Origin of the sequence: Psychrobacter sp. AOP7-C1-14 (assembly GCF_052376135.1) — a bacterium.
GTDB lineage: Bacteria > Pseudomonadota > Gammaproteobacteria > Pseudomonadales > Moraxellaceae > Psychrobacter.
Genome location: NZ_JBQSVH010000004.1, coordinates 57672 through 115342, shown reverse-complemented (window position 1 = coordinate 115342; position 57671 = coordinate 57672). Strand labels below are relative to the sequence as shown.

Here is a 57671-nt window from a genome sequence, read left to right as displayed (position 1 = left end):
CATCCGTGATAATCGGTACTTGGAATTTTTCTTTGATTTGACCTAACCAATCGATCCCCTGCTCTAAACCAGGTCCACGGTACGAATGTAGACTTGAACGATTGGCTTTATCAAAGCTCGCTTTAAAAACATAGTCGATACCTAGGCGCTGGCAAATATCAACATACTGCTCAGCAATCTCAAACGCCAATTCTTTAGACTCTAAAACATTCATACCACCGAACAATACGAAAGGCTGGTCGTTACCAATGTTAATCGTATCGTTGCTAGGAGTATTAAGCGTGATATGTGATTGCGCGGACAATAAATTTTCCATGAAGCCGTTACCTCTTATTTTGTTATTGATATGTCTGTCCCATATTGTAACCGATAGCCCAATTAAAAAAAGTATGCAAGCGTAATTAGACGTCATTAGTCAAAATGATTACTGGCTAATAACAACAAACAGTTTAAATTAAGCAAAAAAAAGACCGATCCGAAGATCAGTCTTTTTTAATAAATACTTTTACTCTGCACTACTTTATAAGAGTTACTTTTCTATAAGAACTACTTTGTTTCGCTATGGTTCTTAGCAGCTTTTACAAAGCTATTAAACAGTGGATGACCACCACGTGGAGAGCTAGTGAACTCTGGATGGAACTGTACAGCAACAAACCATGGATGCTCAGAAATCTCAACCGACTCTACCAAATGCTGCTTGGCAGAATAACCAGATATGGTCATACCTGCTTGCTCTAATGGCTCGATGTAACGGTTATTCATCTCATAGCGATGACGATGACGCTCAGTGATATTGCTCGCACCGTAAATTTGGCTTAGCTTACTACCAGAAACCAGTTCTGCTTGCTGTGCGCCTAGACGCATCGTGCCGCCAAGGTCTGAATCATCACTACGAATCTGTAACTCGCCGCGCTCATCTAACCACTCAGTGATCAGACCAATGATAGGCTCAGCGGTCTTACGATCAAACTCAGAAGAGTTGGCATTAATATTAAGTACATTACGCGCATACTCAATCACAGCCAACTGCATACCAAGGCAAATGCCTAGATACGGAACATTATTTTCACGAGCATAAGTGATGGCTTTTATCTTACCCATCGTACCGCGCTCACCAAAACCGCCTGGTACTAAGATAGCATCAGCATCGTTTAGCTGCGCAAGTAAAGTGTCATCATCTTCTAGACGTTCAGCATCGATGTAGTCAATCTTCACATCTACTTTATGCGTGATACCTGCGTGTAGCAACGCTTCGTTAATAGACTTATAAGCATCTGGTAGCTCAACATATTTGCCAACCATTGCAACAGTCACTGCTCCTTCTGGATTCAACTGGGCTTCAACCACTTTGTCCCAATCGCTCAAATCAGCTTCAGGCACATCAAGACCGAAACGCTCACAGATTAAATCATCAAGATCTTGCTCGTGTAAGGTGCGCGGTATCTGATAAATACTTTGGGCATCTTCACACATGATGACCGCACGCTCTTCTACATTGGTAAATAGCGCAATTTTGCGACGGTTGTCTTGTGAGATATGATGATCAGAGCGGCAAATTAAGATATCAGGCTGTAGGCCAATAGAGCGCAGCTCTTTTACTGAATGCTGCGTTGGCTTAGTTTTGGTTTCACCCGCGCTAGCAATATAAGGTACTAAAGTAAGATGCATTAGCATAGCTCTATTACGGCCAAGCTCTACTTGCATCTGACGTACGGCTTCCATGAAAGGAAGTGATTCGATATCACCAACCGTACCGCCAATCTCGATAATAGCGATATCATACCCTTCGCCACTGGCAAGGATTTTGTTTTTGATTTCATCAGTAATATGCGGAATAACCTGTACAGTGCCGCCTAGATACTCACCACGACGTTCTTTATTCAACACGTTCTGATAAATACGACCACTGGTAAAGTTATTACTCTTACTCATTTTTGAGTGACGTAAAAAGCGCTCGTAATAACCCAAATCTAAATCGGTCTCTGCGCCATCTTCAGTGACGAATACTTCACCATGCTGGAACGGGCTCATTGTACCTGGATCGACGTTAATATACGGATCCATTTTGGTCATCGTGACAGTCACGCCACGTGCTTCTAAGACCGCTGCAAGAGAAGCTGCGGTGATACCTTTTCCTAGTGAGGACACTACCCCACCGGTCACGAATATAAACTTGGTCATAGTACTCTGTCGGTAATTGGTAAAGAAGGATTTTACTAAAAATACGCCATAAAATATAGGGCAAAAATGCAAACTGTCTGAAACTCTTATGTTTTCGTGCTGGTAGCAAACATTTTTCTATTATTAAAACGCTACGCAACAAAAAACTCACCCCGAAGGATGAGTTTTTTGTTGCGTTGTCTAATATTTTTTAGAATTTATATTCTAAACCGCCACCGATAGCGAATACATCCGCATCACCGCGTGCAACAACTTCTTCAGAAGTATTGTCGTCATAGTCTCTGACTACTAAGAGACCATTTTCTAAATCTGCAGAGTTTTTACCGATATAAGCATGTGCAATCATATTGTCTTTAAATTTATACTTACCGCCCAATACGATCTGGTCAGAATCATTGCCGCCTAGACCTGCTAAGTTCTCAGTCTTATCATACTGTAGGTAAACAGAAGCTGGACGTGAGAAGTTGGTTAGACCCATTTCAGCACTGACCACCAAACCTTTCTCTTCATCGTTTGAGTCATCAAAATCTACTTGTTGGTATAGCGCGCCTAACTTCACTGGATAAGCCACGTATTTACCTAGGTCGACACTAGCACTACCGCGTAAAATTTCACCTGTGACACTCATATCTTTGTCATACCCAACACCTGCGGTAAAACCAGTACCTGGATCGAACATTAACGAAGCACCGAAGCCACTATCGCGATCACTACTATCAGAAACAAAAGACTCATCAGCGCCATACTGTAGTGCAAGCTCTACTGGTAAATCGTTGTATTTGGGAGCAATCCACACGATTGAGTTATTGATACGCTCACCATCAGTCAAGGTAAGTGCTTCAGTTAGTGTGTTGCTATTACCTAAAGAGCTCGAACCAATGTTATCCCAATACCCTTCATTTACAGTCACATTGTTAACATAATCAGAGACTGAATAGTTACGACCGAATCGGAATTGGCCAAAGTTTTCGTTGTTTAAACCCAGATAAGTGTCGCGACTTTTGAAACCAATGTTATCTGAACCACTGTCATCGATTTTAATACCATACTCTAATTGATAGATGACGTCTGTATTGGCAGTTATTGCTTCAGATCCTTTGAACCCTAAACGTGAAGAGTGTGAGCTAACTTGTACAGAGTCGTTATCTTCATTGACATAGATAGCATCATTTGGCAAATCCATCGACTGGCGATCAAGTTCAGCATTGACATAGTTAGCAGTCACAAATGCCTTACCGTAGACAGTTGGGGCTGCTTGAACAGTAGAAACTGATAGCGTTGCAATTGCTGAAGCTAAAAGTAATTTTTTCAAAGGATATCTCCACTTTACGATTTGAGTGATAAATGGTCTAAGATCATTAGATATGTAATAGTTTCAGGTTGTATACCTTTGAAACCATAATATATAGCGAGCCATAAGAACTGCTTAGACATAACTTTACCAAGCAAATATTACAGTAAGATGAAAAAACCAAAGTTTACATAGTAGCTATGATTCTTTATGACATAAAAAAACTCACCCCGAAGGATGAGTTTTTTATAATCTAATTAAGTGTGATATTAGAATAAGTATTCTAGACCGCCACCCAATGCGAAGATATCAAGATCAGTGTTGCTAGCTCCGTCTTCGGCAGAGTTGTTACCGATATAAGCATGAGCAATCATGTTGTCTTTGAAGTTGTATTTACCACCTACAACTACTTGATCTGAATCACGGTTGTCAATACCAGCTAGGTTTTCAGTACCGTTGTACTGTACGTATACAGAGGCTGGACGAGCAAAGTTGTTTAGACCCATTTCAGCACTTACGATTAAACCTTTTTCGTCTTCAGCACCGTCATCGAAGTCAGTTACTTGATACATAGCACCTAGCATAACTGGTGCAGTCATATATTTACCTAGATCAACAGTTGCACTACCACGTAGAAGATCACCAGCTTGGCTCATGTCTTTTTCATACGCAACACCAGCAGTGAAGCCAGTACCTTGGTCAAACATTAATGAAGCACCGTAGCCGCTGTCGCGGTCATCACTGTCAGAAACGAATGTCTCATCAGCACCATATTGTAGAGCAAGCTCTAAAGGCAAGCCGTTGTATTTAGGCGCAATCCAAACGATAGAGTCATTAACACGACCGCCATCAGCCATAGTTACAGCGTCAAGTACATCGCCTTCCATATCAAGGTTACTAACACCTAGGTTATCCCAGTAACCTTCAGTCACAGTCACGTTGTTGATGTAGTCAGTTACTGAGTAGTTACGACCAAAACGGAACTGACCAAAGTCTTTATTGTCTAGACCAAGATAGGTATCACGGCTTTTAAAACCAATGTTGTCATCATTACCATCAATAGCGATACCATATTCTAACTGATAGATAACATCAGTGTTAGCAGTAATCGCTTCAGAACCTTTGAAACCAAGGCGTGAGATGTTTGAGTTAACTTGTACTGAATCGCTATCTACGTCATATAAATCATCACTACCATCACGGTCAGCGTTGATGTAGTCAGCAGTAACGAATGCTTTACCATATACAGTTGGTGCTGCATTGGCTGCAGATACAGATAGGGCTGCGATTGCTGTAGCTAAAAGTAGTTTTTTCATGGGGTATCTCCACTTTACAATTGTAGTAATGAGCAAGCTATTATTAGCTGGCGCCCATAATGGTATCGTCACAAATCCTCAAAGATATAATGTGTAACTGGCTACCGAGATTAGTCAGAAACAAGTGTGGCGAATTGCTATTACAGTAAGGTAAAAAACCATGACACACATGACTGGGATTAAATAACGCAACTGCCATGTAACGTTTGGTCTTTATTGCTCCGTGCGTAACATCCGTTACCAAACTCATACTTCGAGTACAAGCATATCAACTTTGACATAATTTGCAACATATTTTTTTGCTTTTTCGATACATCCATTATCGAATAACAAATAACGCCTTATATTTGAGCAATCGCTAAAAAACTTCTATTTACTCAATTAGATACGAATACCACTGGTTAATACCAATACTAATAGTCTTAAATTATTGTAATGGATATCAGTCAGTCGACCAAAACAAAGCGCTATTTATAGATAAATAAATAGCGCTTACAACAGCCTTATGACTTATTTTTGACACATTTCACAGTTACAAACAAGCAAGAATAATTATCATACTTGCTCGTTTGGTATGCCCTAATATGAATCTTATTTACCCCATAAATCTAAGCGTTTGCTTTTAGATCCAGACGTGCTTGATGCAATAATGGCTCCGTATAACCACTAGGCTGCTCACGTCCTTTGAAGACCAAATCACAGGCGGCTTTGAATGCATAAGACCCATCAAAATCATCTGCCATCAATTGATAGTCAGCATCGCCTGTATTTTGCTCATCGACGACCTTGGCCATACGTTTCATCGTATCCATCACTTGCTGCTCACTGACTACGCCATGATGCAACCAGTTGGCAATATGTTGGCTCGAGATTCGCAAAGTAGCACGATCTTCCATGAGACCTACATCGTTGATATCTGGTACCTTCGAGCAACCTACGCCTTGATTTACCCAGCGTACGACATAACCTAAGATACCTTGAGCATTGTTTTCAAGCTCTTGCTGCTTCTCTTCGTCAGTCCAGTCGGTATTTTTTGCTAATGGAATGGTTAAGATGTCGTCTAAACTCGCTCGCTCGCGTGATTTTAGCGTGTCCTGTACATCAGACACACTCACTTGATGATAGTGTATGCTATGCAAGGTAGCGCCCGTTGGTGATGGTACCCACGCAGTGCTAGCACCAGACTTCGGATGAGCGGCTTTGGTATCCATCATCTCTTTCATTTCATCAGGCTTAGCCCACATCCCCTTACCAATCTGCGCGTGACCTTGTAGTCCTGTCTCTAGACCGATATCGACGTTCCATTGCTCATAAGCAGGCTGCCATGCTTGTGACTTCATCTCGCCTTTCGGTACAAACGGGCCTGCATTCATACTGGTATGCATCTCATCGCCAGTACGGTCTAAGAAACCTGTGTTAATGAAGATAACGCGCTCTTTGGCTTGGCGAATTGCTTCTTTTAAGTTGACCGTCATACGGCGCTCTTCATCCATGATGCCGATTTTGAGCGTATTGCGTTCTAGACCTAACAAGTCTTCTGATGCATTGAATAAATCATTGGCCATTTTGACTTCTTCAGGGCCATGCATTTTTGGCTTCACGATATACATTGAGCCTTGGCGTGAGTTTGATAGCTCGTTTTTACCTTTGATATCATTGAGCGATAATAGTGGCGTGATCAAACCATCCATTAGACCTTCAAATATCTGCTCTTCACCCTCACCCAAATCTACCAAAATAGCAGGGTTTTGCATTAGATGACCAACGTTGCGAATTAATAATAGCGAACGACCTGGTAAGATCAGCTTGCCACCATCTGGTGTATTATATTCACGATCTGGATTTTGTTTACGTGTACGCGTTTTGCCACCTTTTTCAAAGGTTTCTTGTAGATCGCTGTTCATCAAACCAAGCCAGTTACGATAAACTTCGACTTTCTCTTCTGCATCTACAGCAGCGACTGAATCCTCACAATCTTGAATAGCGGTCATAGCCGATTCAAGCAGTACGTCTTTAATGTTTGCAGGATCGTCTTTGCCGACTGGATGGCTACTATCAATTTGAATCTCAGCATGCAAACCGTTATTTTTGAGCAGTACACCAGTAGGAGCTTCAGCATCACCGACAAAGCCAACAAACTTAGCAGTATCTTGTAGCTCAGTACTGCTATCACCTTGTACGACCTCTAGCTTGCCATCGACTACTTTAAAGCCAGTCACATCATTGTATGAGCCTGATGCTAGTGCAAAGTGCTCATCTAAAAATGCTTTGGCATAAGCGACAACGGCAGCACCGCGAGTAGGATTATAGCTACCGCCTGCTTCTTGACCATTGTCACTGCTGATAACATCAGTACCATATAAAGCATCGTATAAACTACCCCAACGTGCATTGGTCGCGTTAAGCGCATAGCGAGCATTACGAACTGGCACGACTAACTGCGGCCCTGCGATGTGCGCGATTTCATCGTCGACATTTTTGGTATCAACCGTAAATGCTTCGCCTTCAGGTAACAGGTAACCAATCTCTTGTAGGAAGGTCTTGTAAGCTGGATAATCGATTTCACCATCTTTTGCTGGGTTATCTAGGTGCCACTGATCAATCTGTGCTTGAATCTTGTCACGAGTTTCTAATAGCGCCTTATTGCGCGGGGTAAACTCTTTGATAACCTTTTCAAAACCTGACCAATAATCGTCTGAATCCACACCGACTTTCGGTAGTACTTCGTTTTCAATAAAGTCATATAACTGCTGATCGATGGCCAAACTGCCTTTTTGAATACGATTGGTGTTAGAAGACTGGCTCATATTGTTATCCTTGTCTGTTCGTGAGAGGTACTAATACTGGACTGTGCCAGTAATTGTTTAAGTTTGAAAGATGTTAAACGTCCATATTTGTTCATTGTAGAAATTTGCACGTTCTATTTTTCTAAGAAAATATCTCTACAAATTTTATGTTCTAATAAAAGAAGACTTATCAATAGCTCATCATAAAAATAAGATGAAATACTTAAAAAGTAAAATCTCATCCTACTATCAAATAATAAAATTAACAAGAAAACATCATTCACCAAGTAAATACTTGGGTTGTTTAATAATGATAGTCTAAACACTGTCTCCATTAGAGGCCGTAATCGTCATTTAGAAATTAGATACGGCCGAAGCAATATAAACTGTAAGTAATTATTAGTTCTATTAATTATGCTTAAACGTTATCTGTTAATAAACACATATTGATGACTGTCCGTTATTTAGCATCGTATCTATGTCGTACTAACGATATAATTACTTATATTATCATTCACAAACAAAGCTTCCTTAGACTATGACCATCAAACAGCAAGACCTCGAAACATTACAATCATCAGAAAGTGCTATAAACAACGATAGTATTGAAGAAGAGCTGATTGAAGAAGACAGTATCGATATCACACATCTGCGTACTCCTATAAAGGTAGATCTATCTCCTGTCTATAACTTCTTGGGCGCTCGAACCACGAAAGCTTGGGTAGATGCTGCTATTGAGAATCTGCCCATGATTATTCAAGATCATGCCAACTGCGAAAAAAAAGCCGCTGGCACGGCGATGAATTTAATATTCCGTTATGAGTTCTCGTATGACTTGCAACGTAAACTTGCACAGCTAATACGTGAAGAGATGCTGCACTATGAACAAGTACTGGGCATCATGAATGAGCGCGGACAGGAATGGAAATATCTGAGTGCTGGTCGCTATGCTAAAGGTATGCTAAAACATAAGCGCACTTACGAGCCAGCAGCGATGGTCGATGTATTGATAATCGGGGCGTTTATTGAAGCACGCTCTTGTGAGCGTTTTGCAGCGTTAGCCGAAGTCATCGATGATGAGCGCTTAGCAAAATATTATCGTTATCTGCTCAAATCAGAGAGTCGTCATTTCGAAGATTATCTTACACTCGCCCAATCATTATCAGACGAAAATATAGACGAGCGAGTTGCGTTTTTTAAAGAAGTAGAGGCTGAATTGATAAGTAGTCCAGATGCTGAGCTGCGTTTTCATAGTGGTACACCTGTATAAAAAGGCTTCTCCCTGTACCTACCTCTATAACCATCTATCTATGTAGTATAGAAAACAAAAAAAAGGCACTGTATTTGATACGAGAGCTCTACTCCTATCAAATACAGTGCCTTTTTATAAATGTATAAATCACAATAGCTGTTGGTACACCAAAATCTTACTTATTGTCTTCCATTAAAGGGCTGTCATACTGTTTATTACTTTTAGCGATATCATGCGGATCATGGTCTTCCGTAGCCCTTTCTGCTGCAGCTGGATTTGCTTTTTGTAATGCATCGTCAGGGACAATACCATTATTGTCAGCTGCATCTTTCAAATTAGGATCACTTTTGACGCTTTCATTATGTGAGTTATTCATTGGTACTCCCTACTATGGTAACTGCTTGTCTAATCTAAGAAATACTATTTGTTAGTAAGCACTCATTAATCACTTTGCAAATGAATTTGGGTTGCACCTTATATTCAATGCTTAGCTTCTCTCTATTCGTTCCTTATCACTGATCATTTTTATCCTTGCCTAGTCCTTTTCATCAGGATTTAAGATACGGGTCTGTGCATTATCAATATTGGCATAACGATTCAAATCATTAATACCCTCACTCTTAGGTGCTGCACTACCGACAGTCTCTTCATTTATATTGTCGTCGAATGCGGTACTACCTTCTTGATCACGGCGATCTGGCTGACGTGCTGGATTGTCATTGTCATTCACATGCTCTGAGTCGACTACAGATTCATCAAAAGTATCCGTTCCTTTGTTCTCAGTAGTATTTTTCTCAATTGCATTATGATCATCAGGTCCTAGTACCTTCGTGTTGTCTATCACTGAGTCTTTGGCTTTCATTACTATGTCCTCGTTTTGTATTTATAATTTTGTCTATTTAGTTAGCCTACTCTTATATGCAGACCTTTACCCATTGCCTTTTTGGCTCAAGTCGTAGGCGCTCAGTTCTGCTGCGTTTTTTCCGCCAGCAGCAAGGTCTTCTTCTTTACGTGGATCCGCGTACACCTCATCGGTCTCTTGCGAATCTTGCTCAGGTCCATCGATTTCAGGTTTGTGCTTGCGCCCTGCATAGCTGTCTTTTGGATTTTCCAATTTATTAGCAGCAGGATCATCCACGATTACCTTTTCTTCTGTTTCTGTTGCTACTGGTTTTTGTATAGTCATGGCGCGTCCCTCGCTTTATCATTTGTTTTTATTATCTATTAGGTTGTCTACTGGGTCAGTATTTTGATCGTTGTAAACTACTTATCAGTACGTAAATCATCATCAATAAAAGGCGTTTGCTCTTCTTCGTTTAATGATTCAGGGACGTCGACTTTTTTGTTTTCTGCTAAGTTGTTCTCAACTTCCTGCCCATTTACTTGTTCTGCAGCTTGCTTGATATTCGAGTTATCATTGTTAGTAGTACTCATAATCATTTCCTATTCTTATAATTTAATTAAATGGTTTTGAAACACTAAATATATACATCTTAAATTCGTACCGACGCCTAAAGAAGTAACCAATACTTAGCAAGTAGCGTCATAGTTGACATTAATTATAGGTATGACCTTGGGTAATGCACCAGTGTACTGCCGTATCAATATGTGAATAATTGTGAGGTTGCAAGACAGTTTGTAACTTTTGCAGTGAGTAAGCACAAAAAAACCCAAGCATCAGTATTTACCAATGCTTGGTTAGATAGATAATCAAATCGCTAAAAATCAGCTAAAGGTAATCCTATGAATTAGCTAGACTCTTCCACACGATTGATCATCTTTAATAAATGATCTTGTGCGACATGTGGCTCCTCTCCTGCTGCTGGCTGTAACTGCTGCCAAACGCCGTTGCCATCAAGTGTCCATGCTTGCGTATTGTCTTGTAGGTAGTTAATCAAGCCATCTTGATAGATCTGCTTAAACAATTTTTTATTCTCAATCGGGAACGCCACTTCCACGCGATGAAACAAGTTACGATCCATCCAGTCTGCACTACCGCAGTATAGACGCTCATCGCCGTTATTATAAAAATAATAAACGCGCGTGTGCTCCAAAAACCGTCCGATAACAGAGCGTACCGTAATATTTTCAGAGAGTCCTTTCACTTGCGGACGTAGACAACACATAGACCGCAAAATCAGCTCAATCTTGACGCCTGCTTGCGAGGCATCATACAACTTATCAATGAGTCGACGCTCAGTGAGCGCATTGGCTTTGATAATAATATGAGTCTGTTTGCCTGCTTTGGCATGAGCTATTTCATCATCGATAAAGTTCATCAGTTTCTCATGCAAAGTAAACGGTGCATGTAGCAGCTTTTTAAGGTTGGCAGGTTTACCCATTCCTGTCAGTTCTTGGAAAATTTTGTGAACATCTTCTGATATATCAGGGTCGGCACTGAATAGACCATAATCTGTGTAAACCTTGGCGTTGGCTGCATGATAATTACCCGTACCTAAATGTACATAACGGCGAATCCTATCACCCTCGCGGCGTACGATTAACATGAGCTTGGCATGGGTCTTATAACCGACGATACCATAGACCACCACTGCGCCAGCTTCTTGTAAATAGTTGGCAACCGCAATGTTAGACGCCTCATCAAAACGCGCACGCAGCTCGATGACAGCCGTGACTTCTTTGCCATTGCGAGCAGCAGCGGCAAGCGCTTTGACGATTTCTGAATTGGTACCTGAACGATACAACGTTTGTTTAATCGCCAATACTTTGGGATCGCTAGCAGCTTGCCAAAGCAAATTGATAATTGGAGAAAATGCATGGAAGGGATGATGAACCAATACATCGCTTTTACGCATAGCAGCAAACATACTGGTCGATTTGTCTGATTTATCCATTTCTCGGCGAAATGCTTTTGGCACGACATGAGTAAATGGCTGATAGCGCAGCGCAGGAATATTAAAGTCAAATAGTAGACGCGTTAAATTAACAGGGCCATTGACACGGTATAGCTGATTGTCGTGTAGCTCAAACTCATTAAGCAGGTATTCACTGATATGCGTTGGACATTTAGTTGTCACCTCAAGACGAACTTTATCACCAAAACGGCGGTTTTCAAGCTCACCCTCTAGCGCCTTGGCAATATCTTCGACATCATCAGCCAAATCTAAATCGGCATTACGTGTCAGCCTGAATTGGTGACAGCCTGTCACACTCATTCCAGGGAATAGCTCACCGATATGCTCATGAATAATAGCGGATAGCATGACGTGGTGTTCTTTGCCACCAGTCAGCTCATCTGGCAGACGAATCACACGCGGCAGACTACGCGGCGCGGGTACAATCGCTAAGTTGATATCACGTCCAAAGGCGTCTTTGCCTTCCAATGTAGCAATAAAGTTTAAGCTTTTATTCACAAGACGCGGGAATGGATGCGCCGGATCAATGCTAATCGGCGTCAATACGGGTACGACTTGCTCCGTAAAATAGCGCTTCATCCATGCAGACTGCTCAGCATTTAGCTCATCACGTTTAAGATAGCGAATATCTTCGAGCGCAAGCGCTGGCAGGATATCTTCATTGAGAATCCGATACTGCTCATTAATTGCAGCATGCGTAATAATAGATATCTCGTTTAGCACTTCGCTAGGGCGCATACCATGGGCGCTGGTCGATACATCACCGATATTAAGCTTTTGCATGATGCCAGCGACACGAATCTCAAAAAACTCATCGAGATTGGATGAAAAAATAATTAGGAAAAATAAGCGCTCAAGCAATGGATGGCGAGAACTAGATGCCTGCGCTAAGACGCGAAGGTGAAACTGTAATAAAGATAAATCACGATTGATATAACTACTGGGTGAATAGCTACCGTCTTCTGAGCGTTGCCATTCGACGTCAGCTAACTCATTTAGGCTATTATCTATACTCATATCTTTATTAATACTTTTATTAGCGCCCTCGTTCACACTATTAACGTCAATCATATCGTTAACATCACCGCTCTGATTACCAGTCATCTCTACCACGTCACTACTCCTTTTGCGTTATCGATACGCCATCATCTTATATAGTTCTGTTTTTATTAGAGCGTGTTCTTCTGATACTATTTTTAAAATGAGGACACGCCCTAGTGTTATTTGAAATATCTAGCCTATAACATCCTAGCCTAAAATATAGCCCACCCCTAAGACTTTATATTTACGAAGAGGCCTGCGGTAATACGGCATTTTTCATGCGTTTCTTAATAATGGCTTGCTTATTGCGTAAACGTCTATCGCCTTGATTGTCTTCGTAGTACTTTGGATTGGTGAGCATCGCAATGAGAAGTGCTGACTCATCTCGGTTTAGATTAGCCGCAGACTTGTCAAAATAATGATGCGCTGCTGCATCAATACCATAGATACCATTGCCAAACTCTGCCACATTGAGGTAAGCGGTCATGATACGCTGCTTGTCCCATAGTGTTTCAATCATTACGGTGATAATCGCCTCTTCACCTTTACGGACATAAGAGCGATGCGAAGTTAAGAACAAGTTTTTTGCCAATTGCTGGGTAATCGTTGAACCACCCGCAGAGGTTTTACCTGTCTCCTCGTTTTTCTTCATTGCCGCCTCAATACCTTTCATATCGAAACCACTATGCTGACTAAACGTCGAGTCTTCGCTCACAATCGCTGCTTGTTTGGCAGACTTAGCAATCGCATCGTACTCAGCCCATGTCTGAGTGACCGTGCCGCCTGTCAGGCGATGCGTCAACATAAACATACTGTTATTAATTGGCTGCGTTTTCCAAATCAATAGTAGGCCAACGACCAAAATATGGAATGCGACAACCAGTAGCATAATTGCCAATAACAGTCGTTTGATAAATGTGCCAAAACTTGCCATGCGCGATATCCGAGTGGTTAAAAAAGTAATAAGATAAGATAGATACTCTATTGATAACTATAAAACATCAACTAAAAATCAATGATTTTAAACGAGCTGTTTATAGCTATTTATCAACTGCTGACCATCGGCCATTAATAACAATCAATAGCAGGTCATCTTACCTAATCTCACAATCGCTGTCATTATTTACCCCATTTCTTTATGATGTAATGACCGTTAAAATATTTTGGGTTTTAGACAAGCGCGTGATGATAGTCAGCGCGTTGCAATCAGTATGAAGATAAGAGACTACCCATGCATGATGATAATATAGAAGTATTACGAGCGCGTGTTATTTCAGAAAATCCAAGCCTAGACACCGCTGATAACGACAATCAATGGTGGCTACTGGGCACAGCGGGCTGTCACTTATGTGATGTCGCTGAACAAACAATCACACAGTTTCAGGCAGTACAACCAATTAGCTATCAATATGTCGATATTGCAGACCTTGATGAAGCGCTTATGATGGAATTTGCCCCGACTATTCCTGTGATTTTGACGCCATTCAAGCGATTAAACTATCCGTTTTCGGTGATGGACTTGCAGCAACTGCTTGCTTAATAACATTAGGTCTATAATAAAGACGTTCTATTACGATGATAAAGTGGTGAGAAATCATGAAAGAATTAAAACCTGTCTTAAAAAAAATAACAGAAATCGAAGACCTACGCCGTGTCGCTGAACGCAAAGTACCGCGTATGTTTTACGATTACGTCGACTCAGGCTCATGGACTGAGACCACATATCGTAATAACGAAACCGACTTTGACCGTATCAAACTGCGCCAGCGGGTATTAGTCGATATGGACAACCGCAGTCTGGCAACAAATATGATTGGCGAGTCCGTCAATATGCCAGTCGCCATCGCCCCAACTGGGTTTACGGGTATGATGTGGGCGGATGGTGAGATTCATGCCGCGCGCGCCGCTGAAAAGTTTGGTGTGCCCTTCTCGCTTTCGACCATGAGCATCTGTTCTATCGAAGATATCGCGACGCATACCAGCAAGCCGTTTTGGTTTCAGTTATATGTCATGCGTGACCAAGACTATGTGGCCAGATTGATTCAACGGGCAAAAGACGCCAACTGCTCGGCGCTGATCCTCACAGCTGACTTACAAGTACTCGGTCAACGCCATAAAGATATCAAAAATGGCTTGTCTGCACCGCCTAGACCGACCCTTACCAATATCATGAACCTAATGACCAAACCACAATGGTGTATGAACATGCTAGGCACCAAACGCCATACCTTTGGCAATATCGTAGGTCATGCGAAAGGGGTTGATGACTTGTCCTCTCTAACTGCTTGGACAGAAGAGCAGTTTGATCCACGTTTGAGCTGGGATGACGTAGCTCGTATCAAAGACATGTGGGGCGGTAAGCTCATCATCAAAGGTATCATGGAACCTGAAGATGCCATTATGGCTGCTCGTAGCGGTGCCGATGCGCTGGTCGTTTCAAACCATGGTGGTCGTCAATTGGATGGCGCATTGTCTTCTATTGCTGCGCTGTCCGATATTGTACAAGCTGTCCATGCTGAAGATAGCGATATTGAGGTGTGGCTAGACAGTGGTATTCGCTCTGGTCAAGATGTGCTAAAAGCTATTTCATTGGGCGCGAAAGGCACGATGATTGGGCGCGCTTTCCTCTATGGATTAGGCGCTTACGGTGAAAATGGTGTACGGCGCGCGCTTGAAATTATCTATAAAGAGTGCGAGCTATCAATGGCGTTTTGCGGTCATACCGACATCAATAAAGTCACGGATGATATCTTGGTCAAAGGTACTTATGAGAACCTTAAAGTTGGTAGGTTTTAGAGCTAGCCGTTTTTAAGAACTTTTGATTCCTAAGAACTTTCGATTTCTAAGAACTAGCTAGCTTTAAAAGCTATCAGTCATCAAGCCTATCAAAACTTGTATCATGATGACCTGCGGATACATAACATTATCTGACCATACCCTTTATACTATATGTACAATATTTTGATGATATCTCGCTTTTATGACCATTCAACAATTACTAAAAACAGCGCCCATCACTACCCTGCTACTAGCCAGCTTTATCGGGCTATTTATTATGCAGATATTGACAGGTGTCGATGCCAATAACCCCTCTACTGAGGCACTACTCAAATGGGGTGCTAATGCATTACCTTTTACCATGAATGATGATCCATGGCGATTGGTCAGTAGTGCGTTTTTGCATATTGGTCTGATGCATTTGTTGTTTAATGGGTTTGCCATGTATTTCTTTGGGCAGATTGCCGAGCCGATGTTTGGCTCAGCCAAGTTTTTGGCGTTATTTTTGCTGGCGGCAATCGGTGGTAATTTACTCAACAGCTATGTCACATGGCAAAGTATTTTGGATGGTACGGGACAGCCTGGACTATCAGCTGGCGCCTCTGGCGGTATCATGGGTATTGGCGCAGCATTATTGATCGCGGCACTATTTAAAATATCGATCAATGGCATGGTGCTCAACCTCAAAAGTCTCATATTTATTATGGGCATCAACCTCGTCTATGGGTTTGCCGTACCAGGTATTGATAATGCAGGACATATCGGCGGCGCCGTTACAGGATTGGTGATCGCGTTGGCTTTTGCCATTAGCTATCGTCAGCGCTTGGCTATCGATATACAAAATGCAGCTACTCAGCAAGCTCAACGTGTCCACGCTTATCAAACCACCTATCACTACAGTAACCAAAGCGGCAACCAAGACCATAACCAGTCTAATGACCTACTCAATCACTCAGACCGTCATGGCAGCAGCTCCATCGATCAAGATGTCATCAATCAAAGTGCTGAGTTGGATAACTACGATACGGCTATGCCAAATATACACGGCAATGTAGACAACAGCACTGCTACCTATTCAGCAGCGGATAATAACGCAACTCATCGCATCGCCGAACCCAAAGAACCTGTAAAACCCTCATTTATCTGGCAGCTGTTACCATGGTTTACGATGCTACTTATTAGCATTGGCTTTGTCTGGTGGTGGCAAGATATTCATCATCAATTGCTGCAAGTACTAAAAGCCATTGAGTAAATGCTCATACTTATCTATTATTGCTACATAGTTCCCAAAAACAGCACACTGACTAACATTACGGATTTGTTTTATTAACTGTCCTTTTGAACACGCATCGCCTAATCGCACTACTCAGTTATCTATACTCACTCATGAGACCCAATTATGTTAAAACTTGCAGCGCTACCTAATATCTCTACACGTACTATATTTAGCGCGTTCACCGCTACTGCACTATTTAGTGTGGCTAGCATGTCTAACGCCGCACTTTTTAATGATAACTTGCCAACTGACAAAGACGCTACCCTTAGCGTTGGGGTCAATGTCATGGCAGTCAACTCAGCCTATGACCTCGAAGACAATACTGAAGTGCGCGTGCTACCAGGTGCATTTTATGACAACAATAGAGTCTATGTACGCGGTGCACAAGCTGGTGCATATCTAATCAATGACGGCGTTAATCAGTTTTCGGCTTATGCAAAGCTTGCAGGTTCTGAGTTTGAACCTGATGATGCTAATGGTGCACTTCAAGGTTTGGATGAGCGTAAATCCTCAGCAGAAGCAGGTCTTAGCTATCAGCGTCGTACTGCTATCGGCGGTATTCGCGCGCAAATAGGTGCTGATGTATTAGATCGTAGTGGTGGTAACACAGCTCGCTTGACCTATCTTTCTAGAATTACTAAAGGCAAGCTAACGGTCTATCCAAGTATTGGCTTTGAATATCATGATGCAGACTACAACGAATACTACTATGGCGTGAGTGATGAAGAGTCAGCAGAAACAGGCGTTGCTGCCTATAAGTCTAACTCTAGCTTGAATCCGTATATCAACATTAGCGCTAACTATGACTTCAATGAGCGCTTTGCAGGGTTTGCCAATCAAAGCCTGAGCTATGTACCAAATGAGCAATACGATAGCCCAATGGTCGACTCACGTACTGAATCGGCTACGACGCTTGGTTTGCTTTATAAGTTTTAATTAAGCCTAGATCATTATAAAAAAAGACCTTATCGCGTAATGTGGTAAGGTCTTTTTTATGAGGCATTTGATAAAAACTATACTTTAACCTTTGAGATATTTTCTCCAACTTCTTGGATAGCTGCCTTTAATACATGCAAGCATATTTTAGCAGTATCTTCCCTTGGATTGAATCCAACACTCATTTGCTGATGTGGATGAATATAATTGCGAAAGTCTCTCAACGTATGGCTAAATCTTTGAATATCATGTTGTACTAATCCTAGCTCGTAAGCGACATCAATAAAAGAGCTTAGTGACCATTTGGATAGTTCGTGAACTTTACCTGACTTATTCTTAGGAGAAGATTTTGCAGTGTTAAAATGTCTAGGGTACTGATTCGCTAAACCTAAAAAAATTCCTTCGAGAGTACTGCCTGCTACGATAATTACAGATAAATAGGCTTCTGAAGAATAACACCTTTCTATTTCTTTTATTCTTCCTTCAATTACTTCCGACACCATTCCTTCTAATCCAATTTTTCGTACAGAAACATTTGAAAACTCCCGACTTAAAAATTGGTTTTCAGTAGTGGTCTGATTAGGTCTTAAAGGCTCCTGCACTTCAATCTGATCCAACTGCTCAAAATCAATGTTAGCACCGTTACGAACCACCTTCCATTTATCGAAAGCAATATATTTATTAAATACCGCAATGTGTTTATCTAGGTCTTCTAAACACTCTATAAAATTCGCAGGATTAAATAACTCTTTGATACAACGACTTATCTGAGGAGATCCGTTAATAGCTTTCAATTTTTCATCAGTATACTCCCAACGTGCGGGGAAACCCTGTCCGTAAATATCATTGAATCCAAGACCGTTAAATAGGCGAACCAGTTGAGGACCTGACCTATACTCAGTATCTTCATTAATTAAAATACGTAACTTCTCAAGCGACTTAGAACTTAAAAACATTTATGGGCTCCAGTTTTACAACATGCACAATAGTATATAGCTAAAAATCAACCATAGCTTAGCATTCAGTATATAGTGTTGATCTATTAATTCGATATGCAAATTACAACTAAAAAAAGACCTTGCCATATAACGTGACAAGGTCTTTTTATTCAATAAGCTTATAGATTCGTGGGTTAACGCTTACACTACAAATTCAATGGAATCTAAGCATTACTTTTTAAATACGCTAACATAGTGTCCGCATCTGATACTTCAAATGGGTCTATTGGACAGTTGTCGCCAAAATTGGCTTCCTTAAACACTTTTTTAACTTCTTTATTGTCGACTACCATCGAATAACGCCATGAGCGCATACCAAAGCCAACATTGCTTTTGTCAACAAGCATGCCCATTTTACGAGTGAACTCACCATTACCATCAGGAAGTAAGAAAACGTTTTCACGGTTTTGCTTTAGACCCCATTGGTACATGACGAACGCATCATTGACAGAAATGCAAACTATTTCATCTACGCCCAATGCCTTGAACTCATTATAAAGCTCTTCATAACGAGGGAGATGGCTGGTTGAACAAGTTGGTGTAAAGGCACCTGGTAGAGAAAACACAACCACTTTTTTATTGGCAAATAACTCATCTGTGGTTAGATCATACCATGTGAACGGGTTGTCTCCTCCAATGGAGTCATCACGAACACGAGTTTTAAAAGTCACATCAGGAACATGGGTAATCATTATTTACTCCGATTTAGGTTATTGTCTTTTTTTCTAAAATCCTGCAGGTATATGATAATAGTTATACTGGTCCATAAGCAATCTTTGAGATTACATCCCCTATATAAAATATAGCGCTAGCTTGAAAAGTATAGACCAAAAAAAACCTTGCCACATTCTCTTATAACTCTTATAAGAAGTGACAAGGTCTTTTTATTTCTAAATTCTCAGTGGAACAAGCATGACACTACCGGAAAGACGCATACAAATGGTACGGATCGTACATCAAGCAAATCTAACACCGTAGTAGGTCAACATTTAGTCTACTGCTTATTTAGGGTTCACCATATCAGCAGGAATAACCCACTCATCAAACTGCGCTTCAGTTAATAACTCTAGCTCAACCGCCACTTGCTTCAAGGTTTTGTTTTCTTTATAAGCCGTCTTAGCGATTTTCGCTGCGTTTTCATAACCAACATGACGATTTAATGACGTTACTAGCATTAATGAATTGTGCAAGAAGTCATCAATTTTGTCTTTTACTGGCTCGATACCAACCGCACAGTTATCGTTAAAGCTGTTGCAAGCATCGCCAAGTAATTTAATAGACTGCAATAAGTTAAATGCGATCACTGGCTTATACACGTTTAGCTCAAAGTTGCCTGATGCGCCAGCCATGCTGATAGTCGTGTCGTTACCCATAACCTGAGCGACAACCATGGTCATTGCTTCTGACTGAGTTGGGTTTACTTTGCCTGGCATGATAGAAGAGCCTGGCTCATTTTCAGGAATCGTCAATTCACCCAGACCACAACGAGGACCAGATGCCAACCAACGTACGTCATTAGCGATTTTGTTTAAGCTGCCTGCTAGCGTTTTTAATGCGCCTGAGGCGAATACTTCGGCATCACGAGCGGCTAGCGCTTCAAATTTGTTCGGTGAGGTAACGAATGGCAAGCCAGTCAAAGTCGCTAGTTGCTCAGCCGCTGTTACTGCATAGTCAGGGTGCGCATTTAGACCAGTACCAACTGCTGTACCGCCTAATGGCAATTCATATAGGCCCTGTAGCGCGTTGTCGATACGAGTCAATGCATGGTCAAGTTGGCTCACATAGCCACTGAACTCTTGGCCTAAGGTCAAAGGCGTCGCGTCTTGCAAATGCGTACGACCGATTTTTACGATGCTATCGAATTCTTTTGCTTTAGCCGCTAATGTATCGCGTAGTGCTGTTACCGCTGGAATCAGCAAGCTATTGATCTGACGAGCAGCCGCCACGCGAATCGCTGTTGGGAAGCTGTCGTTGGTAGACTGTGCATGGTTTACATGGTCATTTGGGTGAATTGGCGTGTAGCTGCCACGCTCAGAACCAGCGATCTCGTTAGCACGGTTAGCCAATACTTCATTCATGTTCATGTTTGACTGTGTGCCAGAACCTGTCTGCCATACGACCAATGGGAACTGATCAACCAAACCACCATTGATGATTTCGTCAGCGGCTTGTACGATTAGATCACGCTTGTCGCCTTCGATACGCTCTAGGCTTGCATTGGTAATCGCAGCGGCTTTTTTGACCATTGCCATCGCTTCAATCATTGGACGCGGCAAAGTCTCGCCACCGATTTTGAAGTTTTGACGGCTACGCTGTGTTTGCGCACCCCAATAAGCATCAGCTGGGACTTCCACATTTCCCATAGTGTCTTTTTCGGTACGAGTTGCCTGATTCTGTGTCGACATAACTACCCTCTTTGCTGGTTTGTTGTTAGATAACTGAACGATAAAAAGTGCAACAGCTGCTGCACACAAACGGAAATACGATGTAAAGTGGCGTTATGATAGCATGACTAAGGCGTGTTGAATATTCACAAATCGTCTTGAGCGATACCTAAAAACGAATGTCTAAAAACGCCTGTCAGCATCCATCTGACACTTCATTGGATAAGATACCTATGCACTTTGAAACCACGTACCCTAAATCAATACTACCTGAGCAAAATAGTCTTGATTCAAATAATTTTGATTTAAAAAATACTGAATTATCCGAACCTGTAATTAATAATCCACCTAGACGGCAATTTACTCGCCAGCGTCGCCAGTTAAATGACGGTGAACGTAGACAATACGCTCTTTCTGCAAGCTTGCATCTGTCTAAGTTACAGCAAAGGCTACCAAAAAACGCATGTATTGGATTGTATTACGATGGCTTTGGTGAGTTACCTACCCAGCCACTGCTAGATTGGTGCGGACGCTTAGGCTATATACCTTATTTACCAGTGGTCGGCTCACTCGGTCGTACTAGCAATGGTAATAATGATAAACGCCTGCGATTTGTGCCTATTTATCACTCAAAACTGCTCAATGTACCGACGCGCATTCATCAATTAGGCATGAAACAAAACCACAGCCGTGCCCTGCTATGGGCGTCAGAACTAGACGTGATTATTTGTCCACTAGTGGCGGTAGACGTAAACGGCAACCGTATGGGTATGGGTGGCGGGTTCTATGATACGACGCTTGGTAACAGCTATCGCTCAGGGGCAAAAAAACCGTTAAAAATTGGCTGGTGCTATGACTTTCAGACGGTTGAGCAATTAGCACGTCAACCGTGGGATGTACCATTAGATGGCTTAATTACGCCAAGCGGCATGAGGTGGTTTTAATGAAAGATGATAAACAATTTAAAAAAGAAGACTCTAGCGCTGCTGATTCCAGTGCAGATAGTGTGGATGAGTATTTGCAGACATTAGGCAATGAAGACGCTAGGGAGCAACGTTACTACAGTCAAGAGCAGCCTTTTAGTTCTGATGAGATGACAAGGCTCATTAACGAAGAGCATCTAAATACGCTACTGGCGCAAAGTGATGAATTTTTGAGTAGCTTGAATGGTGAAATAGAGAACTTTGATGATGAGTATTAGAAAACATATTGATTGAGTAATAAAGACAAATGGAAAAAGGTGGGCATAGTACCTGTTTATACTAGCTACTACTTGTGATAGTTGCTATGTCCACCTTTTATATCAAACTCAGTTATTCAAACTATTTATTAAAGCACCATTGACGCAATCCAACCAAAGGCCAGTAGCGGAATGTTGTAATGCAAAAATGTCGGCACCACACTGTCTTTAATATGGTCATGTTGACCGTCGATGTTTAGACCAGAGGTCGGCCCTAATGTCGAATCTGACGCAGGCGAACCCGCATCGCCGAGCGCGCCAGCCGTACCGATAATCGCAACCGTTGCCAATGGCGAAAATCCTAATGAGATACACAGCGGTACATAAATCGCTGCCAAGATCGGAATCGTCGAGAATGACGAGCCAATACCCATGGTCACAATTAGGCCAACCAGTAGCATGATAAACGCAGCGATCGCTTTATTGCCAGCAAACAATGATGCCGCCCCATCGACCAATGGCTGAATCTGATCAGTCGCTTTCATGACTTCAGCAAACCCTTGTGCCGTAATTATAATAAAGCCAATCATCGCCATTAGCTTAATACCATCATTAAAGACTGAATCAGCCTCACGCCATTTAACGACACCAGTGGCCATAAATACACCAAAGCCAAACATTGAGCCAAGTAGTAACGAATCAGTATATAGTTGAACAACGAACGCAGTAACGATTGCAGCTAATGCAACCAGTGTCTTAAGCGTACTTTGAGACTTTGCATCAGCTGCTGTTTTACTTAAAGCATCACCCTCTAAAGCTGCATCATGCGCCTCTTTATCAACGGCAACTTGTTGATACTCACGTGGCTTACGATAGCTAATAAACACAGCCGTCAACAAGCCGACAAACATACCCAATGCTGGAATTGCCATTGCCTTAGTGACGGAGATATTGCTCACATCAATACCTGCTTCACCCACGTTTTTTAGCATGATTTGATTAAGGTAGATATCACCAAAGCCATAAGGAATAAACATATAGGTAGTGACCAACCCAAAAGTAATCAGACAAGCAATCAGACGTCTATCAATTTTCATACGATTAAATGCTAGTAGCAACGGTGGCACTAGCAACGGAATAAAGGCGATATGAATAGGAATTAAGTTTTGGCTAAAGCAGCTCATCACAATCAAACCTGCAAATAGCATGTACTTAATCATGCCACCAGTACCGCCAGCATCGATACGCTTGATGACCGATCCTGCCAGTGATTGCGGCAAGCCCGAGTGCGCAATCGCGACCGCAAACGCACCTAGTAATGCATACGACAGTGCAATTTCTGCTCCGTTACGAATGCCTGACTGAAAGGCTTCTAGCGTCTCAGTGATACCAAGACCTGCGATTAAGCCACCTGCGATTGCCCCTATTAATAAGCTAAGCACCACGTGTACTCGCGCCAGTGACAGCCCTAGCATGATCACTACCGCCAGTAATACTGCATTGATTGTCATGTGTGCCTCGTATTCTATTTACTTTGGTCTACTGTAATCTTATTAATATCTCATGATTTATAGATATCGCCATCGTCTTAAAAACGCTTTGTCTCAAGAACTCACCGTTTAAGACGCGCGATATTTTACCTTATTTTGCCTATAAAACCTATGTGTAGAATTCGCTAAATATAAGAGAGATTTATATACAAATGCTTGATGGAACCTAACTTTCACTTATGACTTATCACTTATGACCTTTTGCATAAAACAGGTAGCAGTATCGGACGTAATACTTATATAGATATAGGCATTTAACAAAGATAAGCACGTGACTTATTCAAAAAGCCTTGCAATTTTTTTCGTGAGCACCATTTATCTAACAATGAACCACGAACTTGACTTTACAAGTCTGGGGAACGAGGAAAAATATATGAGTGAACATAATATTGATAAAGACAACATCGACATCGATGTATCATCTGCCCTTAACACTGACACAACGTCTGACGCAAATGCCGACACTGACGTGAACATCAACGCTGACACGAACAATGAGACAGAAAGCTCATCTACAGATGAGTTAAATGCCTCGTCTGACACTGTCAAAGACAATGAAGATGAAAGCTATCTACCGCTGCTGGCATTACGCGACGTCGTCGTCTATCCACACATGCAGATTGCATTGTTTGTGGGACGCGCGCCATCGGTAAAAGCAGTAGAGCTGGCACAGGCTGAGTACGGCAATAAAGTACTGGTAGTCGCACAAAAAGACTCATTGACCGAAGATATTGATCAAGACAACTTGTATCAGTACGGTACAGTGTGCCGCATCGTCAGTACCATGCCACATGATAGCGATGAGAACTGCATTAAAGTACTGATCGAAGGTCAATACCGCGCTCGTGTCGATAACATAGAAGGTCATGACGACTTACTAATGGCGAGATTTGAGCGTGCTGATCTTGATGTCAGTATGGATGAAAGCCAACAGAAAAACACCATTCAAGCGTTAACTACATTATTTGAAAGCTATGCGGATGCACGACTTCGCAATGCACGTGAACTGACCCGTGTGGCCAAACGTATCGATGACTTGCTTGAGTTGGTTTATTTCATCTCAACTCGTGTGTCGATGGACCTCGATATCAAACAGTCTTTCCTAGAAGAAGATGATATCAAAACACATATCAATACTTTGACTGAGTATCTGGTAAAGCAAAGTGCTGAGCAAAACATCGAGCAAGATATTCAAGATGCTGTTCGTCAGCAAATGGAAGACAATCAGCGCGAATATTTCTTAAATGAAAAAATGAAAGCCATCAAAAATGAGCTGTCAGATATGAATGACGGCGCGTTCGATGGTGAAGATGATGTGGCTGAACTAGAGCAACGTTTAGAAGATGCTGATTTGCCAGAAGACGTGCGCAAAAAAGCGGAACAAGAATTCAAAAAGCTCAAAATGATGCCGCCTGCGTCAAGTGAATCGTCAGTGGTACGCAACTATATTGAATGGATTTTGGACACGCCGTGGAATGCGACGACCAAAGTCTCTATCAACTTAGACAAAGCCAAAACTGTATTAGACGAAGATCATTATGGTCTACAAGATGTGAAAGACCGCATCTTAGAGTACTTAGCCGTACAATCACGCGTGAAAAAACTTCGTGGTCCGATTCTATGTCTCGTCGGCCCTCCAGGTGTCGGTAAAACCTCATTGGGTGAGTCGATTGCCCGTGCCACTGGTCGTAAGTTTGTACGTATGGCGCTTGGCGGCGTACGTGATGAAGCAGAGATTCGTGGTCATCGCCGTACTTATATCGGTGCGATGCCAGGTAAAATCGTTCAGTCACTTGCCAAAGTAGAAGTCAAAAACCCGCTGTTCTTATTAGACGAAATCGATAAGATGGCACAAGACTTCCGCGGTGATCCAGCATCAGCGTTACTTGAAGTGTTGGATCCATCACAGAACGATACGTTCAACGACCATTATTTAGATATGGATTTAGACTTATCACAAGTGATGTTCATCTGTACTGCCAACAGCATGGATATTCCACCTGCGCTACTTGACCGTATGGAAGTCATTCGCTTGCCAGGTTATACCGAAGAAGAAAAGGTCAATATCGCACAGAAATACCTAGTGCCAAAAGCCATCAAGCAAAATGGTCTCAAAGAAGGCGAGATTGAGATTGTTGAAGCGGCATTGCACAGCATCGTCCGTAGCTATACTCGTGAAGCAGGTGTGCGTAACCTTGAGCGTGAAGTGAACAAGATCTGTCGTAAAGTGGTTCGCGGTTCAGTTGAAACTCATGGTGCTCGTGCTCCGAAAAAAGTAGAACGTCAGCTAGTGACAGTCGATGACAAAAACATCGATGACTACCTAGGTGTGCATCAGTATGACTACGGTCTGGCTGAAGAAGAGCCTGAGATTGGCCGTATTACTGGTCTTGCGTGGACACAAGTCGGTGGTGAGCTATTGACTATCGAAGCGGTCGGCATGAAAGGTAAAGGCGAGCTTAGCTTTACTGGTTCACTAGGCGATGTGATGAAAGAGTCGATTCGCGCGGCCATGAGTGTGGTTCGTGCTCGCGGTGATAGTTTAGGTATCGACTACGAGACATTTAAAACGACCGACGTCCACGTACATATGCCAGAAGGTGCCACGCCAAAAGACGGCCCATCTGCTGGTGGCGCCCTGACGACAGCATTGGTCTCTGCCCTAACTGGTATCGCTATCCGTCCAGATATTGCGATGACAGGTGAAATTACATTGCGCGGTAAAATCCTACGTATCGGTGGTCTCAAAGAAAAGCTGCTTGCGGCGCATCGCGGCGGTATCAAGCACGTCTTGATCCCAGCGACCAATGAGCGTGATCTAGCTGATATCCCTGATAACGTAAAAGAAGGCTTAACCATTCAGCCAGTTGCTACGATTGAAGAGATTTTAAAGGTAGCTTTGGTCAATATGCCGACACCAATCAAACCTGCCAAAGTGACGGTTGATAAAACCTCGGGTAAAGCACTGCACAATTAATTGAACTTCTATTAGACTTATCCTATAGATTAAGAAGCCGCTTATCACAATGATGGGCGGCTTTTTTATGTCTATCTATTATTTACTGCTAGCAATTTATACTTTTCCAAGTAGATTTCTCACAAATCTAAAGCCATTTAATGTCAAGAAGTACTTATGCTATCTCGTTTTGCAAACCCATACGTTACTTACATTTATTAACTGATTGTTGCGCATTTGATGAATAACTATAGCGTTAGCTTGGCTATACTGACTCCGATGTTAACGAATATTGACACTGACTTTTGTAGAAAAACAACGATAAATATTCGTATATATAACGAAAATCAGAAATAAAGACTAAAATAATTGGAGATAATAATGAATAAGACATTACTTGCAAGTACTCTATTATGTGGTTCAGCTTTAGCAATGACTGGTTGTCAAACGGTAGAAAGCCAAATGCAAACGGGCAATCCTTTAGCACAGCCAACACTGAAATCAACCATCAACACAGTAGATGGCGAAAAAAAAGAAGTTGGTCAAGTTTTCTTACGTCCAGTTGATGAGGGTGTCCAAGTTTACGGTAAGCTGATGAATCTACAGCCAGGGCAAACGGTGGCACTACATATCCATGAAACAGGAAGCTGTGCTGATATGGGTAAAGCAGCAGGTGGGCACTTTACTCCAGACGACAAGCCACACTCTAATCCAGACGATATGAATGGTCATGCAGGTGATTTGCCAAATCTAACTGCTAATGAAAATGGCGTTGCTACGGTCAATTACGTGAATAAGAAAATCGCAGCAACTGAAGCAGGTAAATATAGCGTAAACCGTCTAGCGTTTATCGTACATGGTGGTACGGATGATTATACTAGCCAGCCATCAGGTAATGCTGGTGACCGTGTCGCTTGCGGTATTATCGAAACAATGTAATAGCCCGCTAATAATATTTAAAGCTAAGCATTATTGAATGCTGAATATGATTAGTGATACAAAAAAACCTCTTAGATAGTCTAAGAGGTTTTCTTATGGGTTAACACTATTTATGACAAAGGTAAAAGAGGTTTACTCTTCTACCCACTCACCTTTACGCCAGTAGACACCCCAACGTGTGGCTTTGCCATTTTTCTCAGAGCCAATATACTGCTCTTTTTTCTTACGAGACCAACGCAAGATGGTTGGGTTACCATCAGGATCTTCATCTGGTCCTTCAAATAGATATTGGAACTTGTCTTCCATTTTATCTTTGATGTCTCTTAGCTCAGCCAGCTTGGGTGCTCGCGTCTCACGTACTTTGGGGAACTTAGAGGCTGCTAAGAACATTCCAGCGGCACCTTCACGCAAAATGAAATAATCATCATGCTTGGTCGATTTTAGCTCTGGCAGATGGATTGGATCCATACGTGGCGGTGCTGCTTCGCCTGTTTTTAGAACCTTGCGTGTGTTGTCACAATTCTGGCAAGCAAAGTACGGACCGAAACGTCCAGTCTTCAGTTCCATCTGTCCATCGCACTTATTGCAGTCAATAGTTGGTGCATCTGAGCCTGGGACTTCAAACTTACCTTCTTCTAGGACATAACCATCGCAATCAGGGTTATTACCGCAAATGTGTAGCTTGAGACCACCATCAACGATATAGCCGTTCATCGCTGTACCACATTTTGGACAGCGTTTTTTCTCCATCAAATCTTTAACTTCTGCCGCTTCGTCATCACCTTCCGCATCATCTAGATTGGCAAATGCTTCGACTGGCATTAGATTTTTGGTGCCTTTACAGCGCTCTTTTGGCGGTAAATTGTAACCCGTACAACCTAAGAACACGCCTGTTGAGCCCGTACGGAGCTGCATTGGACGATCACAAATATCACAATGAACGTCAGGTACATCGGTCGGGTCATTGGGACGCATGCCGTCTTTTTCTTTAGCACGCTCTAGAGTCGTTTTGAACTCACCATAGAAATTATCAAGCACATCTTTCCAATCTTGATCACCCTCTGCCACATGATCAAGCTTATCTTCAAGTGCAGCGGTAAAGGTATAATCCATCAAATCTGGGAAGCTAGCCGTCAATCTATCGGTGACAATATCACCCATCTTTTCAGCAAACAGACGCTTGTTCTCAAGCTTCACATAACCACGATCTTGAATGGTCGAGATAATTGAGGCATAAGTCGATGGACGGCCGATGCCTTTTTTCTCAAGCTCTTTCACTAGACTGGCTTCAGTATAGCGAGGTGCGGGCTTAGTAAAATGCTGACTCGGATCTAGTTTGTCTAGATTTAACTTATCACCTTTTTTAACATCAGGCAGTAAGGTATCGTCAGTTTTTGCTGGTGGCATAACTCTTGTGTAACCATCAAACACCATGGTACGACCACGGGCTTTTAGCTCGATATCATCTGCGCTTACAAACAGGTTCACTGACAGATATTTGGCAGGTAACATCTGACATGCCACAAACTGGCGCCAGATTAGCTCATATAGTCGTATTGCATCACGCTCAACGCCTTTGAGCTGCGTTGACTTCATGTTGACGTTAGAAGGACGAATCGCTTCATGCGCTTCTTGTGCCCCTTGCTTGTTGCCATAGAATTTCGGCTTTTCTGGTACATATTTTGCGCCATAGCTGTCTTCGATATGACCACGAACAGCAGCAAGTGCATCGCCCGATAAGAACGTCGAATCGGTACGCATATAAGTGATATGACCTGCTTCGTATAGACGCTGCGCCAAAATCATAGTTTTCTTAACAGAGAAGCCTAAGCGCGTACTAGCAGCCTGTTGTAAGGTCGAAGTAATAAATGGTGCACTTGGACGCGATTGCGTTGGTTTTTCTTCGCGTTCTTTAACGATAAAGTCATTGGTTTTTAGAACTTCTAATACTTTATCGGTCTGCTCTTTATTAGCAAGCTTAAGTGTTTTGCCACCTTTCTTATTTGCTTCTAAGCGAATGCCGATTTGCTCAGCGTCTTTCTTATTGTTGGCAACGTGCGTATCTGCATGAATCTGCCAGTACTCTTCTGGGATGAACGCGCGGATCTCATGCTCACGCTCAACGACCAAGCGCATAGCAACTGACTGTACACGGCCTGCCGACAGTCCGCGAGCAATCTTTTGCCATAACAGTGGCGACACCATAAAGCCAACAACACGGTCCAAGAACCGACGAGCTTGCTGCGCGTTCACACGGTCAATGTCTAATTTAGAAGGCTGCTTAAACGCGTTTTGAATAGCTGATTTGGTAATCTCATTAAAGACCACACGTTGATACTTGCTATCAGGTCCACCGATGACTTCTTTTAGATGCCAAGCAATCGCTTCCCCTTCTCTATCCATATCCGTTGCGAGATAGATTTTATCAGCGTCTTTGGCTAGTGCCTTGAGCTCTTTGATGACCTTAGTTTTGTTTGGCAATACTTCATAAACTGCTGCCCAGTCATGCTCTGGATTTATACCCATGCGGCGTACCAGTGCTTGTTGCGCCTTTTCTTCTTTGGTTAGACTGTCATCTTTTTTAGTGGTCGTTGCTTTCTTTGCGCTTTTGCTCGCACTGACCGGCAAATCACGGACGTGACCGATACTTGAGCGTACGATAAAGTCATCACCAAGGTATTTATTAATCGTTTTTGCCTTGGCTGGTGATTCTACAATCACCAAAGACTTACCCTTTGGGCTGTCAGCAGCTGGTGCTGGACTTTTTTTAGTTGTGGTTTTTGCCATGTTTGACGACACCATAATATAAGTAAATTAGAAGTAAGATTAAATTCAGCAGCACGGCAATTTATGGAAGCTGATACTCATGGTTTGGCCATGGTTCAGCTATTTATAGTAATAATAGCTGCTGACAAAAAAGGTTATTAAACAAATAATAACCATAAAATAAAGATATAGTTATAAAGACGTTACACTGCTAAGCGTTAAACTGTCAACTTTAAATAATTTGAATATGAAAAACCGCTTACATATTGCCCTTTAATGGAGACGAAAAAACGCTTTACTAGGTTTATGCTTGTTTTTGCATCTGTAGCGCCCATTTCTCAAGGTTTTCTTTGAGCACTAATAAGTCTGCTTCAATCCGTTTTTGATGGTACGTTGGATTAGATGCTGGGCGTACATAAGCAATATCTTCCCAATAGATAATAATGCTATTTGCCTTAGTCAATAGACCTTTGACAAACGGCTCGATACTTACTGGCAAATCTAACGGCACTTGATCCAAGCTAAAATCCGTCTTTTTAACCGTTGGATTATTGCTAATTTGACTAGAACGAATCGCACTTGGAATAGTAAGCGTCTTATCATCTGTACTGGTATCGATAAAACTGCTGTCTGGTCGCCACTGTCCATCAATCACTTGATAACGGGTATGCGGCAATTTAGTGTCTTCAAATATCAGGCAGTACTGTCCAAGCATACCGCGACCATACTCATTATCACGGCCTTTGATCCAATCAGGGCACGAAACGAGCTTTGGATTGAGCTGTAAACGACGCGCGGTCATGCGCAGCTTATCCAAACGCTGATCGATACCGTTTGGTTTAAGCGCCATCATACTCCCTAATACGAATAGTACAATGATAACGCCAATCAATGTTCCCATGATGGTCTGGCCTTTTGACTAAATGAAAAAAATACTAAGAGATATGGAGGTAAATATCACTTAGTTGACCGATACTTATAAATAGTATGTACAGATTACGGTTAGCACGATAATAAACAACTATATATAAAGGCTTATAATGAGCACTAACCATTAAAAATCAAGCGTTGTCATCCAATCGCGGTGCAGAAAACACTTTTAAAGCACGTGATAACTTATAAATTTACACTATTAAATCAGCTATTTAGAGCATATAGACTTACCGAACACAATACGCTATAAAAACCAGAGACAAAAAATGGACTGCTCAAAAAAGTGCTATGATAAACCATAATTTTAAACGCGCGCAGGTTTATTATGAATTATCTTATTGAGTCAAACTCATCAAGCGCTTATTACGCTCGCAAGCTAACGTATAAAGTCATTAGCAAAACAAGCATGAGCCTATCGCTACTCGGCGCGATAGTACTGACATTATCAGGCTGTGCCACTACTCAGGGTCTAACGCCGCAGCAATGTCAAAGCAGCAACTGGCAAGAAGTTGGCTACGCTGATGGCTCTCAAGGACGTTCAGGTGCCTACTTCGGTCACTATACCAATAGCTGCGCTAGTGCGGGCAGTGCTACGCCTAACCGTATCCAATGGGAGCAAGGGCGTCAGCAAGGTCTCAAAAACTACTGCACTGAGCTGAACGCTTATAAGCTCGGTCGCGAGGGCTATGACTGGCAACCTGTTTGCCCGCTAGAAGGTATTGAGACGTTAGAAGAAGCTTACTCTCAAGGGCGATATTATTATATCCGTCAGCGCGATCTCGACTACTTACGCTCGCCTTACCCATTTGGCTATAGACATGTAGGCTTCGGTTACGGCTATCGTCCATTTGGTTATGGCTGGTAAAAAAAGAAAACCTCACCAATGACTTAATTTGAGGTTTAAGTCGTTAATGAGGTTGGAGATAATTTTATTATTTTAATTGTTTTTATTATAGCGGTGCTGGTTGTCTTACTGGTTGGGCTATTGATTTATCTAGCCAGTTTTCTAATATAGAGCCAAAGCTACTAGTATTGACTCACAGTGCTTAAACTATTAAGTATTTATCTACTCATTCACAAATGCGATTTTGGTCAGTCCAGCATTACTTGCCGCTGCCAGTACTTGAGCGACCATATCGTACTTACCTTCTTTATCCGCACGTAACTGGACCGCCGGATTCTTACCAGTCGCGCCTTCTTGCTGCAAGCGTGTCTCTAACTCTTCCATGCTGATTGGATCACTGTCCCAGAATATTCCCGCGTCTTTATCAATGCTGACCTGAATCGCTTCTGGTGGCGTTTCATTAAGCGCTGCACTAGTCTCTGGCAAATCTAAAGGTACCGTCGGATTTAACACGGTCGCTGTCAATAAAAATATAATCATCAATACCAGCATGATATCGATAAGCGGAATAAGGTTCATTTCATCCATGCTTCGTACGTCATCATCACCCAATTGAAATGCCATAGTTACTCTCAATGCTTTTGGTTATTTTCACACAGCCAAGCCGTTTTTCGACTTGTCATTTTAGCCTTTATAGACTTAGCGCTTGTAGCCTTAATACTTGTAACGTCAACACTATTTATAGCTGCTTTGGCACAGAATTACTGTAGTTATTGCTATGCTGAGTCTCTCTCGTAGTTGAACGACTGCTTGATGCAGCGTGCACTGGTGAGGCACTAGCAGGATTGCTCGCGTTTACCTTTGTAGTGTCCACAAGACCAGTTGATTGCGCCAATAAATCATGCGCTCTATCATTGGCTTGATACATTATGCGACGATTGATACGTACTGCAAGGTTGTAAAACACCACAGCTGGAATCGCGACCGCAATACCCAGACCTGTCATGATTAGTGCCTCACCGACTGGCCCTGCAACCTGTCCCAACCCTGCCTGACCGCTCATACCAATATTGTGCAAGGCATGGAAAATACCCCATACAGTACCAAACAAACCAATAAATGGTGCAATCGCTGCTGTCGTACCAAGAATCGGCAAACCGCGCTCACTAGCAAAACGATAGCGACCAATATGCTTCAGTAGAGTCTGTTCAGTCACCAAGCGACGAGTGGCAGCATCAGAATTGACCAAGTCAGACTGTTTGGCTTGTAATTGCTGACTCAAATCATCTGCTACATTGGTCGCCAGTTTACGGCTTTGCAATACGCGGACGATACCTGTCACCCAAGAGAGAATAGATAACGCAAGCAACAAAAAGAACAACGTTTTTGTCACCATATCGCTGATTTGCCAATATTGCATAAAGTCCATGTCAGACTCCTTAATGTGTAATGCCATTACATGATGCTGAGGTAAATATCATGTTTAGTTTGATTATGAAAGATTATCAATAAATACGTTGTTATAAAATATGAGCTATCAAGGAACAGCGTAACTGATCGGTAGGGTCACATCACCTACTACGGGTACACCATTCTTAGTAAAAGGTTTGAATCTGCCAGACCGTACTTGACGTCTGGCCTCTTTATCTAATAGCGGATTACCTGATGATTGAGCAATTCGTACGTTATCAATACCACCTTGCTTGTTGACTCGTAATACTAAGACCACGTTAAGCGTATCACCAGAACGGGCTCTACGTGCCGCTCGCTCAGGGAAACTAAAGTTTGGTGCAGATGCCCAGTTAGCTGAGCTAGCAGTAAAGCTCACTGGCTCATTACTCTGTGCTAAAGCAGCTGCTGCTTCTGCCTCAGCTCTTGCTTGTGCAGCGGCCTCTGCGGCAGCTTTGGCATCAGCAACTCTTTTGGCTTCTTGCTCTGCCCTAGCCTGTGCCTCTTGCTCTGCCTTTCTAGCTTGTCGCTCTGATTCAGCTTGGGCAGCTGCTTTGCGCTGTGCTTCAGCCGCTGAATTATCAACCTTCGGTTTCGGTAGTGGCTCTTTTGGGGCGACCTTTTGACTGGTATCAGGACGAGGCTTTTCTGACGCTATAACAGGCGTCACTCTCGGCTCTGTATTTTTTACCACAGGCTCTTTTGGTTTTGCTGGTGTCTCTACTGGTTGTCTAACAGGTTCTTTAGGCTTTGGTTCAGGTTGCGGCGCTGGCTGAACTGGTACCTCAGGCTGTACTTCTTTTTTAGCTGTGACTGTTTGCTTTTCGACCTCAGTTAAGACCGTTTCAGCCGGTAACGACACAAACTTTATCTCAAGCGGGGACATCTCTTTTTTTGGCTCAGGTTTGAGTTCAGGTGTTTTTATTGCCACTAATGCAATTGCGGCAAGCACATGGAGTCCTATGACTGCGACAATGGCTAGCAATAGCGATTTAAGTGGTGGCGCGTCTAAATCCGTTGAACTCATAACAGCCTAATGTTTATTACTCGAAATATAATGACGTAGATAATAATGCAAACGATAATTATTATCAATAATAATTTAGGATATTTCTTCTATTTAATACATTTCTAACACGTAATGTTGCTTAATAGTTTTACCTATCGGAACTATCGCTTTTGTGAACATTATCTATTTCTAACACCTACTATCTTAAAGCTTATTTCTCATCAAATTATATATTAGTTTAATATAGCAAGTACCGTTAATAAAAACCATTATCATTTATATTGATAATGAGTCTCAATTACTTTAGTATAACGCCTATATTGCTTACTCATACTATTTTAGTCAAAACGATTCTTATAGAAATTTAGTTGGTTGGTACCAAGTAAATTATTTATTTTGTACTTTTTATCTCAAGCATTTTTCAGACTTAATATTTTTAATATCATTCATTTGCAATTACTTTAGACGATTGCTTAAACATTTTTTGATAGACCGAGTTCATTATGCCTACTACCTTATTATCTAGCAGATCTACCGCATCTTTTTTCAAACGTCCATTATTGACTGCTGCTATGACAGCATTGTTAGCTACTGTCGTGGCAGGATGTAGCTCGACTGAAACCAATGATTCTGAGCCAGCAGACGCAAAAACTGAAAACCCAACGGCTGATGAGTCACTGAACGTTGCTAATAACGATAATGTATCTGCTGAGAAAATTACGGTAAACACCGTAAAAGGTGATATTGAGCTTGCCATGAACCCATCACCACTTGTCGTTTACGATATGACGTTGATGCAAAACTTAGCTGCATTAGATGTGGCAGTTGATGGTGCGCCTGGCGGTCTATTACTAGAAAATCTACACTCAGAAACACAACCTGATCCAAAAGCGGTAGGTACGGTATTTGAGCCAGATCTTGAAGCGCTAAACGCGATGCAACCACAAGCTATCTTGGTCGGTTCACGCATGGCAGAAAAATACGACGAGCTATCAAGCATCGCACCGACATTGGACATGAGTATTGATACAGCCAATATTTATGAGTCAAGCAAGCAGCGACTACATGATCTAGGCGCGTTGTTTGGTAAAAGTGATCAAGCAGCTAAGCTCCAACAGAACATCGATGGCCTCATCACTGAGACCAAGAGTCTGACAGAAGAAAATAAAGGGACTGGCCTAGTAGTCATGGTCAATGGCAACAAAATGTCAACCTATGGGGAAAAGTCTCGCTATGGTTTTATCCATACTGTGTTAGGTGTACCAATGTCAGATGACCAAGTTACCGATGCGCCTCACGGTCAGCCGATATCGTTTGAATACATTCAAAAAGCCAATCCAGATTGGTTATTTGTTGTCGATCGTAGTGCCGCGATTGGTGAAGACGGTATTGGTGCCAAGGCCGTATTAGACAACCCCTTGGTTGCCCAAACCAACGCATGGAGCAAACAGCAGGTGGTTTATTTGAGCCCAGACTCGTACTTAGCATTTGGCGGCTACTATCAATGGATGCAGGATCTAACAACGATTAAAGATGCTTTTGCTAGTGCTAAATAACGTTGTTTTCTATGCAAACGATTGTTACACCAGTAAATATTATTACCGTTAACACTGTTCATTTTTAAGCCAGTAGAGATTATGTCGTTATTTTCACACCGTGCTCATGCTGGGATCAATCCCAGCAAGTCTCTAGACCATAAATATCGACGTACCGTCATACCACCATGGTTCATCAATACAGCAAGCCTCATTCTTATGGGGCTTTTAGTGTTATTAAGCTTATCTATTGGTGTGGCTGACTTCTCGTGGTCAGGTATCTTACAGAGTCTTTTGACTCAGAGTGCCAATTCCGACAGCTCACTACTATTGGTTAGCCGCATACCGCGCACTATCGCGATTATCTTGACTGGTATTTCGATGGCAGTGGCTGGAATGATTATTCAGGTGGTGCTAAAAAACCGCTTTGTAGAACCATCCATGGTTGGTGCGACGCAAAGTGCTGCACTTGGATTGCTGATAGTCAGTTTACTGTTTCCTGCCAGCGCCCTCATCGTCAAAATGAGCGTGGCAACCATCGCTGCTGTCTTTGGCATGATGCTATTTATGCTATTAATTCATCGTATTCCGCCCACTGATTTTTTGATGATTCCGCTGATTGGCATCGTTTTTGGCGGTATCATTGAAGCAGTCACCACCTTTATCGCCTATCAAACTGAATCACTACAGATGCTAAGTGTATGGCAGTTTGGTGACTTCTCAGGTGTGCTAGCAGGACGTTATGAGCTGCTTTGGCTTACGGGCGGACTGTGCGTGTTGGCTTATATCATTGCTGACAAGCTGACTATCGTCGGCTTGGGTGACAATATCGCATTGAATTTGGGTATTAGTAAGCGTCAGGTTACTTGGATTGGCGTCGGTATGGTTGCCATGATGAGTGCTGTTGTCGTTGTCACCGTTGGGATGATTCCTTTTATTGGGCTGGTCGTGCCAAACATTGTGAGCCGACTCATGGGAGATAAGCTGCGTCGCAGTTTGCCAGCCGTTGCCCTGCTTGGTGCTTCAGCTGTATTACTGTGCGATATTATCGGGCGCTCTATTCGCTATCCATTTGAAGTGCCCGTCGCCACTGTATTCGGTGTGGTTGGTACGGTACTGTTTTTATGGCTGTTATTACGTGCTCCAGCTGAACAGTAGCATTATGTTTACTAACTCTGTATTCACTTTCAGCACTCATTTACCGTCGTTTGTTTTTGCTTTATTAGCTAAGCTTGGCACCATAGGGGTTTTATATGTTCTCATCAACTAAGCTTACTTCTACAAAGATTGGTGCTACCAAAACCAGTACAGCGATAGATGACTCATCTTCGACAGACGGTCAGTATTCAGCCGCTGCCCAAAGTCAGTTAGCAAAATTTTGGGCATTCATAGCTGCACACCCAAAATCCATAGCAGCTATCATCCTACTTATCTCAATGACTTTATTTCTGACTCTCAATGTCAATGGCTATTGGGATTTTGCGCTGCCACTACGCGGTAAAAAACTACTGGCATTAATGGTAGTTGGCTACGCGATTGGCGTATCGACGTTACTGTTCCAGACATTGACCCATAACCCCATTCTAACGCCTTCCCTACTCGGGTTTGATTCGCTCTATGTTCTGTTGCAAAGCTTGCTGGTTTTCTTTTTAGGTGCGATTAGCTTTACCAGTCTCGATCCTATTGCCAAATTCACGCTAGAGATTGTCCTAATGTTTGGGACATCTTTATTATTGTTTAAGCTACTATTCTCTAAGAGCAATCAGGATTTGACGCGCTTGATATTGGTAGGTGTGATCTTTGGCGTATTGTTTCGCAGTTTATCAGCACTCATTGCACGGCTAATTAATCCTGATGATTTTGTGGTCGTGCAGTCTGCCAGTTATGCTCAGTTCAATACGGTCAACCCTCAATTACTGGGTATCAGCTTATTTATCTGTGCTATTACGGCGATATTCGTATGGCGCTGGCGCTATCAATGCGATGTATTGATGCTTGGTAAATCCCAAGCCATCAACCTTGGTATCAACTATCAACGCTTAGCATTTGGTTTATTAACTGTCATCGCTGTACTGGTTGCCACAGCCACGGCATTAGTTGGCCCTGTGACGTTCTTTGGTCTATTGGTATGTGCATTGACCAATCGTATTGCCCGTCATATGTATCACAGTGAGCGGCTCATATTGGTCAGTTTGGTCGCTATGATTTGCTTGGTGCTGGGTCAAACTATCTTTGAGCAAGTGTTAGACATGGCAGGCGTACTATCCGTGGTAATAGAGCTAGCGGGCGGATTGATGTTTTTGGCATTGATATTTATGTCTCAACGTCGCTCGTTATGACTACTTAGCTGACACTATTCATTTAGCCAATACGGTTCATCAAGAAAACCCTAAGATTTTTTAAAATAAGACGATTATGATTAAACTGAATAATATCTCTCACCATATCGATAAACAACAGATCTTGCATGACATTACATTGACCTTACCAACAGCACAGGTGATTGCTCTGATTGGCCCTAATGGCGCTGGGAAGTCTACGTTGTTTTCTGTCATGGCCCGCTTGCAGCCGCTACAATCTGGTCAAGTGAGCTTCGGTGAACATGATATTGTCAGCTGTCAAGCACGGACACTTGCCAAGACTGTCGCTATGCTCGGGCAAGACAATCATGTACAAGGACGCCTGCGCGTACATGAGCTGCTGATGTTTGGGCGCTATCCATATCATCAAGGACAACCCACCGCAGATGATCAGCAAAAAGTGCAAGAAATCCTCGAACGCTTTGAGCTTGAGCCACTTGCCGAGCGCTTCTTGTCGACGCTGTCAGGTGGACAGCGTCAGCGCGTACTTATCGCTATGATTGTCTGCCAAGATACGCCCTATCTGCTGCTCGATGAGCCATTAAACAACTTGGATATGTATCATTCGGGCCGCCTCATGCGTGAGCTACGTCAGCTTAGCCACAGTCAGCAAAAGACCGTGGTGATTGTCTTACATGATATCAATCAAGCCACACAATTCGCTGACACCGTAGTCACCATGAAAGAAGGCCAAGTGATGGCGGTTGGTCAGCCTGTCGATGTCATCACGCAAGAAACGATGAAAGAGTTATACAACGTCGATGTAACTGTGTTAAACCATCAAGGCCGTCCAGTGATTGTTGATACGGTTTAGTGTCTTGTATTATACGTAATAAAAAACTCAATACATTGCCAGTACGAATGCCATCGCCTTCGCACCAACACTATATTGAGCATATTAACTGTATGTCTTAATATCTTATGTCTTAGTACCTATCGGAGCTTTTGTGCCGCTTTCAGTCGTTGTTGTCGACCTTTCCACCACAGATAAACGCCCGTAATGGACAACACTGTCACAGCCAAACCTACCAACGCTAAAAATATTTGATACAGCAAATGGCCGATACCGTGACTAATATGTCCCATATGTGAGGTCAATAACCAGTGATTGGTTTTACCACCAAATGATGAGTTTTGATAACCAAAGTTCACGCGTTCAACACTCCCTGTCTTTGCACTGACCGTGATAGATGAAGCACCGCCTTTTTTGCCAATATCTTTATCCGTCTTAAAGCGCAGTTGCCATTGACTGTCATCCTCAATCCAACGTATACCCAATAGCTGCTGTACACTCATGCCCTGACGTTGAGCCGCGATATCTGCCTGCTCGCTTAAATAAGCAATGCTATTGGCTTTATTGACCACATCAACAGTATCTCGAGTACTGTTGTCAGTAGCTTCAGTGCTAGCGCTAGCCTCGACACTAGGTGCCTTTCTCATTTTTTCAGGTGGTTTTTTTGATTTTTCTTGTCTTTCGCCTCGGCCCTCTAATCCAACGACTGCTTGCATCACGGGTCGATATACTTGCTGTAAATTAAAACCGACACTCGACCAAGCGATGACAAATAAAATACCCCAAAGCCATAACCCAAAAGCATGATGCAAATCATAATTGAGTTTAAACAGGTTACTCTTAGTACGAATTTTCCATGCGGGCAACCAACGCTTTAGAAATGACGCACGTTTTTTAGCGGATTGCTTTTTCTGCGTCTTTTTCTTTTTAGTGGCTCTAGGAAAAGTCAAATAAAAGCCAATAAAGCAATTAATCGTCCAAACGAGCGAGACAATACCTAATATCAGCTTGCCAATATCATCAAGCAACAAATCACGATGTAGCCAAAACACTTTCCACATAGTGTTACGCCATGCCCACTCATCTCTATCACGAGTACCGATGATATCGCCTGTATAGGGGTGAACATAAACTTCTTGAAACGGTGCTTTTGGTTGATTTTGGGCGGCCTTACCTCGGACTCTATCTACCGAAAACACCGCAGCCCGATCAGCTTCTATTGAGGTTGGCATACTAGAAAAGGTATGCTGCGGGTAAGCACTGATGACCCTATCATGAAGCGTGGCAATAGGCAGTTGCGGTGTCTCCTGGACATCAACCTGAGCCAGTTTATGATTGAAGACATCATCCAACTCCTCATGAAATGCCAATAGCGTGCCAGTAATACCAGCAATAATTAAAAAAGCGGCCATGGCAAGACCAGTATAACGATGAATCCAAAGACAGCTATAGCGAAGATTAAATGACATAAATAAATCTGCTGTTATATTATGATAGTTATTGATTAAAAAGTTAAAGCATTAGAAAATTAAAAAAGCTTCTTTAAAAGGCCTACTGAAAGAGGTTCACTTAAAGAAAGCCATTTAAAAACATTACTGACAGCACAAAAGGTCTGAACCAATAGCTCAGACCTTTTATGATTGAACAAACCTTGTGCCTACCGATTAGAAGTCAACGCTAACGTCGAACACATAAGTACGACCTGGCTCATTAAACGTACGTGCACCAGCATTCGTAGCAGTACCTTCGCGATAAACACCCGTATCAAATAAATTTTTGACACCAGCCCCAACGGTTATACCACTAGTCAAATCATAGCGAGTGCCAATATTAGCAATGGCATACGGCTCGCGATCGAGCAACGGGTCACCACTATCTTCTCCTGTCGTAACTGAAATCGTAGGGGCTTCAATCGTGCCGTAGTAGCTCACATCAAAGTCAGCATTCCAGCGCGGCGTAATATCCCAATCGACACCCGTGTTCACAGTGAACTTAGGAATGAGTGATAATGGCTCGCCATTGTCTTTTCGCTCTGAGCGGATGTTTCCAGTGATGTTAGAAGACCATGAAACATTGTCAGTGACTGGTACTTGTACAAAACCTTCTAAACCTTCGACAATTGCCTCGCCTTGGTTGTCCCATACGAAGATCGAGCGGCCTGTCGCTGTATCTAGCGCCACACGATCCGTACCAGCGCCAATGCGGTTATCATAGGCATTATGGTAATAAGTCAAGCCAGCATTCAATCCAGTGCCATCATCATAGGTAAAGGTCAGCTCTTTGTTCCAAGAAGTTTCGTTTTCTAGGTCAGGGTTACCCAATACATGACAACCCTTTTCATCATCAGGCACCCAAGATGGGCAACCATTACCACCAGTATAATAAATATAGTTTGGATCCAGCTGGTATAGCGATGGCGCTTTAAATGCACGACTGACACCTGCCTTCACTGACCAATCAGGGCTAAAGTGCCATGTGGTATTGATACTAGGCGACCAGTTGCTGCCAGCTTCGCTATGATAGTCAAAGCGTAAGCCTGGCGTGATATACCAATCAGGCGTAATCTCATAGTTGTCTTCTAAGTAAGCACCGATGAGATAAGCATCTGAGGTTGGATCACGCTTTTCAGGGTCGGTCTCTACATCACCAAAATCAAAACCATCTGCAAATGACAAGTCAGATACCACAGGGTTATCCAGCTTTTCACCGCGGAACTCAGCACCAGCAGTCAAGGTATGACGATCAAAATAAACATCCCACTCTGACTTAGCATTTAGCGTGTCGTAAGTCGCTTCTGTCCACTCAAAATCTTCGCCGTCGTCAGGTAGCTGAATTTGACCTTCACCACCGCCTGCACTACCTTCACCCAAGCGCTCATTAATGGTCCGAGTGTACTCTATAAAGCTGTTACTACTAGCGTTATCGTACTCACCGCGATGGGTGATCGCCGCGCCGTAGCGTTGCATCTTATTGGTTGTTTCACCATCTAACTCATCTAACAAATTTTCGTTCACGGTTTGGAATAATGAATCACCTGCCCAGCGATTCTCTTGACGGCTATAATTGACCTCAACACCGACCGTATTCATCGCATCCATTGCGTATTCAAACAACTGACGCACATCGATATTTTCGACACCTTCAGTACCTGCTGCTACTGAGTCATCTAGCGCTTCTGCCGCATTGATATAAGGATCGTCCCCTTCGCTATCGTGGTAACCAAGGGTAGTACGTGAGGACAGCTTATCAGTCAAAGGACCAGACATATTGACGTTAGTACGCCAGCTGCTGCCTTCTAAATCGCTTTCTGGTGCCTCATAGTGACCAGTCACAGAAAACTCTGACTCAGTCGGGCGCTTGGTAATGATATTTACCACACCGCCCATACTTCCAGAGCCATAGCGAGCAGCTGCTGGGCCACGCAATACTTCAATGCTCTCGATAGCGCCTGGTGGTACCCACTGCGAGTCACCACGCGTGTCCTGCTCACTACCACGACTAGGTCGTGAGGAATTACGAGAAGTGACAGGACGACCATCGATTAAGATAAGTGTGTTGTTTGGCCCCATACCACGCAAGTCAATCTGTCGTTGGTTACCACGTTGACCTGACGTCGACGATCCTGACAAATTCACACCTGGCATCTTACGGACAATCTCCGAGATATCATTAGAAATGGATGCTTTTTCGATGGCTTCTTTACTAATGACAGACAGCCCTGCCGCCTGCTCTAACCCCTCTCTTGCCGCTCGTACCACAATGGTATCTAGTGTCGTCGTAGGCATCGCTTCTTGCTCGGTCACTCCTTGAACTGACACCTCGTCACTCTCCGCAGCAACAGCCGTGCTACTAAGAATAGATGCCACAGCGATACTTAGCAAAAGCTTACCATTCACGACGCGTTGAAGGTTTTTCGGAGAAGTGATGACTGAAGAATCAGAGCAACCTGATTGGTTTGACATAAATAATATTCCTTGAAGCGCTCAGTTTCCTTAATACCTATTTGTCTCACCGTCAGTGAACGGTTTTAGCCACTTTCTATGCAATGCTATTGATGCTTTCTCGGTGCAAGCACACATAAGTAGACGTATTCGCAAATACGTGTGTTACTAAAAAATAGCTAAATATCGCCAAGAGGCTCAAATATGAATATAGGGCAAATGAATAAAGGCATGTACTGAGTAGGGTTAAAAGTTTGATGACGCTATAACTGGCATTGGCCAACGAATTAAATATTTATCGCAATAAAGTCTCTATAAACAGAATAGAGTGAAGAGCTATTAACTGTTCTGTAATGAACGAAACACACTTTAGCAAGATAAATATAAGAATGCAAACATTAATGATAATAATTATCATTAATGTTTGCATTCTTATATTTGGAGTTTATTAGTGGTGTAATTAATGCTCAATATATCTATAGAAATGTCTAATAACTTGAGACATATAAATGAGCTTCGATGATATCTCGCCGTTATTTAAAGTATTGGCATAACGCTCGAATACGATTTAACTTATATACTATCTATACGGTACTCATCTTCTAGCAAGCGAGCGACTTAACATCTACTCTTAGGTAAACCGCACTTTCAACAATCCCGTAAAAAAGCCAGCTACCATGTAAGATAGCTGGCTTTATAAGTACGATTAGACTTAATTTAGATAAGCTATATTAGAACTGATACGTTAAAGAAGCTTTTACGTTTCTTCCCATCGCATAATCCGTATAGTCCGAATCGTCTGAGTAGCGCGATGAGTGATTTGCATAAGTCTCATCAAACATATTGTACACACCTAGCGTCGCTTTCACGCCCACTAACTGCTGAGGCGTATAGGTCATGAATATATCATGTACATCATAGCCTTCTTTTTCGGTATCTGTATCATCACCTGTATTAGGATTGATAGAGGTCACGTACGTACTGCGCCAGCCTAAATCAAGCGTATCAGTTGGTGCATATCCCAAGTTAACCATATACTTATCACCAGAGTCATTTTCATCACCAGTGCCTTGAGACAAACTATAGCCAGTCTCTTTACCTTCGCTACGCGCTCGTGCATAGCTCAAGCCCATATTGAAGTTATTGGTACGGTAATCAGCTGAGAGCTCTACCCCTTTGACTTCATAATCCTCATCTGCATTAAATGATCCTGCGCATGTGCCCGTGTCAGAGGCCAGTCCAGTATTACAATCAATACCGCTCTCGTACGTAATCCAGTTTTCCAAATCTGTCACAAAATACTTACCAGAGAGCTGTAACGAATCGTCTTCAGTGGTTAAGCTACGGAAAATAGTTGATACGCCAACCTCAGAGTTACTACCAGTTTCAGGCTCCAAATCAGAAGAAATATATTTATCTTCACCATCTGTATTACGGATGGCTTCCTGTAAATCAGGGCCATTGAACAACTGGGTATAACTTGCAAATATATTGGTGTTTGGCAACACCTGATAACTGGCGGCAAAAGCGCCGACTACATTGTCATACGTTTCACCATTTGCTACATCTTCTGGTGCTTCGTAATGATCATAACGAACACCAGGTGTTAGCGTTAATTTACCCATCTGCCATTGGTCTTCTAAATATACAGACGTATTTTTTGCCTCATCACTTCCGCCAAGGACACCTAGACGAGTTACCTCTGACTCTTTTGTGTAATATTCAACGCCAGTAATCAGCTTATGCGATCCCACCTGACTGTCTATTAGGCTGGTGTTTTCGATTTTGCCGCCTTTTGTGATCAAGTCAACTGCAATAGATCCATTATCTTTATCGAGTTCTGTTTCAGATTGATAAATATTGGCTTTGACATCCACTAAGTCACTGGCTGGGTTGTAGCCATACTTTAGCGTATAGGTATCTCGGCTTTGTTTCCAAGGTACGACAGGGTTCCAACCGTTTTCATCAGTCAATGGGAAATCTGCACGGTTTGGGTACATACCATCATTTTCAGTACGGCTAAAACTACCACTGACATGATGGCTGTCACCTAAATAGGTGCCTGCTTTTAACAAAATGCTCTCAGTATCACCATCTGACGTTTGAATATCACGACCAGCACCATCTTCACCTGCTTCGGATGAGCGTTTGCCATAATAAGCCAATAAATCAACATTTTCTGTTGGTGCAGCAAATACGGTCGCTGAGGTTAACAGCTCATCATTGTTACTACCATAACCTGTATGGATTTTTGCACCTATCTTTTGATCGACATCAAGTAAGTCTGCAGCATCGACTGTCTCAAAAGCAACCGCACCACCAATCGCATCATTACCTAGAGTAACTGAGTTATTTCCCACTGAAACTTCAGAGCGCTTCAATAAGTCTGGGTCAATGACTAAATCTCCAGCATGGTGGAATGCATAGCCTTCTTGACGAGCACCATCAACAGTCACTTTTAAATTCGTATCATCAAATCCACGGATACGTACACGTTGATTAACTGCCGTTGTACCGCCTACTGAAGCGCCTGGTACGCCGTCTAAAAAGTCATTCAAAAGACTCGCTTGCCCTGCAGGTATATACTGGCTCGAATCAACAGAATCCGTTTGTGCGTTATCACGTACTGAGCTATTTGCTGTCACAGTAATCGTCTGTAACGTTGTATTTGGCACGTTTGATGCCGTTGCGGCACTAGCAGCCTGTGTCCACAATACAGCAGCAACACCTATAGACAATACTGTTAATTGACTAGATAACTTTGACAACCTCACTTCACGCATAACAAACTCACTTTATTTACTATAAGAAATTAGAATTATTTTTAAAAGTTACTGTCAAACAACTTTTTAAATAGTGCCTACCAAAATACTCGAAACCTCAAAAATACTTATATACGAATAACATTATAAATATTAATGATAATGATTAGCATTTAAATAATGAAAAGCATAATAACTAAGTATTAACAATTTGGCAATAATTAATGTTAGAAATTTCTATCGTGAATATTATTGATAGGTAAAATGCACGAAACGATACTAGAGCACTGGTGCATACCACCTTTGATACTCTGCTAGTTACTGCTATAGACTGCAAACGTGTCAAGCCAGCCCTTATTTTTTAAGTAAATTACCAACGATTTTGCCTATCACTTGTTTTTCTTGTACTACTGTACTAGAATACTGAAACAAGATAGTCCTTTGGAGGACGTTCGCTCAGTAAGCGACCTATCTACTTTCTTTGGCTAAGACTACTTATTATGACTACCGATCCTTATCAGAGCTTAGTAAAACATTTGACAAACTGTACTGATAGCACAGATATCGAAGCACTACTCAGTGCACTACTGACTGATAAAGAACAGCACGATATCGCCAATCGTATACGTATTTTTGACTTGCTGGATCGCGGTATCACCCAACGTGATATCTCCGAGCAATTAGGGGTTGGTATCGCCACTGTCTCTCGCGGTGCCAAGGCCAAACAGAGCCACGATGTCAGCGCATTACTGACTACTCATAGAGACTGCTCTTAAGCACTCTGACGATACCATTTAGCTTTTTACTCTCACATTTATCAATCGACACATATTTGAATTTTTTCGGACTTTGTTATGACCTCTATTACACGCATACAGACTAAACCTGCACCTATCGACATCCCGAGCAAACCCCAGCGTATCAAGCTGACGCAAGATATCGATTTCTTTGCACTATTCAAGCGTATCGAAAGTGCTTTTGATACTTGCTATTTGCTCGAATCATTAGGCGAAGACAGCCATATCTCACGCCATCATGCGATTGGTTTTGACCCTGTTACGACTATTGCTGCATTAGATCTCAACACGCTTGCGATTACCGATAACCAAACTGCTGAGACAAGTTACTATCAAACCGATAACCCTTATCAACTGCTGCGCGATATAACACCGCAACATGTCATCGCTCGTGATCAAAGTGGTGGTCTGGTCGGTTATTTAGGTTACGACTGTGTGAACTTTTTTGAACCAAGCCTTAATGCAAAGGCCAGCGAAGACTTTGAACCATTCAAGTTTGGCGTCTATCTAGATGGATTGACGCTAGATAAAATGACTGGAGAAATCTTCTATTTTTATTACCCGACCGATCAACAAGAAAACCGCATCGAGCAAATCAAAGCCCTACTCGATGAACCAACGCCTAGTTATGATGCACCTAAAATTGAGTTCTTAGGTGATGGTATGAGCCAAGAGGAGCATGCCAATGTGGTCATGCAAGTCAAAGAAGACATCATCTCTGGTCGTATCTTTCAGTGCGAAGTCGGCTTCAAATCCAAGTATCGTATCGTTGGTGACAAAATGCCGATTTACGAAAAACTGCGTGCCGTCAATCCATCGCCGCACATGTATTTTATGAAATTTGCTCAACAGTGCATCATTGGTGCTTCTCCTGAACTACTGTTCCGCTTGCGTCAGGGTGAAATGGAAACCTATCCGCTCGCAGGAACTGCCAAGCGCGGCGCCGATGTGATCGAAGATCGTAAGCTTGCTCGTGCACTGCTCAACGATGATAAAGAAATTGCTGAGCACAATATGCTAGTCGATTTACATCGTAACGATATTGGCCGTGTGGCACGATTTGGGACGGTAAAAGTACGTAGTTTGATGGATATCAAACGCTTCTCTCACGTGCAGCATATATCGTCTGAAATCGTTGGTATTTTGCACCCGAACGAAGATATGTTCAGTGCCCTTGCCAGCAACTTCCCTGCTGGTACCTTATCAGGTGCACCTAAAGTAGAAGCTATCAAAGTAATTAACGAGCTAGAGCCAGATGGTCGCGGTGCTTACGGCGGTGCCTTAGGATCGTTTAATTTCAACGGCGACTGTATCTTTGCCATTCCTATTCGTAGTCTCTTCATTAGTGGCGAGTCTGCCTATGCACAAACTTGCGGTGGCAACGTTTATGACTCAAATCCAGCCGATGAGTACCTAGAGATTCAGCGCAAACTGTCTGCAATGAAAGTCGTATTAGACAGCTTTATGCAGCCATGATTGGTATCAACTGTAATTCGTATCTTGACTATATTTTACCTAGCTATATTTTTACAAAAGAGTTTATGACCCATGAATGTTTTAATTATCGATAACTACGACTCGTTTACCTTTAATCTCTACCAGTACGTGGGCGAGATTTTACAGACTTTAGGCAGTGATAAAGAAGCCAGCGTCATCGTTAAACGCAATAACGAAATCACCTTAGCAGATGTACAAGCGATGAATCTCGATAGAATCATTATCTCACCTGGCCCTGGCTCCCCGGATGATCCAGCATATTTTGGTATCTGTAGCGAGGTCATTGAGACACTAGGTAAGACTGTACCATTGCTAGGTGTCTGCTTAGGTATGCAAGGCATTGCTCATGTATTTGGCGGTGATGTGGTACGTGCCAGTGTGCCGATGCATGGCAAGGTCTCATCGATTCGCCATGATGGTGCTGGTATATATCAAGGCTTACCACAAGAGCTTGAGATCATGCGCTATCACTCGCTAGTGGTTAAAGCCGATACGATCCCAAGTTGCCTGACGATCACTTCAGTGATCGCCAATGACAGCCGTGCTGAATTAAGCTTTGCCGAATCAGCATTGACTGGTGATGAGGTTATGGGATTGGCTCACAAAGACTATCCTATCCAGGGTGTACAGTTTCACCCTGAGTCATTTGCCACTGAAGGCGCTAAGCGATTATTAAGTAACTTCTTGCTACAGGTATAGATCTGTATGACTACTCCTATGTCTGTTTCAAGCCTAAATAAGTCCAACTTACTCGGACGTACTACGTTGCTCATGAGCGTAATATTAGCCCCTTCTATTAGCTCAGCGGTAGAACCTGTACAGGCAAACTTTATACTAGGAATGGACATCCAAGGTCAACGTCTCAACCTTTATGAGAGCTGTGCAGAAGGGAGCGTGACTTGCAGCAATATGCTACTAGTCGCACCCGATTTAGGGCGGCTGTTACAGACAACGCAAGAACCTAGCAAATCACCCTATGCTGTTAAGTACTACTCTGCGCAAACCAAACATAGCTTATGTAAAGATGGCGTGACCCCTTGTGGATTTCAGGGTTATACCTTTGAGGGCGAAGATTTTGATGGGTTTATAGATACATCGAACCATAAAATATCTATAAGAAGTAAATGGACAATCGATACCTATAGTGCCACCTACAAAGAAAATGCAACTTATCTGTCATTAACCTCACAACCTGCTCTAGTTGACCAGATGTATGATACGTCTGATAAAGTATTGAATGAAAGTTACAGAGTAACGCGAAATGAAGTCAGACGCTTGTACGGTGAAGATATGTCGGCTGATCTTAAAAAAGAGCAGACTCAGTGGGTAAAACAGCGATCAAAAAACTGTGGGGCTGATACGGATCACTTACCAAGAACCCAAGTGGAAAAAGTGTGCTTTATTCAGCGAAATGCTCTCCGAGAGCAAACATTCTTTTCATGGATTGATTAACAGAGACTATAGAAATAAAAAATGATGCGAACAGGAATGGAGGATTCGTCAATGATTCGGCATTTTTTAGATGGTTTAGCATTTTTTAGCAAGTGCCAGCTACTTTTTCTTCTTTTAGATGACTATTGATTGAATTTAGCACACGCCCTAGTAGCTACTTATTCTCTTTTAGTGATAAACTGAAAAAACAAACAAAAGACAGCCTTTAATCAGGTTGTCTTTTGTTATTTCAGTGTTGCTTGGAAAGATTGTATCAATAGCAATCTTACAAAACCTTATGTCACTTAGCTCCTAAGAAGAAAATAGTATGGCAAACATCGATAGCGGAACGACCCATTCCCATCAATCATGGCTAGGCACCATTCAAATCATCACGGCTGCTATTTGCTGGGGCACGTTAGGTATATTCTCAACTTACCTAAACCAAATTGGATTTAGCGGTTGGCAAGTAACGATATTACGTATCGTTACGGCGGCCTTTATCGTTTTAGCCATGCTACCAAAACTGTGGCCGCATCTCATCAAATTACAGCCAAAGCAGTGGCTTGGTTTAGCAATGCAGTCTTTGATAGGTGTACTTGGTATGTCTGTCTGCTATTTTTTTGCGGTCAGTTACGTTGGTGCTGGCCCTGCCGTTGCCTTGCTCTATACCGCGCCTGTGTTTAGTTTATTGTTTTCGAAATTCTTACTGAGTGAGTCCATTACTCGAAAATCAGTATTGCTAGCACTCATGGCGGTGTTCGGTGTGGGCTTAACGATGTTAGGCGAGCAAGCAAAAGTTAACTGGGGTATTCTACTCGGCCTGTCAGCAGGAATGTGTTATTCGCTATATGGCGTATTGGGCAAGCGCGCGATGCATTACGCTCACCCCGCTCCCTTGGTATTTTTCACCTCTATTATCATTAGTGCTGGCGTATTACTATTCTTGCCTGAGACTTACAACACTTATGATCAGCTAGTAGACCTTCCCTTAATGACTTGGGGTTACGTTTTAGGATTGTCATTGTTAGGAACGGTTGTGCCATTTGGTCTATATATGAAAGCACTGGAAAAACTACCTGCCACTCGTGCATCGGTGTTTACGATTTTTGAGCCATTGACTGCGATTGCACTTGCGATGCTGTTACTACATCAGTCTTTATCTTGGATTCAGTATCTAGGCGTGGCGCTTATTTTGCTAGCAGCGTTATTAAATGCTGTGTTAAATGGTACTGCTCCTCGCGTCCCTCGTTGGTTAAAACAACGACAAAAGGTATAGTGTTTCTGGCTGCTTATACAGAATATATTTAACTCACTTTAACAAGAAAAAGCCCCAACCATGGCATCATGATTGGGGCTTCTTATTTTATTACTTACGTAAAAACAAACTTTTCTACTGCTCAATACGTTGCAAAAACGCCTGCGTACGAGGGTGCGTTGAGTCTTCAAATAGCTGTTTGGCACTGCCTTCTTCGACCACATGGCCGTCCTCAATCAGTACCACATGATCCGCCACATCGCGGGCAAAGTTGATTTCGTGCGTCACCACGACCATCGTCCAACCTTCAGACGCTAACTGTTTCATAGTCTCAAGAACATCTTGTACCAATTCTGGATCAAGCGCAGAGGTTGGCTCATCAAACAGTAATAAAGATGGCTCAATAGCGAGCGCACGAGCAATACCAATACGCTGCTGCTGACCACCAGACAGCTGGAACGGATAAAGATCTGCCTTGTCTGACAGCCCAACTTTCTCTAGTAGTACGAGAGCCTGCTCACGGGCTTGTGCTTTAGTTTGTCCTTGTACCACTGTCGGCCCAAGCATTAGGTTTTCAACCGCTGTCTTATGTGGGAACAAATTATAAGACTGAAATACCATACCTGACTTACGCTGTAGGGCTAGTAGTGATTTTTTGCTTGGCTTAGTCGCAAAGTCGACGCTCAAACTATCGTCATCAAAAGCAATCACACCTTGATCAGGAATCTCTAGCGCATTTAAACAACGCAAAAAGGTGGTTTTACCCGATCCTGAAGGCCCTAATATTACGACTACCTTGCCTTTGTTTATGGTCAAGTCGATGCCTTTTAGCACCTGGTTGCCACCGAAGGCTTTATGAATATTAGTGACTTTGATCATAAAAATTCCTGTTGTACTGGTGTCTATTTGTGACTTGTTTATTCGTGAGCACTTGTATAACTAATACGTCTGCAGCTAATGAAATATGGCTAATAACTATTCAACCATCAATTATTTTGCCACATAACGATCTAGCCTAGTTTCAAGCTTGCCTTGGATAAAGGTCAAGAATAGACAGATACCCCAGTAGATAATCGCCGCTTCTGTATAGACCAGCATAAACTCATAGTTACGAGCCGTGATAATCTGCGCTTGTTTGAATAGCTCAGTGACCAACACCAGTGACGCCAGTGAGGTATCTTTTACCAAACTGATAAAGGTATTAGACAACGGCGGCACCGATACTCTAAGTGCCTGCGGTAAAATCACGTGACGAAAAGTCTGTAAATATGTCAAGCCAACCGTCGAGCCTGCTTCCCACTGCCCTTTTGGTATCGATAAGATCGAAGCACGCACTGTCTCCGACGCGTACGCACCGATGTTCAAAGAGAATGCAATAATTGCAGAGGGAAAAGGATCAAGTTTTACCCCGACACTTGGCAGACCATAGAAAATAATAAACAGCTGAACCAGCATCGGTGTACCGCGAATTGCGGACACATAGATACGGGCAAGCCGATAAATGACTTCATGGAACCAACTGGCGCGCGGAACGATACGAATCAATGCTACTGTCAGTGCAATGGCTATACCAATCGCAAACGATATCAATGCCAGCGGTATCGAATAATAAATACCGCCTTTGAGCATCGGCCAAAACGACGAGATGACAATCTGCGCTCGATCAGGACTCATAAATGGCAATACTGCCAACAAGTCCGCGAACCACGATGTAGACATTACAGAAGCTGACATGATAGAAACTGACATTATTTTTGTTGACTTATATCAGCACCAAAGAACTCTTCACTAAGCTTAGTGAGTGTACCTTCATCAGCCAATTCAGCCATTGCTCCATTCAGTTTTTCTACGACTTCATCATCACCTTTGATAAGCACCAGACCTGAGCCACGTAACTCACTAGCAGGTGCCGTCAGTTTGATCTCAAGATTTGCATCTGGGAATTTTTTGAGATAATCCAATACTGCTAGATTATCGTTCATTGTAAAGTCAGCACGATCTTGCTTCACTAATTGGATCGCTTGCGCCATACCATCAACAGGAACGATCTCTGTACCATAACGTTCTGCAAGCTCACCATAGTTACTACTCAGTGATTGCGCAGTACTTAGACCTTTTAGACCTTCCCACGAGCTATAACGATTGTCATCAGTAGGTGCCAATACTACCGCACCTGACCAGCTATAAGCCGTTGCTTTGTCATACTTTGCTTTACGCTCAGGCGTGGTCAAACTAACTTGGTTAGCCACCATATCAAAACGTCCTGAATCCAACCCTGCCAACATCGCATCCCATTGGGTTTCTTTGAACTCAACGTCGACGCCTAGTTTATCAGCGACTGCACGCGTGACTTCAACATCATAACCCGTTAGTTTGCCACTCTCATCATGGTACGTGAATGGAGGGTAAGTACCCTCTGTACCGACGTTGATAGTGCCGCCATTATTAATACGTTGTAGTAAATCAGAACCGCCTGTAGCAGTGCTGTCAGTCGCACTGGTATCGGCTTCATTGGTAGTAGATTGACCACAAGCAGCAAGGAACATGGTGCTAGCAGCAAGGGCTAAGAGAGTACGACGTTTCATAGGACGTCCTTATAAGAGTGAATGAATAAAGTAAAAATGCACAGTGCTAATGAAAAGCAGATTATTAATAAAATACATAATGCTAATAAATAAGGCAAACCGGCACGAGAGAACAGTGCAAACCGTCCTACGTTATTCGGCGTTGGTTGCCCGATTTGAGGCTATTTAGGCTATTTTTCAACACCTTCTCTATATTATATTTTAATTTGTAACGATTGTTCAAATATTATAGCAGCTATTGAGTAAGTCGGTTCTAAAGTAGGCCAATGGCAACGGCGATTCAACTAAATAGCCGCTTATGGATATAGTAAATTACTTTGAATGTAGCAACGTACAAAACCAGTGAACATATACAAGGTCTGTGCTACAACTCACCCGAGAATTGATAACGATCACCAGCATGCCACATTTTTACAAAGGTAACGACCTGACCTGCTGAGTAAGTTTGCCGGCGCAACACAAGCGTTGGTGACTGCGGCGCAATTTGCAAAAATTCAGCGATATCATCAGGAGCTGCTAATGCTCGAATAGTGTAGCTGCCGCTCTCTAGAGGGCTTTTGGCAATTAAGTAATCACTGGTATTGACCACACTAAAATCTTGATCGATAAACTGTGGTACTTTTTTGGCATCGACCCAGCGTTCCTCAAACTGTATGGGCTGACCATCGGCAAAGTGAATGATTTTTACTTCATATAGTACAGGTGTATCGCTAGCGTTCGTATGAGTACTTGTATTAAAAGGCGCGGTTGTTTCAACGATGCCGAATTTACGACGCAACTCATTATCAAGCATATCAGCGGTAATCGCACGCTTACTCACGACCTTTGCCTCATAGTCACGATTGGCAGATTTTAAGTCTTCAGCAATATTGCGCACTTCTACAAATGTATGATTAAACTGCTGCTGCGCGACAAACGTCCCCGAACCCTGCCGGCGCTCTAGCACCCGCTCTTCGCTCAATTCTTTTAGCGCGCGATTAACTGTCATTCGAGACACACCAAACTCTTCAGTCAGTGCCATTTCTGTCGAAATCGCGTTGCCCGCTTGCCACTTACCAGAATGAATGTTGTCTAGTATGGCATTTTTGATGCGTTGATACGCTGGAACCGTCTTTGTCATATCCGCCTTTAACTGTAAGTTGTATTAATCACAATGGCCACATGATATCACGAGACTAGAGTACAAGCCTTAGTCAAAATGTCTAAGCGTTTAGTCTTAACTGAGTTAATCACCAAAATAATGTGGCTATCCATAAAAAAAACCTTGCATGAAAAAAGTATCTTTGATAATTTGTATATACAACTTTACAACAGTACTAGAGAATCTGTTCTATTAATTCGATATTTATATGAATTCACGTAGAAAACTAGGCTGACTGTAAAACACCTACTCTGATTACTTTATCGCCCTATTCGCTATCACAAGGATATGATCATGACTACTGAACATGGAACCAACACAGAAACTAAGCTGACTCGCCGTGATGAGAGCCGCGAAATCGCCGCGCCTACTGGTAGCACGCTACATTGCAAAAGCTGGCTGACAGAAGCGCCGTATCGCATGCTACAAAACAACTTGCATCCTGATGTGGCCGAAAACCCAAAAAGCCTAGTCGTCTACGGTGGTATCGGACGCGCAGCCCGTAACTGGGAAAGCTATGACCAAATCTTAGAATCACTAAAAAAGTTAGAAGATGATGAAACGCTGCTAGTGCAATCTGGTAAACCAGTAGGCGTATTTCAAACACATGAGAATGCACCGCGTGTCTTAATCGCCAACTCCAACCTTGTACCGCGCTGGGCAACATGGGAGCACTTTAACGAGCTGGATCGTAAAGATCTATTTATGTACGGTCAGATGACTGCAGGTAGCTGGATTTATATCGGTACGCAAGGCATCGTCCAAGGTACGTACGAGACTTTTGTGGAAGCAGGTCGTCAGCATTATGACGGTAGCTGGGCGGGTCGTTGGATTTTGACTGCGGGTCTTGGTGGCATGGGCGGGGCGCAGCCACTCGCCGCGACCTTTGCTGGCGCAACCTCGTTAAATATCGAGTGCCAACAGTCTAGTATCGACTTCCGCTTGCGTACTGGTTATGTCGACAAGCAAGCCGATGACCTTGACCACGCTTATGAGTTAATCAAGCAACATACCGATGCGGGTGAAGCCGTCTCTATCGCCCTACTTGGTAATGCTGCAGATATCTTGCCCGAAATGGTCAAGCGCGCTAATGCTGGTGGTATGAAGCCCGACTTGGTCACCGATCAGACCTCAGCACATGACTTAATTAATGGTTACTTGCCAGCTGGCTGGACAGTAGAAGAATGGAAAACTGCCCAAGAAGATCCAACGCAACATGTAACATTGACTAAAGCAGCTGCCCAGTCCTGTGCCGCACATGTACAAGCAATTTTAGACTTGCAAGCGATGAATATTCCAGCAACCGATTACGGTAATAATATCCGTCAGGTTGCGTACGATGAAGGGGTCAAAGATGCCTTTAACTTCCCAGGCTTTGTCCCTGCTTATATTCGTCCACTATTCTGCCAAGGTAAAGGTCCATTCCGCTGGGTAGCGCTATCAGGCGATCCAGAAGATATCTATAAGACTGATCAAAAAATCAAAGAGCTATTCCCTGAAAACAAACATGTCCATCGCTGGTTAGATATGGCAAAAGAGCGCATTCAGTTCCAAGGCTTGCCTGCTCGTATCTGCTGGTTAGGGCTTGGTGAACGTGATAAAGCAGGTTTGGCATTCAATGAAATGGTCAAAAACGGTGAGTTAAAAGGCCCGATTGTCATTGGTCGTGACCATTTAGACACAGGTTCTGTTGCCAGTCCAAACCGTGAAACAGAGAGCATGAAAGATGGCTCAGATGCGGTATCTGACTGGGCATTGTTGAACGGCATGCTGAACGTGGCAGGCGGCGCAACTTGGGTGTCACTACATCATGGTGGCGGCGTTGGCATGGGTTACTCGCAGCATTCAGGTATGGTCATCGTTGCAGATGGTACAGACGCTGCAGCCAAACGCTTGTCACGTGTATTAGTTAATGACTGCGGCTCAGGCGTTATGCGTCACGCCGATGCAGGCTATGAGTTAGCAATCAAAACAGCGAAAGATTATGGATTGAATCTCCCGATGGTGAAATAGCAGCCACTCACTAAATAAACATCAAGGCTGCGAATGCCTTGGTGTTTATTAGCATAGTATTGTACAAGGAGTACTCTGATGCGCATAAAACACAAGCTCAATGCAGTGATATTCATACCCACCTTTAGTATTATCTTTATCGCTGCACTCATCGGGATTTTTAATAACGAAGCACTGGTATCTGTTGCCAAAAGCGTCTTTTACTTTTCATTGTCAGACTTTTCTTGGCTATATCAATTAGGCACTGTCTCAGCGCTTATTATTGTTGGTTTTGTTTTCTTTTCGCCGATTGGTAAAATCCGGTTAGGCGGTGCAGATGCAAAACCTAACTTTTCATTTACCTCAAATTTTGCCATTGCCTTATCTGGCGGTATTGCCACAGGCGTTGTGACTTATTCGGTTAACGAACCCATCATCTTACTCGGTAATATTTATGGTGAGATTGCGCAGCAAGGGTTTGACCCAGTCAGTGCAGAATCTGCCATCTTTGCCATTGCACGCACTTATCACAACTGGGGATTCATCCCTTACGCCACCTACTCCATCGTCGGCTTGATGATTGCTTACATGCATTACAACCGTAAAGAAAAATTCTCTATTGCATCAACACTCGTGCCATTGTTTGGAAAAAAAGTCTATCACCCGGCATCAGTCGCTGTTATCAATATTTTTTCGGTACTTGCCATCGCCCTTGGCTTGGCAGCATCGCTTGGCGCAGGGCTTGCATTGATCAGTTCTGGTATCGAATCCTATTACGGCGTACCTGCTAATCCAATCACTTGGTTGGTTTTAACCCTTGTTATTGCAACGGCATTTA

General features: G+C 42.7%; 48 protein-coding genes (2 of these 48 cut by a window edge). 21 read left to right on the top strand and 27 right to left on the bottom strand.

The features are described 5' to 3' along the window. The 5 genes from kdsA to ACT3QN_RS05045 form a co-directional block, all read right to left on the bottom strand. Positions 1-316, bottom strand: the beginning of a protein-coding gene (gene kdsA / locus ACT3QN_RS05065; protein ID WP_444522474.1) for a 3-deoxy-8-phosphooctulonate synthase. Its footprint begins 560 nt before the window's first position; only the first 316 of its 876 coding nucleotides appear in the window; the start codon lies at positions 314-316; the stop codon falls past the left edge of the window. A 230-nt stretch (positions 317-546) separates the two neighbouring features. After that, positions 547-2181, bottom strand: a complete 1635-nt coding sequence (locus tag ACT3QN_RS05060) for a CTP synthase (protein ID WP_444522473.1) — start codon at positions 2179-2181, stop codon at positions 547-549. 190 nt (positions 2182-2371) lie between these two features. Next, the gene (locus ACT3QN_RS05055; protein WP_444522472.1) at positions 2372-3493 is read right to left on the bottom strand and encodes a porin; all 1122 of its coding nucleotides are present in this window, start codon (positions 3491-3493) and stop codon (positions 2372-2374) included. 248 nt (positions 3494-3741) lie between these two features. Next, the gene (locus tag ACT3QN_RS05050; protein ID WP_444520504.1) at positions 3742-4788 is read right to left on the bottom strand and encodes a porin; all 1047 of its coding nucleotides are present in this window, start codon (positions 4786-4788) and stop codon (positions 3742-3744) included. 608 nt (positions 4789-5396) lie between these two features. Beyond that, positions 5397-7595, bottom strand: coding sequence for a malate synthase G (locus tag ACT3QN_RS05045; protein ID WP_444522471.1), 2199 nt, complete (start codon positions 7593-7595; stop codon positions 5397-5399). 517 nt (positions 7596-8112) lie between these two features. Here ACT3QN_RS05045 and ACT3QN_RS05040 point away from each other — a divergent pair. After that, positions 8113-8844: a tRNA-(ms[2]io[6]A)-hydroxylase gene (locus ACT3QN_RS05040; protein WP_444522470.1), complete on the top strand. Its 732-nt coding sequence runs from the start codon at positions 8113-8115 to the stop codon at positions 8842-8844. 157 nt (positions 8845-9001) lie between these two features. Here the strand turns inward: ACT3QN_RS05040 and ACT3QN_RS05035 are convergent, their stop codons facing one another. The 6 genes from ACT3QN_RS05035 to mtgA all read right to left on the bottom strand — a co-directional run bounded on the left by ACT3QN_RS05035 (position 9002) and on the right by mtgA (position 13677). Continuing rightward, on the bottom strand, positions 9002-9202 hold the full coding sequence (locus ACT3QN_RS05035; protein WP_444522469.1) for a hypothetical protein: 201 nt from the start codon (positions 9200-9202) through the stop codon (positions 9002-9004). A gap of 159 nt (positions 9203-9361) precedes the next feature. Beyond that, positions 9362-9688 carry a hypothetical protein gene (locus ACT3QN_RS05030; protein WP_444522468.1) on the bottom strand — a complete coding sequence of 109 codons (327 nt, stop codon included), beginning with the start codon at positions 9686-9688 and terminating at the stop codon, positions 9362-9364. A 66-nt stretch (positions 9689-9754) separates the two neighbouring features. After that, the gene (locus ACT3QN_RS05025) at positions 9755-10012 is read right to left on the bottom strand and encodes a hypothetical protein (RefSeq protein ID WP_444522467.1); all 258 of its coding nucleotides are present in this window, start codon (positions 10010-10012) and stop codon (positions 9755-9757) included. 77 nt (positions 10013-10089) lie between these two features. After that, positions 10090-10260, bottom strand: coding sequence for a hypothetical protein (locus ACT3QN_RS05020; protein ID WP_444522466.1), 171 nt, complete (start codon positions 10258-10260; stop codon positions 10090-10092). Between the two features lie 314 nt (positions 10261-10574). Then, complete coding sequence (gene ppk1 / locus ACT3QN_RS05015) at positions 10575-12719, bottom strand: polyphosphate kinase 1 (RefSeq protein WP_444522505.1); 2145 nt, start codon at positions 12717-12719, stop codon at positions 10575-10577. A gap of 268 nt (positions 12720-12987) precedes the next feature. After that, positions 12988-13677 carry a monofunctional biosynthetic peptidoglycan transglycosylase gene (mtgA, locus tag ACT3QN_RS05010; RefSeq protein ID WP_444521490.1) on the bottom strand — a complete coding sequence of 230 codons (690 nt, stop codon included), beginning with the start codon at positions 13675-13677 and terminating at the stop codon, positions 12988-12990. 297 nt (positions 13678-13974) lie between these two features. Between mtgA and ACT3QN_RS05005 the strand changes: the two genes are divergently transcribed. The 4 genes from ACT3QN_RS05005 (at position 13975) to ACT3QN_RS04990 (ending at position 17733) form a co-directional block, all read left to right on the top strand. Further along, positions 13975-14283: a glutaredoxin family protein gene (locus ACT3QN_RS05005; RefSeq protein ID WP_444522465.1), complete on the top strand. Its 309-nt coding sequence runs from the start codon at positions 13975-13977 to the stop codon at positions 14281-14283. 56 nt (positions 14284-14339) lie between these two features. After that, a complete protein-coding gene (locus tag ACT3QN_RS05000; RefSeq protein WP_444522464.1) occupies positions 14340-15539 on the top strand; it encodes an alpha-hydroxy acid oxidase in 1200 nt (399 codons plus the stop codon). Between the two features lie 184 nt (positions 15540-15723). Next, a complete protein-coding gene (locus ACT3QN_RS04995) occupies positions 15724-16773 on the top strand; it encodes a rhomboid family intramembrane serine protease (RefSeq protein WP_444522463.1) in 1050 nt (349 codons plus the stop codon). 147 nt (positions 16774-16920) lie between these two features. Then, complete coding sequence (locus ACT3QN_RS04990) at positions 16921-17733, top strand: MipA/OmpV family protein (RefSeq protein ID WP_444522462.1); 813 nt, start codon at positions 16921-16923, stop codon at positions 17731-17733. Between the two features lie 77 nt (positions 17734-17810). On the opposite strand, the gene ACT3QN_RS04985 is transcribed toward ACT3QN_RS04990, so the two are convergent. From ACT3QN_RS04985 to fumC, 3 genes are all read right to left on the bottom strand, one after another. After that, complete coding sequence (locus ACT3QN_RS04985) at positions 17811-18689, bottom strand: hypothetical protein (RefSeq protein ID WP_444522461.1); 879 nt, start codon at positions 18687-18689, stop codon at positions 17811-17813. 206 nt (positions 18690-18895) lie between these two features. Further along, complete coding sequence (locus ACT3QN_RS04980) at positions 18896-19423, bottom strand: peroxiredoxin (protein WP_444522460.1); 528 nt, start codon at positions 19421-19423, stop codon at positions 18896-18898. 309 nt (positions 19424-19732) lie between these two features. Next, a complete protein-coding gene (gene fumC, locus ACT3QN_RS04975) occupies positions 19733-21136 on the bottom strand; it encodes a class II fumarate hydratase (protein WP_444522459.1) in 1404 nt (467 codons plus the stop codon). Positions 21137-21294: 158 nt separating this feature from the next. Here fumC and ACT3QN_RS04970 point away from each other — a divergent pair, with 158 nt between their 5' ends. Next, positions 21295-22059 carry a 5-formyltetrahydrofolate cyclo-ligase gene (locus tag ACT3QN_RS04970; RefSeq protein ID WP_444522458.1) on the top strand — a complete coding sequence of 255 codons (765 nt, stop codon included), beginning with the start codon at positions 21295-21297 and terminating at the stop codon, positions 22057-22059. Then, positions 22059-22316 carry a hypothetical protein gene (locus ACT3QN_RS04965; protein WP_444522457.1) on the top strand — a complete coding sequence of 86 codons (258 nt, stop codon included), beginning with the start codon at positions 22059-22061 and terminating at the stop codon, positions 22314-22316. Before ACT3QN_RS04970 ends, ACT3QN_RS04965 begins: the two co-directional genes overlap by 1 nt. 128 nt (positions 22317-22444) lie before the next feature. On the opposite strand, the gene ACT3QN_RS04960 is transcribed toward ACT3QN_RS04965, so the two are convergent. After that, the gene (locus ACT3QN_RS04960; RefSeq protein WP_444529084.1) at positions 22445-23806 is read right to left on the bottom strand and encodes a Na+/H+ antiporter family protein; all 1362 of its coding nucleotides are present in this window, start codon (positions 23804-23806) and stop codon (positions 22445-22447) included. 412 nt (positions 23807-24218) lie between these two features. Between ACT3QN_RS04960 and lon the strand changes: the two genes are divergently transcribed. Continuing rightward, the gene (gene lon, locus ACT3QN_RS04955; RefSeq protein WP_444522455.1) at positions 24219-26822 is read left to right on the top strand and encodes an endopeptidase La; all 2604 of its coding nucleotides are present in this window, start codon (positions 24219-24221) and stop codon (positions 26820-26822) included. 360 nt (positions 26823-27182) lie between these two features. Further along, positions 27183-27740 (top strand): superoxide dismutase family protein, encoded by a 558-nt coding sequence (locus ACT3QN_RS04950; RefSeq protein WP_444522454.1) that lies wholly within the window; start codon positions 27183-27185, stop codon positions 27738-27740. Between the two features lie 132 nt (positions 27741-27872). Here ACT3QN_RS04950 and topA read toward each other — a convergent pair whose 3' ends face one another. Further along, the gene (gene topA / locus ACT3QN_RS04945; RefSeq protein ID WP_444529083.1) at positions 27873-30527 is read right to left on the bottom strand and encodes a type I DNA topoisomerase; all 2655 of its coding nucleotides are present in this window, start codon (positions 30525-30527) and stop codon (positions 27873-27875) included. A gap of 283 nt (positions 30528-30810) precedes the next feature. Further along, positions 30811-31407 carry a hypothetical protein gene (locus ACT3QN_RS04940; protein ID WP_444522452.1) on the bottom strand — a complete coding sequence of 199 codons (597 nt, stop codon included), beginning with the start codon at positions 31405-31407 and terminating at the stop codon, positions 30811-30813. A gap of 357 nt (positions 31408-31764) precedes the next feature. Between ACT3QN_RS04940 and ACT3QN_RS04935 the strand changes: the two genes are divergently transcribed. After that, complete coding sequence (locus tag ACT3QN_RS04935; RefSeq protein WP_444522451.1) at positions 31765-32304, top strand: DUF2799 domain-containing protein; 540 nt, start codon at positions 31765-31767, stop codon at positions 32302-32304. A gap of 201 nt (positions 32305-32505) precedes the next feature. On the opposite strand, the gene ACT3QN_RS04930 is transcribed toward ACT3QN_RS04935, so the two are convergent. The 3 genes from ACT3QN_RS04930 to ACT3QN_RS04920 all read right to left on the bottom strand — a co-directional run bounded on the left by ACT3QN_RS04930 (position 32506) and on the right by ACT3QN_RS04920 (position 34759). Then, complete coding sequence (locus ACT3QN_RS04930) at positions 32506-32907, bottom strand: ExbD/TolR family protein (protein ID WP_444522450.1); 402 nt, start codon at positions 32905-32907, stop codon at positions 32506-32508. Positions 32908-33022: 115 nt separating this feature from the next. Next, positions 33023-33712 carry a MotA/TolQ/ExbB proton channel family protein gene (locus ACT3QN_RS04925; RefSeq protein ID WP_444522449.1) on the bottom strand — a complete coding sequence of 230 codons (690 nt, stop codon included), beginning with the start codon at positions 33710-33712 and terminating at the stop codon, positions 33023-33025. A gap of 108 nt (positions 33713-33820) precedes the next feature. Beyond that, positions 33821-34759, bottom strand: coding sequence for an energy transducer TonB (locus ACT3QN_RS04920; protein WP_444521474.1), 939 nt, complete (start codon positions 34757-34759; stop codon positions 33821-33823). 485 nt (positions 34760-35244) lie between these two features. Between ACT3QN_RS04920 and ACT3QN_RS04915 the strand changes: the two genes are divergently transcribed. The 4 genes from ACT3QN_RS04915 (at position 35245) to ACT3QN_RS04900 (ending at position 39450) form a co-directional block, all read left to right on the top strand. Further along, complete coding sequence (locus tag ACT3QN_RS04915) at positions 35245-36297, top strand: siderophore ABC transporter substrate-binding protein (protein ID WP_444521473.1); 1053 nt, start codon at positions 35245-35247, stop codon at positions 36295-36297. Between the two features lie 81 nt (positions 36298-36378). Further along, the gene (locus tag ACT3QN_RS04910) at positions 36379-37434 is read left to right on the top strand and encodes an ABC transporter permease (protein ID WP_444522448.1); all 1056 of its coding nucleotides are present in this window, start codon (positions 36379-36381) and stop codon (positions 37432-37434) included. A gap of 95 nt (positions 37435-37529) precedes the next feature. Then, positions 37530-38615, top strand: a complete 1086-nt coding sequence (locus ACT3QN_RS04905; RefSeq protein WP_444522447.1) for an iron chelate uptake ABC transporter family permease subunit — start codon at positions 37530-37532, stop codon at positions 38613-38615. 76 nt (positions 38616-38691) lie between these two features. Next, positions 38692-39450, top strand: coding sequence for an iron ABC transporter ATP-binding protein (locus ACT3QN_RS04900; RefSeq protein ID WP_444522446.1), 759 nt, complete (start codon positions 38692-38694; stop codon positions 39448-39450). 119 nt (positions 39451-39569) lie between these two features. Here the strand turns inward: ACT3QN_RS04900 and ACT3QN_RS04895 are convergent, their stop codons facing one another. The 3 genes from ACT3QN_RS04895 to ACT3QN_RS04885 form a co-directional block, all read right to left on the bottom strand. After that, on the bottom strand, positions 39570-40898 hold the full coding sequence (locus ACT3QN_RS04895; protein ID WP_444522445.1) for a PepSY-associated TM helix domain-containing protein: 1329 nt from the start codon (positions 40896-40898) through the stop codon (positions 39570-39572). Between the two features lie 195 nt (positions 40899-41093). Next, positions 41094-43391 carry a FepA family TonB-dependent siderophore receptor gene (locus ACT3QN_RS04890; protein ID WP_444529082.1) on the bottom strand — a complete coding sequence of 766 codons (2298 nt, stop codon included), beginning with the start codon at positions 43389-43391 and terminating at the stop codon, positions 41094-41096. Between the two features lie 710 nt (positions 43392-44101). After that, positions 44102-46153 carry a TonB-dependent receptor domain-containing protein gene (locus ACT3QN_RS04885; RefSeq protein WP_444522443.1) on the bottom strand — a complete coding sequence of 684 codons (2052 nt, stop codon included), beginning with the start codon at positions 46151-46153 and terminating at the stop codon, positions 44102-44104. Between the two features lie 479 nt (positions 46154-46632). Here ACT3QN_RS04885 and ACT3QN_RS04880 point away from each other — a divergent pair, with 479 nt between their 5' ends. From ACT3QN_RS04880 to ACT3QN_RS04860, 5 genes are all read left to right on the top strand, one after another. After that, entirely contained in the window at positions 46633-46908 is a 276-nt protein-coding gene (locus tag ACT3QN_RS04880) for a Trp family transcriptional regulator (protein WP_444521466.1), read from the top strand. A gap of 78 nt (positions 46909-46986) precedes the next feature. Then, positions 46987-48405: an anthranilate synthase component I family protein gene (locus ACT3QN_RS04875; protein WP_444522442.1), complete on the top strand. Its 1419-nt coding sequence runs from the start codon at positions 46987-46989 to the stop codon at positions 48403-48405. A gap of 72 nt (positions 48406-48477) precedes the next feature. Then, complete coding sequence (locus tag ACT3QN_RS04870) at positions 48478-49125, top strand: anthranilate synthase component II (protein ID WP_444522441.1); 648 nt, start codon at positions 48478-48480, stop codon at positions 49123-49125. Positions 49126-49143: 18 nt separating this feature from the next. Next, entirely contained in the window at positions 49144-49878 is a 735-nt protein-coding gene (locus tag ACT3QN_RS04865; RefSeq protein WP_444522440.1) for a lysozyme inhibitor LprI family protein, read from the top strand. 307 nt (positions 49879-50185) lie between these two features. Next, positions 50186-51136, top strand: coding sequence for a DMT family transporter (locus ACT3QN_RS04860; protein WP_444522439.1), 951 nt, complete (start codon positions 50186-50188; stop codon positions 51134-51136). A gap of 114 nt (positions 51137-51250) precedes the next feature. Here the strand turns inward: ACT3QN_RS04860 and ACT3QN_RS04855 are convergent, their stop codons facing one another. The 4 genes from ACT3QN_RS04855 to ACT3QN_RS04840 all read right to left on the bottom strand — a co-directional run bounded on the left by ACT3QN_RS04855 (position 51251) and on the right by ACT3QN_RS04840 (position 54820). Continuing rightward, a complete protein-coding gene (locus ACT3QN_RS04855; protein WP_444521461.1) occupies positions 51251-51994 on the bottom strand; it encodes an amino acid ABC transporter ATP-binding protein in 744 nt (247 codons plus the stop codon). A 111-nt stretch (positions 51995-52105) separates the two neighbouring features. Further along, the gene (locus tag ACT3QN_RS04850; protein ID WP_444522438.1) at positions 52106-52849 is read right to left on the bottom strand and encodes an amino acid ABC transporter permease; all 744 of its coding nucleotides are present in this window, start codon (positions 52847-52849) and stop codon (positions 52106-52108) included. A 14-nt stretch (positions 52850-52863) separates the two neighbouring features. Next, complete coding sequence (locus tag ACT3QN_RS04845) at positions 52864-53700, bottom strand: transporter substrate-binding domain-containing protein (RefSeq protein ID WP_444522437.1); 837 nt, start codon at positions 53698-53700, stop codon at positions 52864-52866. Positions 53701-54064: 364 nt separating this feature from the next. Next, entirely contained in the window at positions 54065-54820 is a 756-nt protein-coding gene (locus ACT3QN_RS04840; protein ID WP_444522436.1) for a UTRA domain-containing protein, read from the bottom strand. A 315-nt stretch (positions 54821-55135) separates the two neighbouring features. Between ACT3QN_RS04840 and hutU the strand changes: the two genes are divergently transcribed. Both hutU and ACT3QN_RS04830 read left to right on the top strand, forming a co-directional pair. Then, the gene (gene hutU, locus ACT3QN_RS04835; RefSeq protein ID WP_444522435.1) at positions 55136-56854 is read left to right on the top strand and encodes a urocanate hydratase; all 1719 of its coding nucleotides are present in this window, start codon (positions 55136-55138) and stop codon (positions 56852-56854) included. Between the two features lie 78 nt (positions 56855-56932). Next, a protein-coding gene (locus tag ACT3QN_RS04830; protein ID WP_444522434.1) for a BCCT family transporter crosses the window boundary here: on the top strand, positions 56933-57671 show its 5' end (the start). 842 nt of this gene lie beyond the right edge of the window; 739 of the gene's 1581 nt are visible here — the first part of the coding sequence; the start codon lies at positions 56933-56935; its stop codon lies beyond the right edge, outside the window.

Coding starts and splice junctions, on each gene's coding strand:
- topA (WP_444529083.1), bottom strand. CDS start 30,527: ATGGCAAAAACCACAACTAAAAAAAGTCCAGCACCAGCTGCTGACAGC.
- ACT3QN_RS04985 (WP_444522461.1), bottom strand. CDS start 18,689: ATGTTTTTAAGTTCTAAGTCGCTTGAGAAGTTACGTATTTTAATTAAT.
- hutU (WP_444522435.1), top strand. CDS start 55,136: ATGACTACTGAACATGGAACCAACACAGAAACTAAGCTGACTCGCCGT.
- ACT3QN_RS04920 (WP_444521474.1), bottom strand. CDS start 34,759: ATGAGTTCAACGGATTTAGACGCGCCACCACTTAAATCGCTATTGCTA.
- ACT3QN_RS05060 (WP_444522473.1), bottom strand. CDS start 2,181: ATGACCAAGTTTATATTCGTGACCGGTGGGGTAGTGTCCTCACTAGGA.
- ACT3QN_RS04995 (WP_444522463.1), top strand. CDS start 15,724: ATGACCATTCAACAATTACTAAAAACAGCGCCCATCACTACCCTGCTA.
- ACT3QN_RS05005 (WP_444522465.1), top strand. CDS start 13,975: ATGCATGATGATAATATAGAAGTATTACGAGCGCGTGTTATTTCAGAA.
- ACT3QN_RS04855 (WP_444521461.1), bottom strand. CDS start 51,994: ATGATCAAAGTCACTAATATTCATAAAGCCTTCGGTGGCAACCAGGTG.
- ACT3QN_RS04900 (WP_444522446.1), top strand. CDS start 38,692: ATGATTAAACTGAATAATATCTCTCACCATATCGATAAACAACAGATC.
- ACT3QN_RS05040 (WP_444522470.1), top strand. CDS start 8,113: ATGACCATCAAACAGCAAGACCTCGAAACATTACAATCATCAGAAAGT.
- ACT3QN_RS04875 (WP_444522442.1), top strand. CDS start 46,987: ATGACCTCTATTACACGCATACAGACTAAACCTGCACCTATCGACATC.
- ACT3QN_RS04925 (WP_444522449.1), bottom strand. CDS start 33,712: ATGGACTTTATGCAATATTGGCAAATCAGCGATATGGTGACAAAAACG.
- ACT3QN_RS04940 (WP_444522452.1), bottom strand. CDS start 31,407: ATGGGAACATTGATTGGCGTTATCATTGTACTATTCGTATTAGGGAGT.
- ACT3QN_RS05035 (WP_444522469.1), bottom strand. CDS start 9,202: ATGAATAACTCACATAATGAAAGCGTCAAAAGTGATCCTAATTTGAAA.
- mtgA (WP_444521490.1), bottom strand. CDS start 13,677: ATGGCAAGTTTTGGCACATTTATCAAACGACTGTTATTGGCAATTATG.
- ACT3QN_RS05020 (WP_444522466.1), bottom strand. CDS start 10,260: ATGAGTACTACTAACAATGATAACTCGAATATCAAGCAAGCTGCAGAA.
- ACT3QN_RS04880 (WP_444521466.1), top strand. CDS start 46,633: ATGACTACCGATCCTTATCAGAGCTTAGTAAAACATTTGACAAACTGT.
- ACT3QN_RS04935 (WP_444522451.1), top strand. CDS start 31,765: ATGAATTATCTTATTGAGTCAAACTCATCAAGCGCTTATTACGCTCGC.
- ACT3QN_RS04840 (WP_444522436.1), bottom strand. CDS start 54,820: ATGACAAAGACGGTTCCAGCGTATCAACGCATCAAAAATGCCATACTA.
- lon (WP_444522455.1), top strand. CDS start 24,219: ATGAGTGAACATAATATTGATAAAGACAACATCGACATCGATGTATCA.
- ppk1 (WP_444522505.1), bottom strand. CDS start 12,719: ATGAGTATAGATAATAGCCTAAATGAGTTAGCTGACGTCGAATGGCAA.
- ACT3QN_RS05045 (WP_444522471.1), bottom strand. CDS start 7,595: ATGAGCCAGTCTTCTAACACCAATCGTATTCAAAAAGGCAGTTTGGCC.
- ACT3QN_RS04960 (WP_444529084.1), bottom strand. CDS start 23,806: ATGACAATCAATGCAGTATTACTGGCGGTAGTGATCATGCTAGGGCTG.
- ACT3QN_RS04970 (WP_444522458.1), top strand. CDS start 21,295: ATGTCTAAAAACGCCTGTCAGCATCCATCTGACACTTCATTGGATAAG.
- ACT3QN_RS04980 (WP_444522460.1), bottom strand. CDS start 19,423: ATGATTACCCATGTTCCTGATGTGACTTTTAAAACTCGTGTTCGTGAT.
- ACT3QN_RS04885 (WP_444522443.1), bottom strand. CDS start 46,153: ATGCGTGAAGTGAGGTTGTCAAAGTTATCTAGTCAATTAACAGTATTG.
- ACT3QN_RS04965 (WP_444522457.1), top strand. CDS start 22,059: ATGAAAGATGATAAACAATTTAAAAAAGAAGACTCTAGCGCTGCTGAT.
- ACT3QN_RS04950 (WP_444522454.1), top strand. CDS start 27,183: ATGAATAAGACATTACTTGCAAGTACTCTATTATGTGGTTCAGCTTTA.
- ACT3QN_RS05030 (WP_444522468.1), bottom strand. CDS start 9,688: ATGAAAGCCAAAGACTCAGTGATAGACAACACGAAGGTACTAGGACCT.
- ACT3QN_RS04860 (WP_444522439.1), top strand. CDS start 50,186: ATGGCAAACATCGATAGCGGAACGACCCATTCCCATCAATCATGGCTA.
- ACT3QN_RS05050 (WP_444520504.1), bottom strand. CDS start 4,788: ATGAAAAAACTACTTTTAGCTACAGCAATCGCAGCCCTATCTGTATCT.
- ACT3QN_RS05025 (WP_444522467.1), bottom strand. CDS start 10,012: ATGACTATACAAAAACCAGTAGCAACAGAAACAGAAGAAAAGGTAATC.
- ACT3QN_RS04915 (WP_444521473.1), top strand. CDS start 35,245: ATGCCTACTACCTTATTATCTAGCAGATCTACCGCATCTTTTTTCAAA.
- ACT3QN_RS04890 (WP_444529082.1), bottom strand. CDS start 43,391: ATGTCAAACCAATCAGGTTGCTCTGATTCTTCAGTCATCACTTCTCCG.
- ACT3QN_RS04870 (WP_444522441.1), top strand. CDS start 48,478: ATGAATGTTTTAATTATCGATAACTACGACTCGTTTACCTTTAATCTC.
- ACT3QN_RS04850 (WP_444522438.1), bottom strand. CDS start 52,849: ATGTCAGCTTCTGTAATGTCTACATCGTGGTTCGCGGACTTGTTGGCA.
- ACT3QN_RS04905 (WP_444522447.1), top strand. CDS start 37,530: ATGTTCTCATCAACTAAGCTTACTTCTACAAAGATTGGTGCTACCAAA.
- ACT3QN_RS04930 (WP_444522450.1), bottom strand. CDS start 32,907: ATGGCATTTCAATTGGGTGATGATGACGTACGAAGCATGGATGAAATG.
- ACT3QN_RS04865 (WP_444522440.1), top strand. CDS start 49,144: ATGTCTGTTTCAAGCCTAAATAAGTCCAACTTACTCGGACGTACTACG.
- ACT3QN_RS04910 (WP_444522448.1), top strand. CDS start 36,379: ATGTCGTTATTTTCACACCGTGCTCATGCTGGGATCAATCCCAGCAAG.
- ACT3QN_RS04990 (WP_444522462.1), top strand. CDS start 16,921: ATGTTAAAACTTGCAGCGCTACCTAATATCTCTACACGTACTATATTT.
- fumC (WP_444522459.1), bottom strand. CDS start 21,136: ATGTCGACACAGAATCAGGCAACTCGTACCGAAAAAGACACTATGGGA.
- ACT3QN_RS05000 (WP_444522464.1), top strand. CDS start 14,340: ATGAAAGAATTAAAACCTGTCTTAAAAAAAATAACAGAAATCGAAGAC.
- ACT3QN_RS04845 (WP_444522437.1), bottom strand. CDS start 53,700: ATGAAACGTCGTACTCTCTTAGCCCTTGCTGCTAGCACCATGTTCCTT.
- ACT3QN_RS04895 (WP_444522445.1), bottom strand. CDS start 40,898: ATGTCATTTAATCTTCGCTATAGCTGTCTTTGGATTCATCGTTATACT.